Source organism: Nocardia amamiensis (genome assembly GCF_015477605.1).
In the GTDB taxonomy this organism is placed as follows: Bacteria; Actinomycetota; Actinomycetes; order Mycobacteriales; family Mycobacteriaceae; genus Nocardia; species Nocardia amamiensis_A.
The window spans coordinates 1-57,671 of record NZ_JADLQX010000001.1; the positions used below are offsets into that span (position 1 = coordinate 1).

At 67.9% G+C, this 57,671-nt stretch carries 56 protein-coding genes and 1 pseudogene (1 of these 57 running past the window's edge); 32 read left to right on the forward strand and 25 right to left on the reverse strand.

Features of this window, described 5'->3' with window-relative positions:
- On the reverse strand, positions 1–365 hold a 365-nt coding region (locus tag IU459_RS00005; RefSeq protein ID WP_195127350.1), incomplete at its 3' end, for a transposase.
- 260 nt (positions 366–625) lie between these two features.
- Here IU459_RS00005 and IU459_RS00010 point away from each other — a divergent pair.
- Complete coding sequence (locus IU459_RS00010) at positions 626–1,096, forward strand: NUDIX hydrolase (RefSeq protein ID WP_195127351.1); 471 nt, start codon at positions 626–628, stop codon at positions 1,094–1,096.
- Positions 1,097–1,146: 50 nt separating this feature from the next.
- On the opposite strand, the gene IU459_RS00015 is transcribed toward IU459_RS00010, so the two are convergent.
- Complete coding sequence (locus IU459_RS00015) at positions 1,147–1,908, reverse strand: lysophospholipid acyltransferase family protein (RefSeq protein WP_195127352.1); 762 nt, start codon at positions 1,906–1,908, stop codon at positions 1,147–1,149.
- An 11-nt stretch (positions 1,909–1,919) separates the two neighbouring features.
- The gene (locus tag IU459_RS00020; RefSeq protein ID WP_195127353.1) at positions 1,920–2,669 is read right to left on the reverse strand and encodes a lysophospholipid acyltransferase family protein; all 750 of its coding nucleotides are present in this window, start codon (positions 2,667–2,669) and stop codon (positions 1,920–1,922) included.
- Between the two features lie 346 nt (positions 2,670–3,015).
- Here IU459_RS00020 and IU459_RS00025 point away from each other — a divergent pair, with 346 nt between their 5' ends.
- Together IU459_RS00025 and IU459_RS00030 are read left to right on the forward strand one after the other, a co-directional pair.
- Positions 3,016–3,852, forward strand: a complete 837-nt coding sequence (locus IU459_RS00025) for a hypothetical protein (RefSeq protein WP_228837153.1) — start codon at positions 3,016–3,018, stop codon at positions 3,850–3,852.
- 41 nt (positions 3,853–3,893) lie between these two features.
- Positions 3,894–5,432, forward strand: coding sequence for a Rieske 2Fe-2S domain-containing protein (locus IU459_RS00030; RefSeq protein ID WP_195127354.1), 1,539 nt, complete (start codon positions 3,894–3,896; stop codon positions 5,430–5,432).
- Positions 5,433–5,490: 58 nt separating this feature from the next.
- Here IU459_RS00030 and IU459_RS00035 read toward each other — a convergent pair whose 3' ends face one another.
- The 6 genes from IU459_RS00035 to serS form a co-directional block, all read right to left on the reverse strand.
- Positions 5,491–5,832: a BP74-related protein gene (locus IU459_RS00035; protein ID WP_195127355.1), complete on the reverse strand. Its 342-nt coding sequence runs from the start codon at positions 5,830–5,832 to the stop codon at positions 5,491–5,493.
- A gap of 159 nt (positions 5,833–5,991) precedes the next feature.
- Positions 5,992–7,023 carry a peroxiredoxin family protein gene (locus tag IU459_RS00040; RefSeq protein WP_195127356.1) on the reverse strand — a complete coding sequence of 344 codons (1,032 nt, stop codon included), beginning with the start codon at positions 7,021–7,023 and terminating at the stop codon, positions 5,992–5,994.
- 54 nt (positions 7,024–7,077) lie between these two features.
- A complete protein-coding gene (locus tag IU459_RS00045; protein WP_195127357.1) occupies positions 7,078–8,034 on the reverse strand; it encodes a DMT family transporter in 957 nt (318 codons plus the stop codon).
- 86 nt (positions 8,035–8,120) lie between these two features.
- Entirely contained in the window at positions 8,121–9,473 is a 1,353-nt protein-coding gene (locus tag IU459_RS00050) for an MFS transporter (RefSeq protein WP_324198679.1), read from the reverse strand.
- Between the two features lie 178 nt (positions 9,474–9,651).
- Positions 9,652–11,445 (reverse strand): putative bifunctional diguanylate cyclase/phosphodiesterase, encoded by a 1,794-nt coding sequence (locus IU459_RS00055; RefSeq protein WP_195127757.1) that lies wholly within the window; start codon positions 11,443–11,445, stop codon positions 9,652–9,654.
- A gap of 169 nt (positions 11,446–11,614) precedes the next feature.
- Entirely contained in the window at positions 11,615–12,877 is a 1,263-nt protein-coding gene (gene serS, locus IU459_RS00060; protein ID WP_195127358.1) for a serine--tRNA ligase, read from the reverse strand.
- A 92-nt stretch (positions 12,878–12,969) separates the two neighbouring features.
- On the opposite strand from serS, the gene IU459_RS00065 reads away from it, so the two are divergent.
- From IU459_RS00065 to IU459_RS00090, 6 genes are all read left to right on the forward strand, one after another.
- A complete protein-coding gene (locus IU459_RS00065) occupies positions 12,970–14,670 on the forward strand; it encodes an aldehyde dehydrogenase family protein (RefSeq protein ID WP_195127359.1) in 1,701 nt (566 codons plus the stop codon).
- 75 nt (positions 14,671–14,745) lie between these two features.
- A complete protein-coding gene (locus tag IU459_RS00070; RefSeq protein ID WP_195127360.1) occupies positions 14,746–15,885 on the forward strand; it encodes a septum formation family protein in 1,140 nt (379 codons plus the stop codon).
- 10 nt (positions 15,886–15,895) lie between these two features.
- Positions 15,896–16,246 (forward strand): metallopeptidase family protein, encoded by a 351-nt coding sequence (locus IU459_RS00075; protein WP_195127361.1) that lies wholly within the window; start codon positions 15,896–15,898, stop codon positions 16,244–16,246.
- A 164-nt stretch (positions 16,247–16,410) separates the two neighbouring features.
- Positions 16,411–16,722 carry a PE domain-containing protein gene (locus IU459_RS00080; RefSeq protein WP_067468085.1) on the forward strand — a complete coding sequence of 104 codons (312 nt, stop codon included), beginning with the start codon at positions 16,411–16,413 and terminating at the stop codon, positions 16,720–16,722.
- A 49-nt stretch (positions 16,723–16,771) separates the two neighbouring features.
- On the forward strand, positions 16,772–17,935 hold the full coding sequence (locus tag IU459_RS00085; protein WP_195127362.1) for a PPE domain-containing protein: 1,164 nt from the start codon (positions 16,772–16,774) through the stop codon (positions 17,933–17,935).
- Positions 17,932–18,759 carry an ESX secretion-associated protein EspG gene (locus IU459_RS00090; RefSeq protein WP_195127363.1) on the forward strand — a complete coding sequence of 276 codons (828 nt, stop codon included), beginning with the start codon at positions 17,932–17,934 and terminating at the stop codon, positions 18,757–18,759. Before IU459_RS00085 ends, IU459_RS00090 begins: the two co-directional genes overlap by 4 nt.
- 222 nt (positions 18,760–18,981) lie before the next feature.
- On the opposite strand, the gene IU459_RS00095 is transcribed toward IU459_RS00090, so the two are convergent.
- From IU459_RS00095 to IU459_RS00105, 3 genes are all read right to left on the reverse strand, one after another.
- Positions 18,982–19,647 (reverse strand): histidine phosphatase family protein, encoded by a 666-nt coding sequence (locus IU459_RS00095; protein WP_195127364.1) that lies wholly within the window; start codon positions 19,645–19,647, stop codon positions 18,982–18,984.
- Positions 19,644–20,558 (reverse strand): prephenate dehydratase, encoded by a 915-nt coding sequence (gene pheA, locus IU459_RS00100; protein ID WP_195127365.1) that lies wholly within the window; start codon positions 20,556–20,558, stop codon positions 19,644–19,646. Before pheA ends, IU459_RS00095 begins: the two co-directional genes overlap by 4 nt.
- 93 nt (positions 20,559–20,651) lie before the next feature.
- Positions 20,652–21,065 (reverse strand): hypothetical protein, encoded by a 414-nt coding sequence (locus IU459_RS00105; protein WP_195127366.1) that lies wholly within the window; start codon positions 21,063–21,065, stop codon positions 20,652–20,654.
- 414 nt (positions 21,066–21,479) lie between these two features.
- Here IU459_RS00105 and IU459_RS00110 point away from each other — a divergent pair, with 414 nt between their 5' ends.
- The 5 genes from IU459_RS00110 to IU459_RS00130 all read left to right on the forward strand — a co-directional run bounded on the left by IU459_RS00110 (position 21,480) and on the right by IU459_RS00130 (position 26,008).
- Positions 21,480–22,247 (forward strand): DUF2470 domain-containing protein, encoded by a 768-nt coding sequence (locus IU459_RS00110; RefSeq protein ID WP_195127367.1) that lies wholly within the window; start codon positions 21,480–21,482, stop codon positions 22,245–22,247.
- A 323-nt stretch (positions 22,248–22,570) separates the two neighbouring features.
- Positions 22,571–23,365: a CPBP family intramembrane glutamic endopeptidase gene (locus IU459_RS00115; protein ID WP_195127368.1), complete on the forward strand. Its 795-nt coding sequence runs from the start codon at positions 22,571–22,573 to the stop codon at positions 23,363–23,365.
- Positions 23,366–23,479: 114 nt separating this feature from the next.
- Complete coding sequence (locus tag IU459_RS00120) at positions 23,480–24,829, forward strand: LCP family protein (protein ID WP_195127369.1); 1,350 nt, start codon at positions 23,480–23,482, stop codon at positions 24,827–24,829.
- 10 nt (positions 24,830–24,839) lie between these two features.
- Entirely contained in the window at positions 24,840–25,388 is a 549-nt protein-coding gene (locus tag IU459_RS00125) for a ferritin (protein ID WP_195127370.1), read from the forward strand.
- Positions 25,389–25,459: 71 nt separating this feature from the next.
- The gene (locus tag IU459_RS00130) at positions 25,460–26,008 is read left to right on the forward strand and encodes a ferritin (protein ID WP_195127371.1); all 549 of its coding nucleotides are present in this window, start codon (positions 25,460–25,462) and stop codon (positions 26,006–26,008) included.
- Positions 26,009–26,334: 326 nt separating this feature from the next.
- Here IU459_RS00130 and IU459_RS00135 read toward each other — a convergent pair whose 3' ends face one another.
- The 4 genes from IU459_RS00135 to IU459_RS38275 form a co-directional block, all read right to left on the reverse strand.
- Positions 26,335–27,255, reverse strand: coding sequence for a DUF5926 family protein (locus IU459_RS00135; RefSeq protein WP_195127372.1), 921 nt, complete (start codon positions 27,253–27,255; stop codon positions 26,335–26,337).
- An 84-nt stretch (positions 27,256–27,339) separates the two neighbouring features.
- Positions 27,340–28,107, reverse strand: a complete 768-nt coding sequence (locus IU459_RS00140) for a glycerophosphodiester phosphodiesterase (RefSeq protein WP_195127373.1) — start codon at positions 28,105–28,107, stop codon at positions 27,340–27,342.
- Entirely contained in the window at positions 28,104–29,153 is a 1,050-nt protein-coding gene (locus IU459_RS00145; protein WP_324198680.1) for a DUF4328 domain-containing protein, read from the reverse strand. Before IU459_RS00145 ends, IU459_RS00140 begins: the two co-directional genes overlap by 4 nt.
- A gap of 18 nt (positions 29,154–29,171) precedes the next feature.
- The gene (locus IU459_RS38275) at positions 29,172–29,543 is read right to left on the reverse strand and encodes a rhodanese-like domain-containing protein (RefSeq protein ID WP_440446445.1); all 372 of its coding nucleotides are present in this window, start codon (positions 29,541–29,543) and stop codon (positions 29,172–29,174) included.
- A gap of 503 nt (positions 29,544–30,046) precedes the next feature.
- Here IU459_RS38275 and IU459_RS00155 point away from each other — a divergent pair.
- Positions 30,047–30,658: a hypothetical protein gene (locus IU459_RS00155; protein ID WP_195127375.1), complete on the forward strand. Its 612-nt coding sequence runs from the start codon at positions 30,047–30,049 to the stop codon at positions 30,656–30,658.
- Positions 30,659–30,746: 88 nt separating this feature from the next.
- On the opposite strand, the gene msrA is transcribed toward IU459_RS00155, so the two are convergent.
- Positions 30,747–31,427, reverse strand: coding sequence for a peptide-methionine (S)-S-oxide reductase MsrA (gene msrA / locus IU459_RS00160; RefSeq protein WP_195127376.1), 681 nt, complete (start codon positions 31,425–31,427; stop codon positions 30,747–30,749).
- Positions 31,428–31,664: 237 nt separating this feature from the next.
- Here msrA and IU459_RS00165 point away from each other — a divergent pair, with 237 nt between their 5' ends.
- The 3 genes from IU459_RS00165 (at position 31,665) to IU459_RS00175 (ending at position 34,196) form a co-directional block, all read left to right on the forward strand.
- The gene (locus IU459_RS00165) at positions 31,665–32,288 is read left to right on the forward strand and encodes a superoxide dismutase (RefSeq protein ID WP_040772607.1); all 624 of its coding nucleotides are present in this window, start codon (positions 31,665–31,667) and stop codon (positions 32,286–32,288) included.
- Positions 32,289–32,595: 307 nt separating this feature from the next.
- Entirely contained in the window at positions 32,596–33,123 is a 528-nt protein-coding gene (locus IU459_RS00170) for a peptidase (RefSeq protein ID WP_195127377.1), read from the forward strand.
- Between the two features lie 296 nt (positions 33,124–33,419).
- Positions 33,420–34,196, forward strand: coding sequence for a TMEM165/GDT1 family protein (locus IU459_RS00175; RefSeq protein WP_195127378.1), 777 nt, complete (start codon positions 33,420–33,422; stop codon positions 34,194–34,196).
- A 325-nt stretch (positions 34,197–34,521) separates the two neighbouring features.
- Here IU459_RS00175 and IU459_RS39235 read toward each other — a convergent pair.
- Positions 34,522–34,737: pseudogene (locus IU459_RS39235) on the reverse strand (TetR/AcrR family transcriptional regulator); the annotation flags it as partial.
- 210 nt (positions 34,738–34,947) lie between these two features.
- Between IU459_RS39235 and IU459_RS00185 the strand changes: the two are divergent.
- Positions 34,948–35,715 (forward strand): SDR family NAD(P)-dependent oxidoreductase, encoded by a 768-nt coding sequence (locus IU459_RS00185; protein WP_195127379.1) that lies wholly within the window; start codon positions 34,948–34,950, stop codon positions 35,713–35,715.
- Between the two features lie 50 nt (positions 35,716–35,765).
- Here IU459_RS00185 and IU459_RS00190 read toward each other — a convergent pair whose 3' ends face one another.
- From IU459_RS00190 to IU459_RS00200, 3 genes are all read right to left on the reverse strand, one after another.
- Positions 35,766–36,584, reverse strand: a complete 819-nt coding sequence (locus tag IU459_RS00190) for a class I SAM-dependent methyltransferase (RefSeq protein ID WP_195127380.1) — start codon at positions 36,582–36,584, stop codon at positions 35,766–35,768.
- 171 nt (positions 36,585–36,755) lie between these two features.
- Positions 36,756–38,714 carry a molecular chaperone HtpG gene (gene htpG / locus IU459_RS00195; protein WP_195127381.1) on the reverse strand — a complete coding sequence of 653 codons (1,959 nt, stop codon included), beginning with the start codon at positions 38,712–38,714 and terminating at the stop codon, positions 36,756–36,758.
- Positions 38,711–40,492: a TM0106 family RecB-like putative nuclease gene (locus tag IU459_RS00200; protein WP_195127382.1), complete on the reverse strand. Its 1,782-nt coding sequence runs from the start codon at positions 40,490–40,492 to the stop codon at positions 38,711–38,713. The genes htpG and IU459_RS00200 overlap by 4 nt, the downstream gene beginning before the upstream one ends.
- A 163-nt stretch (positions 40,493–40,655) precedes the next feature.
- Here IU459_RS00200 and IU459_RS00205 point away from each other — a divergent pair, with 163 nt between their 5' ends.
- The 9 genes from IU459_RS00205 (at position 40,656) to rraA (ending at position 46,090) form a co-directional block, all read left to right on the forward strand.
- Positions 40,656–41,300 (forward strand): DUF6474 family protein, encoded by a 645-nt coding sequence (locus tag IU459_RS00205; protein ID WP_195127383.1) that lies wholly within the window; start codon positions 40,656–40,658, stop codon positions 41,298–41,300.
- 14 nt (positions 41,301–41,314) lie between these two features.
- A complete protein-coding gene (locus tag IU459_RS00210) occupies positions 41,315–41,854 on the forward strand; it encodes a hypothetical protein (RefSeq protein ID WP_195127384.1) in 540 nt (179 codons plus the stop codon).
- A gap of 41 nt (positions 41,855–41,895) precedes the next feature.
- A complete protein-coding gene (locus IU459_RS00215) occupies positions 41,896–42,555 on the forward strand; it encodes a YcnI family copper-binding membrane protein (protein WP_195127385.1) in 660 nt (219 codons plus the stop codon).
- On the forward strand, positions 42,552–43,091 hold the full coding sequence (locus IU459_RS00220; protein WP_195127386.1) for a copper resistance CopC family protein: 540 nt from the start codon (positions 42,552–42,554) through the stop codon (positions 43,089–43,091). Before IU459_RS00215 ends, IU459_RS00220 begins: the two co-directional genes overlap by 4 nt.
- A gap of 5 nt (positions 43,092–43,096) precedes the next feature.
- Entirely contained in the window at positions 43,097–44,047 is a 951-nt protein-coding gene (locus IU459_RS00225; RefSeq protein WP_324198704.1) for a CopD family protein, read from the forward strand.
- A 34-nt stretch (positions 44,048–44,081) separates the two neighbouring features.
- Entirely contained in the window at positions 44,082–44,540 is a 459-nt protein-coding gene (locus tag IU459_RS00230) for an SRPBCC family protein (protein WP_195127387.1), read from the forward strand.
- A gap of 134 nt (positions 44,541–44,674) precedes the next feature.
- Positions 44,675–45,049, forward strand: a complete 375-nt coding sequence (locus IU459_RS00235; protein WP_195127388.1) for a DUF5313 family protein — start codon at positions 44,675–44,677, stop codon at positions 45,047–45,049.
- 51 nt (positions 45,050–45,100) lie between these two features.
- The gene (locus IU459_RS00240) at positions 45,101–45,466 is read left to right on the forward strand and encodes a DUF5313 family protein (RefSeq protein ID WP_195127389.1); all 366 of its coding nucleotides are present in this window, start codon (positions 45,101–45,103) and stop codon (positions 45,464–45,466) included.
- A gap of 123 nt (positions 45,467–45,589) precedes the next feature.
- Positions 45,590–46,090: a ribonuclease E activity regulator RraA gene (gene rraA / locus IU459_RS00245; RefSeq protein ID WP_195127390.1), complete on the forward strand. Its 501-nt coding sequence runs from the start codon at positions 45,590–45,592 to the stop codon at positions 46,088–46,090.
- Positions 46,091–46,155: 65 nt separating this feature from the next.
- On the opposite strand, the gene IU459_RS00250 is transcribed toward rraA, so the two are convergent.
- On the reverse strand, positions 46,156–46,374 hold the full coding sequence (locus IU459_RS00250; RefSeq protein WP_195127391.1) for an RNA-binding S4 domain-containing protein: 219 nt from the start codon (positions 46,372–46,374) through the stop codon (positions 46,156–46,158).
- 145 nt (positions 46,375–46,519) lie between these two features.
- On the opposite strand from IU459_RS00250, the gene lysX reads away from it, so the two are divergent.
- The 4 genes from lysX (at position 46,520) to IU459_RS00270 (ending at position 51,376) form a co-directional block, all read left to right on the forward strand.
- The gene (lysX, locus tag IU459_RS00255) at positions 46,520–49,843 is read left to right on the forward strand and encodes a bifunctional lysylphosphatidylglycerol synthetase/lysine--tRNA ligase LysX (protein ID WP_195127392.1); all 3,324 of its coding nucleotides are present in this window, start codon (positions 46,520–46,522) and stop codon (positions 49,841–49,843) included.
- Between the two features lie 99 nt (positions 49,844–49,942).
- Positions 49,943–50,158: a hypothetical protein gene (locus IU459_RS00260; RefSeq protein ID WP_195127393.1), complete on the forward strand. Its 216-nt coding sequence runs from the start codon at positions 49,943–49,945 to the stop codon at positions 50,156–50,158.
- Between the two features lie 166 nt (positions 50,159–50,324).
- Positions 50,325–50,942, forward strand: a complete 618-nt coding sequence (locus IU459_RS00265) for a histidine phosphatase family protein (protein WP_195127394.1) — start codon at positions 50,325–50,327, stop codon at positions 50,940–50,942.
- A 113-nt stretch (positions 50,943–51,055) separates the two neighbouring features.
- Positions 51,056–51,376 carry a hypothetical protein gene (locus tag IU459_RS00270; RefSeq protein WP_195127395.1) on the forward strand — a complete coding sequence of 107 codons (321 nt, stop codon included), beginning with the start codon at positions 51,056–51,058 and terminating at the stop codon, positions 51,374–51,376.
- 70 nt (positions 51,377–51,446) lie between these two features.
- Here the strand turns inward: IU459_RS00270 and IU459_RS00275 are convergent, their stop codons facing one another.
- The 3 genes from IU459_RS00275 to gltB form a co-directional block, all read right to left on the reverse strand.
- Positions 51,447–52,346: a cutinase family protein gene (locus tag IU459_RS00275; RefSeq protein ID WP_195127396.1), complete on the reverse strand. Its 900-nt coding sequence runs from the start codon at positions 52,344–52,346 to the stop codon at positions 51,447–51,449.
- Positions 52,347–52,661: 315 nt separating this feature from the next.
- Positions 52,662–54,131, reverse strand: a complete 1,470-nt coding sequence (locus IU459_RS00280; RefSeq protein WP_195127397.1) for a glutamate synthase subunit beta — start codon at positions 54,129–54,131, stop codon at positions 52,662–52,664.
- Positions 54,124–57,671: the 3' portion of a glutamate synthase large subunit gene (gltB, locus tag IU459_RS00285; protein WP_195127398.1), read on the reverse strand. The gene runs 1,105 nt beyond the window's last position; 3,548 of the gene's 4,653 nt are visible here — the last part of the coding sequence; its start codon lies beyond the right edge, outside the window; the stop codon is at positions 54,124–54,126. Before gltB ends, IU459_RS00280 begins: the two co-directional genes overlap by 8 nt.

Genomic DNA, 57,671 nt, shown 5'->3' on the forward strand with positions numbered 1-57,671 from the left:
TTCTCCATGCGGCGGGTGGAGACCCCGAGCAGGTAGCAGGTCGCCACCACACTGGTGAGTGCGCGTTCGGCGCGTTTGCGGCGCTCGAGCAGCCAATCCGGGAAGTAACTGCCCGAGCGCAGTTTAGGGATCGCGACGTCGATCGTGCCGACACGAGTGTCGAAGTCGCGGTGGCGGTAGCCATTTCGTGAGTTCACCCGCTCGTCGGAGCGTTCGCCGTAGCCGGCGCCGCACACAGTGTCGGCTTCGGCGCCCATCAGGGCCTGGATGAACGTGGACATCATGTTGCGCAGCAGATCCGGGCTCGCTACGGCGAGTTGGTCCGACAGCAACTTGGACGGGTCGATAGGCTGGACAGAGGTCATCGCGTGAAGCTTTCTTCCTTCAGTGACTTGGTAGGTCTGTTGAAGGATCACGCGGTGACCACCTCTACTCGGCTACGACACGCCGATCATCGAACCGGCCGGTCCGATTCCTACACCACTCTGCCGGACGCAACCGGCAGACAGCGCCCACTCGACCCGGCTCGACCGGCGCATTGCCGAAATCGAAGCGATGCTCGCCTGATCTGCTTGATGCGGCGAGTACAACGGACCGTAATCCCGTACCGGATCAGGGGGCCTGAATGAGCCATCGACGTGACTACGAGAACGACCCGAACGGACCGCAGCCGAATAGCCTGGTACCGGCGGCATCCGTGGTGGTAGTGAACGAGGCCGGTCAAATCTTGTTACAACGCAGAACCGATAACGGCATGTGGGCATTACCGGGCGGCAAGATGGAATTGGGCGAATCACTGGCTGATTGCGGCATCCGGGAAACCAAAGAAGAGACCGGTATAGACATCCACATCACCGGTATCATCGGTACTTATACGAATCCCCGCCATGTCTTCGCATACGACGACGGGGAGGTCAGACAAGAATTCTCGATCTGCCTCCTCGGAAAGCCGATCGGCGGAAAGCTCAGCGTCTCAGACGAGTCTCATGAGGTTGCATGGTTCAGCCCGGCCGAGATCGACTCGCTGCCGATGGTCGACAGCATCCGGCGCCGCGTAAACGATTGGCGTTCGGGAAGTTATCCGGTAATCAGATAGGCCGAGACTTCCACTCGCCCAGAAGCTGGTAGCCAAAACCGACCGGCCAGCTAGGCCTGGTGTGGCGTACGACCGGCGGCCTTGGCTCGGCGCCTGGCCATTTCCTCCCGTTCCAGGACGGCGGCCTCGGCGAGAGTCGGTGCGGTGCCGCCGAGTCGCAGGGGCACCCAGCGGGCTCTCTCGGGCATCGGGTAGTTCCGCTGGGCATTTTCCAGTAGTTCGTTCATGCGGGTGCGCATGGTGGCGGTGAGTGCGTCCGCCGGTTCGGCGGGCGGGATCGGGGCGCCGATGCGGATGTGGATCGGAAAGTTGTGGCGGCCCAGTTGTTTCGGGATGTCCTTGGTCCAGACGCGCTGTGCGCCCCAGATGATCAGGGGAATGATCGGCACATCGGCTTCGATGGACATGCGGGCCGCGCCGGACTTGAATTCCTTCAGCTCGAAACTGCGGCTGATCGTCGCTTCGGGGTAGACCACGACCAGTTCGCCATCGCGCAGTGCCGTCACCGCACGGGCATACGACGCCGCGCCCGCGGTGCGATCCACGCCGATCGCCTTGCAGTGCTTCATGAGGAAACCGATGATGCCGTGTTCCAGTTCGGCCTTCATCATGAATCGGACGTTGCGGCCGGACTTGCGCCCGACCAGCCCGACTTCCATGAAATCCAGATAGGCCGTGTGGTTGACGGCGAGCACCCCGCCGCCGGACCGGGGAATGTGCTCTTGGCCTTCGATGTCGATGCGCAGTCCCTGCGCCAGGAAGATGGTGCGGGCCAGGCCGGTGAGAATGTCGTAAACCGGTTCCCGCGCCATCGCAACTCCCGTTACTGCTCCGCCGCGTTCTTGCGGGCGGCCTTCTCCTTCGCCTCGGCGGCGTCCATCGCGTCCGCCTCTTCCAGGGTAGGAGCGCTGCCGCCGAGCCGGGCGGGCACCCAGTACGCGCCGGGCTCGTGCACATAATCCTTCTGCAGGTCGAGCAGCATCTCCTGCATGGTCGAGCGCAGCTTGGCGGTGAGTTCGGCGGCGGGCTCGAACGGCTGGATCGGTTCGCCGACCGCGATCGAGATGGGCGTGTTGGTGCGGCCGAGCCGTTTGGGGAATCCCTTGGTCCACACCCGCTGTGCACCCCAGATGACAATCGGGATGATCGGCACCTCGGCCTCGATGGCCATGCGCGCCGCGCCCGATTTGAATTCCTTGATTTCGAAGCTACGGCTGATGGTCGCCTCGGGGTACACGCCGACCAGCTCACCGCGGCGCAGATACTCCACCGCGGCCTGGTACGACTCGGCGCCCGCCGAACGATCCACCGGAATGTGCTTGAGCACCCGCATGATCGGGCCGGAGATCTTGTCGTCGAAGACCTCCTTCTTGGCCATGAACCGAACGTAGCGCTTCGGGGTACGCACCGGCAGACCCGCGTAGGTGAAGTCCATGTATCCGGTGTGGTTCACCGCCAGCACGGCGCCACCCCGCGCCGGGATATGTTCATCGCCCTTGACGGTGAACTTCAGACCTTCGAGGAAGAAGACGGTACGGGCCAGCCCGATGATCGTCCGATAGACGGGTTCCACAAGTCCGCTAGCGTAGTCGCTGACCGTCCCCTCCGGCAGTGCGCCGCCATCACGTGCCGCACCGGGTCGAGGACGCCTGAGCAGCCCCAACCGCACGCCCTTAGAGAAGAGGATCGTCGAAGTGGAACGCGCCCGACCGGAACCGCGTGAATACGACCACAGCTCAGCACGCGATCGGATCCGGGCATCAGCGAACGTGGGCCAACCGACGTCCACAGCCGCACACCCGATGCGGTGCCAGAGGGCCCGACAGGGCGAAGAAGCGCTAACCGGTCGGAAATCTACGCCTCTGGGGCAACCGACGCGCACCCCTACGCGCTCGGCTCGGCGTCGGGAAGCACGGCCTATGCGTGCAGCAATGATCGGCCTGGTCCTGATCGGCGCGGGTGCCCTAACCGGCTGCGACTCCGTTGCCGGTATCCCGGACGAGAGTGCCGCACCGGCAGCGGTGCGCACGACGCCACCCGCCGCCGTCCCGGCGACGACACCTCCGACCACCGCATCGCTGCCGCCGGTCCCCGCCGACGCCCCACCGGTGGGCACGGTTGCCGGGCTCCCCGCCGCCTCCAGCGCGGTCCAGCGCTGGGCGGCCGACCTGCGCTCGCACAGCATCGCCGAGATGCAGGAGAAGTGCTGGACCATCGCGCCCAAGAATGTGGCCGACATGTACGACGACCAGCAGTCCATCCTGGCCGCCCTGGCCCAGCCGGGGACGGCGACCACGGACACCGTCGTCTGGCAGAGCAAAACCACCACGGTCGCCGTCGACCGCGCCGAGGTCCAGACCGGCTACGCCTGTCCGCGCGTCGCCGCGGCGGGCGCGGATATCGCGTACAACGACGCCGACGCCAGGCACACCGTGCGCCGCTACCTGTCCCGCTTCGTCGGATCTCCGCTCGACCCGGCCGACAAGGAGGGCACCTACCCGCTGGTCTGCAAGGCGTCAGCCAGCTGGGACCCCGCTGCCACCGGACGCGCGATCCCGGCCCCGCTGGCCGGCAACCCGGGCATGCTGACCGGGACCACCCAGTTCGCCGACCAGCAGATCCGCTCGGAGCAGTTGAACACCGACTACATTGCGGTGCAGGTCCCCGTGACGAACTCCGCGGGTGTGACGCAGACCCGTACCTTCACCCTGCGATCCGGGCCGGACGGCTACTGCATCGGCGACGTCTCGCCGTAACTACTACCCTGGTTGGCTGGTAACAGCAGGAGGAGCAGCTAGTGCAGATCACCAGCGTCGGACACGCCGGATTCCACATCCGCACCGCGGCCGGGTCGATCCTTTGCGACCCCTGGGTGAACCCCGCGTACTTCGGTTCGTGGTTCCCGTTCCCGGACAACACCCAGCTGGATTGGGATGAGCTGGGCGCATGCGACTTCCTGTACGTCTCGCATCTGCACCGCGACCACTTCGACGCGAAGACGCTGGCCCAGCACGTCGACAAGGACGCGACCGTGCTGCTGCCGGACTACCCGGTGCCGGACCTGCGGCGGGAACTGGAGCACCTGGGCTTCCACAAGTTCTTCGAGACCGAGGACTCGGTCAAGCACACGGTGACCGGCCCGGGTGGCGACCTGGACATCATGATCATCGCGCTGCGCGCGCCCGCCGACGGCCCGATCGGCGACTCCGGACTGGTCGTCTCCGACGGCGAGACCACCTGCTTCAACATGAACGACGCCCGCCCGGTCGACATGGACGTACTGCACGACGCGTTCGGTCATGTCGACATCCACCTGCTGCAGTACTCGGGCGCGATCTGGTACCCGATGGTCTACGACATCCCGGCCCGCACCAAGTCGAACTTCGGCAAGCAGAAGCGTCAGCGCGGCATGGACCGCGCCCGCAGCTACATCGAACAGGTCGGCGCGACGTGGGTGGTGCCGTCGGCGGGTCCGCCGGTGTTCCTGGACGACGAACTGCGCTACCTCAACGACGACCGCGGTGACGAGGGCAACATCTTCCCGGACCAGAAGGTGTTCCTGGAGCAGATGGAGATCCACGGCAACGCGGGCGGGATCCTGATGATCCCTGGCTCGGTCGCCGACGTGCGCGGCGCCGAGCTGACGCTGACCCATCCGAGCGACCCGGCTGAGATCTACGACAACAAGACCGTGTACATCGAGCGGATGGCGCAGCGCCTCGCGCCGGTGCTGGAAGCCGAGAAGGCAACCTGGGCCACCGGCGAGGGCGCGCTGCTGGAACCGCTGCAGAAGCTGTTCGAGCCGATCATGGCGCAGAGCGATCTGATATGCGACGGCATCGGTTACCCGGTCGGTCTGGTGATCGGCGAGGAAACCGTGGTGCTGGACTTCCCCAAGCGCACGGTGCGCGGACCCATCGAGGGCGAGGGCCGCTACCGCTACGGCTTCCGCATCGCGCCGGAACTGGTGCGCACGGTGCTGCGCGACCAGGAGCCGGACTGGGTGAACACCATCTTCCTGTCCACCCGCTTCCAGGCCTGGCGTATCGGCGGGTACAACGAGTTCCTCTACACCTTCTTCAAGTGCCTCACCGACGAGCGGATCGCCTATGCCGACGGCTGGTTCGCCGAGGCGCACGACGATTCCGCTTCCACCGAACTCGGCGGCTGGGAAGTGCAGCGCCGCTGTCCCCACCTGAAGGCGGACCTGTCGAAGTTCGGCGTGGTGGACGGCAACACGCTCACGTGCAACCTGCACGGGTGGCAATGGGATCTGGAGTCCGGGCGCTGCAAGACGTCCAAGGGCCACGAACTCCGCACGCGCAAGCTGGGCTGAGCCCCCGACTTCCGGCCGACGGTTTCCACGTCGGCCGGAAGCGTTTGCCGACCGGGAGCTACGGGATTATCTCGCGGGTGAGTCTCGACGACCACGGGCACCACATACAGCCCGGCAGGAATGCGCCGCACGCCTCGTCCAAATGGTCCTGGACGTACATGATGCTGGCGTCGCACACCTCGATCGCCTGGGTGAAGAACGAAATGGTTTCCGGATCCAGGTGGAAATTCCAGCCCGGGTTGTAGGGCATTGGTGTCTTCATGATCCGCCCCATGACGTGCACAGACATCTTCTCCTCACCCGAGAGGATGCGACGGGCCTCGGCGATCCGCTGCTCATCGACCAGCTGGATGATGAATTCCTTCTCTGAGGCGTCAGTGAATGCGAAGAACGCGGTCATGTCTTCCCCTCTTGTCGATGGGTCCGATGAATGGCGAACTCGCACCGGTGCCACTCGATCCTATCCGCGCCCGACCACCTATTAGCTGTAAATTTGCTAAGAGCGCGGTGCTGATTACTCGGTCGGTCCGGGCGGCGGAAGAGAGGTAGGCCCCGAAATTCAGCGGCGGGTCCCGGCCAGGATCCCGTTGTACGCGGAGGTCGGCCTGCGGCGTGCGGTTTTCACCGTGCTGATCAGCTCCCGGATCGCGATACCGCCCCTTGCCACCGGCGCGGACACCCGTCCGTCGGGGTCGATCAGCACAGCAGACGGGGTACCGCGCACCCGGTAGCGCAATGCCGTTTCGTTGCCTTGCTGCACGAGCGATGGAATCTCGCCCAGCCCGTTTTCGATACCCCACGCGGCTTGCTCTGCCGCGTCACCGTTACCGACCGCCACGATCGCCAGGGCGTCACCGATTCGCGCGTGCCAGCGGGGCAGTTCTCTGGCCAGCGCCGCACACAGCTCACAGCCCGGATGTACGAAAACAAGCAGGACCGACCGGCCTCCGGCCAGCAGAGCCTCGAGCGTGGTCTTCGATCCCAGGAGGTCGAGCAGTTCGAACTCCGGCGCCACCGCACCGACCGGTAGACCCTCGGCGCCCAACGTGGACAGCGCCTGTTCATCCACCCGGCGGCGCAGCGTACGCAGCTGTCCGGTCAACCACACCAGCACCCCCACCAGCACGGCGACCACCGCACAGCCGATCGCGTCGTCGGCGGGCAGACCCATCGGCACGTGCGGATGCGTTAGAGCGCCAACACCGACAGCCGCGGCGAGCACGGCGAGAGCACCGTTGCGCACCAAGGTTTTCGGGCCGATCGGCGCTGAGCTCGCAGCGCCGAAGCACGAGCAGGAAGGCCGCTCGCCGCGCCGCAGCAAGCGCGCGATCACCGCCGTGAACACGCCGAGCAGCAGCAGCGCCGCCACCGCGGCCACACCGGAGACCCACGGAAGCAACACCGCGACCGCGAGCATCGCTTCGACGATCGGCAGCCCCCATGCCACGGCGGACACCCGGCGCAGCGGCACTCCGAAATCGCCCACAGCCTGCCTTGTCGCACTCCGATCCGCCAGCTTCCCCCACGCCGACAACCCGAATACGACAAACAGCGCAAGCCGCGAAACCCACACCCCGTATTCGATGAGCATGAGCGCACCATCCCACACTCATGCGCTTCGAACATGAATGACTCGGCGGGCTTTTCAGGACCGAGATCGAGTGGCGACGCCGACGGCGACGAGAGTCAGCACGCAACCGGCGACCGCGGTCGCCGACAGGCCCGCGGTTGTCGGGGTGAACAGGTCGAGGGCCAGCGCGAAGAGCAGTTGGCCCGCCACCGAGGTGAGGCCGAGCAGCAGCACACCGATCCAGCGGACGGTCAGGGCCGCCAGAGCGATGAACGCCACGCCGATGAACCCGCCGAGATAGAGCCACGGCTCGGTGGGGAATCCGGCCGGGCCACCGGAGGTCACGATCACCGCGGCCGCGAGGACCAGCAGCGCGAACAGGCCGACGCAGAAATTGACCAGCGCCGCCGAGATGGGACCGCCGACCGCGCCGACCTTGCCGTTCACCGCCTGCTGCCAGGCCAGGCCGATCCCGGCCAGGGCGGGGAGCACGATCAGCAGCGCGGTCGGCGCATCTCGCAGCGCTTCCGGCACAGAGAGACCACCTGTCGCGGCGCGGCCGTGACCGAATCCGGCGACCAGCACCGCGAGCACGCCGAGTGCCGCACCGGCCAGACGCACCGCGGTGACCGGCGTGCGCCCGCTCGGGCCGAGACCGAGACGGTCGACGATCAGGCTGCTGAGCAGCTGACCCGCGACGGCGGCCACGGTGAACGCGGTGACCCCGATGGCGGCGACAGTGAGGCCCTGGCACGCGACGAAGAACGCGCCACACAGGCCGCCGAGCAGCTGCCACGGCCGCAGCGCACCGGCTGTCAACGCCCGCCGCACCTGCCGCACGCCCTCGCGCAGCCGCCCGCTCACCGCGAAGGCCAAGGCCAGCACGAGGAGCCCCGTGCCGAAACTGATGGTGGCAGCGGCGATCCCATCGTGCAGGCGCGCGCCCAGCGCACCATTGATCCGCCCCTGCACCGCGACACCGGCGCCGATCCCGAACCCGAAGACCAGCCCCAGCCTCACCTGCACGGTCATAGCCCGCACGCTACCGGGCCGAGATCAACCGCGAGTGGCACCTGAATGCGGCAAAACGCGAGAGCGGATCTGGCGTGCTGTGCCACTCACCGGCGACGCGGGAGCCAGCGCGGCGTCAGGGCGGCTATGGCGAGCATGGCGACGCCGAGCATCGCCAGGAGGGTGGACATCGAGTACCAGATGGTCACGACGGCGGCGAAGCCGAAGACCGCGAGCGCGACCACCTCGCTCAGCAGGCCGGACACCGAAGTTACCGTGGCACGGGCGGGGCCCTCGATGGCGTCCTGGAGGCGGGCGCCTGCGACGACCACCGCGTTGTGCACGATGCCGTAGGAGATGCCGATCGCCGTGAATCCGAGAATCGCCAACGGATGCATCACATCGGTGCGCCGTGCGGCGAGCCCCGCGACGAGCGCGCCGCCGAGGAACAGGACACCGGCGATACCCATCACGATCCCCATCGTCCGGCCCGACATGCCTTCGGTCCGCCCGCCCAGCACGGAACCGATGAGCGAACCGAGCACGGTGAGACCGACCAACAGCGGCACCACCACGGTGGAGATGCCCACCTGCTGCGCGAGCAGGGCGAAATACTCGTCGAACGCGGTGATCCCGTACAGCAACGCCTCCAGCAGCACGGCATAGCGCACCGCCCGTACCCGGACGGCTTCCCCGATACCGGCTTTCAGCATGCCGAGGTACCGAGCGAACGGCCGCGGCTGTTCGACCACGCCCTTCGGCAAGGCATCTCGCAGGTCCGCGATCGACACCGTATCGACACCAAGAGCTGAGCGACCTGGATCTGTGTGTGGCACTGGCGTATGGGCGGCACCGGATGGCGCCGCGCCGTCGTCACCGGACGACTCCGGTACAGCGTCTTCCAGGTCGTCGACGTCCACCGCGGACACCGCCTTCGGCGCGGTGGGCAGCGACAGCGCGAGCACCGTGTGCAGGGCGGCGACCGCGACGCTGGACCAGCCGACCAGCGCGTAACCGCCGTACAGATAGAGCGGGGTCGCCGCGACGATGGCGACGACGACAGCCGCTTCCGCACCCGCGCGGGTGTAACCGAGGATGCGCGGATAGGCCGCGGATTCGCCGCGGGCGGCGAGGTCGTCGTAGAGCAACGCCTCGAATGTGCCGGAGGCCAAGGCACCCGACGTACCCCACAGCACGAATCCGGCGGTGAAGCCCAGGAACGAGGGCGCCACGGTCCACATAGCGAAACCCGCGGTCAGCAACACACCGCTCAGCACCAGCAGACCGCGCCGCGAGACCGTGTCGGCCCACGCTCCAGAGGGCACCTCGAGCAGGAACGACGTCGCCGACCAGACCGCGAACAGCAGCGAGATCTGTCCCGTACTCATCCCGTGGTCGGCGAACAGCAGGGCATACAGCGCGTAGAGCGGAATCAGTTCACCGATGCTCTTGAAGAGCACGGCACGAACAGTCAGCGAGCGCAGGCTGAGATTGTGCGCGCTACCCGTCGAAGGGGTGCGCGCCGATTCGGCGAATCAATAGGCGTAGATGAGCAAACGCATGCTGTCAGCATGCTCACGGTCGCCATGCGGCGTCAAGGGAATTAACCGAAGCTCAGCGGGGGCCTCGTCACAACGGTCAGTGCAGCGGCACCCAGCCGTTTGCGTGCACCGAGTCTCCGTCGCCCAGTTCCCGATCCGTGGTACCGATACCCACTCGGCCATGATTCTCGTTGAGGTCGCTGATCAGTTCGGACACCGGATGCGAGTCGCTGTAGTGGTAGCCCTGCGCGAGCGCGAAGCCCAGTTCGGTCAGCACCGCGGCCTGGTACTCGGTCTCCACACCCTCGGCGATCACCTGGAGATCCAGTGCGCTGGACAGGGCGGCGATCACGCCGAGCAGCGGCGGCGCCGGTGAGTCCGAGCGGATCGCGGCGACGAAAGACTGGTCGACTTTGAGAATGTCGCTCGGCAAAGTGGCCAGCCTGCTGAGCGAGGAGTACCCGGTGCCGAAATCGTCGATGGCGATGCGCACGCCCCGCTCGCGCAGGGTGTGCAGATTCGTGATCGCGGTCTGCGATTCGGCCGCCAGCTCGCTCTCGGTCACCTCGAGCACGAGCTGATCGGCGGGCCACCCGGTACTGGCGAGAATGCCGGCCACCCGGTCGGCATAACCGACCTCGGCCAGCTCGAGTCCGCTGACGTTCACGTTCAAGGTCAAGTCGAGCTGGGCGAAGGTCTCCTGGAGCCGCGCGGCGTCCGCGCAGGCCCGGCGCAGCACCAGCTCGTCCAGGTCGGAGATGAGGTCGTATTCCTCGGCGACCCGGATCAGGCCCTCGGTCGTGACGTCCGGTTGCGCGCTGGACGACCAGCGCAGCAGCGCCTCCACGCCGACGGCCTTGCCGCCACCCTCGGTCAGGCTGACGATCGGCTGGTAGTGCACGTCGAGCGCGCCGCGATCGATCGCCTCGCGCAGCTCCACCGCCAGCGGCAACTGCCGCGAGGACTCCAGCACCGTCCGGTTGCGCCCGGCCTGCTTGGCCCGGTACAGACCGACGTCGGCGCGGCTGACCAGCAGCGAGCCCGATTCCCCCGGCTGCCAGGAGGTCACACCCGCCGAACAGCCGGTGGTCACCGCCGCGCGCAGCTGTTCGGTGAGCAGGATCGCCGCCTGCTCCGTGGTGTTCGGCAGCAGTAACGCGAACGCGTCCCCGCCGTAACGGGCCAGACGCTGATCGGGGGCGAGCAGTTTCGACCAGGTGTCGGCCACCCGCTGCAGGACGGCGTCGCCCGCCCGGTGACCCAGATGGTCGTTGATCTTGCGGAAGCGGTCCAGATCGACCAGGACCAGAGCCAGGCCCTGCCCGGAGCGGGTGGCCTGCTCGATCGCGGTGTTGAGCGCGCGATCGAAGCCGCGACGGTTGAGCAGGCCGGTGAGCACATCGATGTCGGCCTCGGACGCCATCCTGGTCAGGATACCGACGACGACGCCGACACCGAAGGTCACACCGGCTGGGATCAAGCCCGACCACCACGGCAGTCCCGGAGTCACCGGCCGGGCGGGCAGCACCCAGAGGCACAGCGCCAACGCGAACGCGATGTGGGCCGCAGCCTGCGACCAAGCGAAGAACAGTGCTGCGTCGCATGCGACGAACACGTAGAACGACGCCAGGCTGATCGCGCCGACCGTGTTCGGGAACGAGTGCACCGCGATGGTCACCAGCACCGTGGCGATCGCGACGTAGACGTGGTGGATCGAATGCGGCAGTCTCGGCCCCCACGCGAGCAGCGTGAGACCGAGCGCCAGCGCTACCGCCGCCGCCCCGCCGACCAGAGGCCGATTACCCTCCTCACCAGGGGCGATCGCGGTGATGAGCAGGCCGAGAACGCCGCCCATGACGTAGAACGCCCCGGTGGTCCGAGCCATGACCATAGCTGTCGCCAGCGCAGATGCGGCCCGCACCCGAGTCCGGGTATCGCCGCGAGACCCGATTCCTCGCACGAGGAATAGCCTAAACATAAGGAATCCCGCCGGTTGCCACATCCCGGGAATCCGGCACGGCGAACCGGTAGCTATTCACCTGTCCGTCATTCGTTCGTCGTCAGTTCGGCGGCCGGAGGACCTCGGCGCCGACGAACGGCACCAGCGCCGACGGAACCCGGACCGACCCGTCGGCCTGCTGATGGTTCTCCAGTATCGCAACAATCCAGCGGGTGGTGGCCAGCGTGCCGTTCAAAGTGGCGGCGATCTGCGGCTTTCCGTTCTCGTCGCGATAGCGCACGGCGAGCCTGCGCGCCTGGTAGGTAGTGCAGTTCGAGGTCGAGGTGAGTTCCCGATAGGTCTGCTGGGTGGGTACCCACGCCTCGCAGTCGAACTTGCGCGCGGCCGAGCTGCCCAGATCGCCCGCCGCGACGTCGATCACGCGGTAGGGCACCTCGATGGCCGCGAGCATCTCCTGCTCCCAGCCGAGCAGCCGCTGATGTTCGGCGTCGGCCTGGTCCGGCGTGGTGAAGACGAACATCTCCACCTTGTCGAACTGGTGCACCCTGATGATGCCGCGAGTGTCCTTGCCGTAGCTGCCCGCCTCCCTGCGGAAACACGACGACCAGCCGACATACCGCTTGGGACCGTCGCTCATATCGAGGATCTCGTCGGAGTGGTAGCCCGCCAGCGGCACCTCCGACGTGCCGACGAGGTAGAGATCGTCGTCGGCGAGATGGTAGACCTCGGCCGCGTGCTGCCCGAGGAACCCGGTGCCCGCCATGATCTCCGGACGCACCAGCACCGGCGGGATCATCATGGTGAAGCCGTTGGCCACCGCCCGCTGCGCGGCCAATTGCAGCAGACCCAGTTGCAGCAGCGCACCATATCCGGTGAGGAAGTAGAACCGGGCGCCCGATACCTTCGCGCCGCGCTCGGTGTCGATCAGGCCGAGCGACTCGCCCAGCTCCAGGTGGTCTTTCGGCTGGAAGTCGAATTCTCGTGGCGTGCCGATGGTCTGCAGCACGACGTAATCGTCCTCGCCGCCGGCGGGAGCGCCCTCCTGCACGACGTTCGAGATGGCGCGGTGCGCCGCGTCCAGGTCGGCGTCGGCGGCGTTCTGCGCGGCCTCCGCCTCCTTGACCTTGACCGACATCTCGCCCGCCTGCGCGAGCAGCGCGGAACGCTCCTCTTTGCTCGCCTTTCCGATCAGCTTGCCCATCGCCTTGTGCTCGGCACGCAGGTTGTCCGCGGTGGCCACCGCGGCACGCCGCGCCGCGTCCGCCTCGAGCAGCGCGTCGACGAGGGCGGGGTCTTCGCCGCGGGCGCGCTGCGAGGCGCGGACCGCGTCGGGGTTGTCCCGCAGGAATCGGAGGTCGATCATGGGCCACCAGCCTAGTGGTCGGCGGATTGCCGTTTCACGCCGATATCCCAGGATGCGGTCCATCGGCGTGTAATCACGCGCATAGTGGGCTTGTGGGCACTCCATTCGACGAGACCGCCATCGACAACGCGCTGGCCGACCTCACCGCGGGCGAGAAGGCGTGGGCCGCGACCCCGCTGCGTCGCCGCCGCGAACTGCTCGACGAGCTGCACGCAAGGACCGGCCGGTTCGCCGAGGACTGGGTGCGGGCCGCGTGCGTCATCAAGGGCCTCGACGAGGATTCGCCGCTGGTCGGCGAGGAATGGATGTCCGGACCGCTCGCCCTGCTGCAGGCCACGGCAGCGCTGTCGGCGACGCTGGCCACGCTGGAAGCCGGATACAGCCCGCTGACCGGCATCGCGCTGAAGGAGGCGCCGGGCGGCCGGGTAGCGGTGCCGATCCTTCCGCACGGCGTCTACGACCGGCTGCTGCTCAACGGTTTCAGCGGCGAGGTCTGGCTGCGTCCCGGCGTCGACGCCGACACCGCGCGCAGGCGGGCCGGACTGGCGCAGCTGGATCCCACCGCGACCGGCGGCATCGGCGCCGTGCTCGGCGCGGGCAATATCACCTCGATCCCGCCGCTGGACGCGCTCTACGAGCTGTACGCGCACAATCGGGTGGTCGCGCTGAAGCTCAATCCCATCACCGACCCGCTGTTCACGGTGTTCGAGATGGTGTTCGAGCCGCTGCTCGAACTCGGCGTGCTGCGGATTCTCACCGGCGGCGCCGAGCAGGGCGGTTACCTGGTGCACCACCCCGACGTCGCGCATGTGCACATGACCGGCAGCGCGAACACCCACGACGCGATCGTGTGGGGCGCCGGCCCCGAGGGCGCGCAGCGCAAGAAAGGCAACCAGCCGCTGCTGGACAAACCGATCAGCAGCGAACTGGGCGGCGTCTCGCCGACCATCGTGGTGCCCGGCGCCTGGTCCGACGCCGACCTGCGCTACCAGGCCGCGCACGTGGCCACCCAGCGGCTGCACAACGGCGGCTACAACTGCGTGGCGGCGCAGACGGTCGTGCTCAGCGCGGACTGGGACCGCAAGGACGAGTTCCTCGACGAGCTGCGCCTGGCCCTGGAGCGGGCGCCGCAGCGAACGGCGTATTACCCGGGCAGCGATGCGCGCGTCGCCGGCGCGCTGGCGTCGTATCCGGAGGCCGAGCGCCTCGGCGCGGGCCGCGTGCTGATCGACCAGTTGCCGCGCACCGACACCCCGCTGCTGCGCACCGAGTACTTCTCTCCGGTGCTCGGGGTGGTGGAGCTGCCTTACGTGGGCGGTGAGTTCCTGCAGCGCGCGGTGGACTTCGCGAACGCCGAGCTGACCGGAACCCTCGGCGCGAACGTGATCGCCCCACCGACGACCATCCGCAGGCTCGGTACCGCCTTCGACCGCGCGATCGAGCGGCTGCGCTACGGCGCGATCGCGGTGAACACCTGGACCGGGCTGGCCTTCCTCGCACCGCGCGCCGCCTGGGGCGCGTTCCCCGGCCACAGCCTGGACGACGTGCAGAGCGGAATCGGCGTGGTGCACAACGCCTTACTGCTCGACGACGTCGAGCGCACCGTGGTGCGCGGTCCGTTCCGGCCCGCGCCGCGCTCGCTACTCGGCGGTGAACTCGCCCTCTCGCCGAAACCGCCGTGGTTCGTCGACAACGCCACCGCCGCGACCACTGGGCGCAGGCTCACCGAGTTCTACGCCGGCGCCAACCCCGCCAGGCTGCCCGGCGTCTTCCTGTCGGCGCTACGGGGCTGAGCCCCGCGACCGGCTGCCGCGCCGATAGGGCCAGGTCGTGGCACCACGGGACGGACACTGCCATGATGGACCGCGATGTCCTCCGAACCTGTGTCCCGATCCCGCCGAGCGCCGAGGCGCGGCGCGTCCTCGCGCGCCGACGCGGCACGCCGCTCGTTCGGCTCGGCCAAGGCCGCGCTCGCCGACAGCAATCTGCGCGACGTGCATCTGTCGGCGCGCACCTTGCGCTGGGGTCTGCTCGCGGTGGCCGCGGGCGCCGTGGTCGCGGCCCTGGTGACGCTGTTCGTGACCGGATTCGACAACGAGAAGGGCCTCGAGGCGCACAATCCCGCCTCGCCGCTGCAACCGGTACTGGACAAGGAGTTCGGCACCGCGGCCAAGGGCGACTGCCTGAGCTGGACCAAGCCCGACCGCTCCGACCTGGTCAAGGTGAACTGTTCCAGCAAGCACATGTTCGAGGTCGCCGCCGACATCGACATGAGCAGGTATCCGGGCAAGGAGTTCGGCCCCGGCTCGCGGTTCCCGGACTCGCTGCGGCTCACCGAGCTCAAAGAAGAGCACTGCGTGCCGGCCGTGCAGAAATACATGTCCGGTCGCTTCGATCCCCGCGGCAAGTACATCGTCGGCCTGATGTACCCCAGCCCGGACGGCTGGCAGCACGGTGACCGCACCTTGCGCTGCGGGCTGCAGATCGCGGCCAGCGTCGGCACGCCGCCCTCGGTCGGCAGCGCCAAAGAGCACGACCAGTCCAGGGTGTACGAGTCCGGCATGTGCCTCGGCATCAATCAGAACCTGCCCACCGATCCGGTGGACTGCGCGCAGCCGCACGCCGTGGAGATAGTCTCCACCGTCGACCTCGGGGCCCACTTCAACGGCGGCCCGCCGCCGAAGGAGGAGCAGGACAAGTTCGTCGAGGAGGAGTGCACCCGCACCTCGACGGACTACCTGGGCGGACCGGACGTGATCCGCAACAAGACGCTGACGCTGTTCTTCGACTACATCGACGCTCGCAGCTGGATGGCGGGCAGCCGCAAGCTGGACTGCATGATCGGCAAGGGAGCCGACCAGGAAGGTTTCGCACCGATCACCGGTTCGGCCAAGGGCGACATCCTGATCAACGGCCAGGCTCCGGTGCCGCCGCCGAACAACGGACGCTCCACGCCGGCGCCGCTGCCCGGCGCCGCGCCACTGCCGCCGCAGCCGCGGCCGAGGTAGCCGATCGCCGATGCCCGTCTCGATGTCCGACGACCGATTCGAGGAATTGGTCGGCGACGCACTGGATCTCATCCCGCCGGAGCTGGCCCGCGCGATCGACAACGTGGTCGTGCTGATCGAGCCGCGCAATCCGGATGACCCACATCTGCTGGGGCTGTATCACGGCATTGCGCTCACCGAGCGCGACAGTCAATACGGCGGAGCGCTTCCCGACACCGTGACGATCTACCGCGAGGCCATCCTCGAGCTCTGCGCCGAAGAGGCGGAGGTCGTGGAGGAGGTGGCGATCACCGTGATCCATGAGATCGCACACTATTTCGGGATTGACGAAGACCGCCTGCATCAGCTGGGATGGGGCTAATCTTTACCGAGTCGTATTGCGTACCCACAGCCATGGGTGTGTAATCGGCAGGGAGATCGAAAAGTTGGGGATTCGATGGAACCGATCGCGTTGCTGTCGCGTCCTATCACTCGAAGGGGGAATTCTCGTGGTTCCGCCCCACAGCCACTAGAAGGAGTCGAGTCATGGTTGGACATGTACTGATCGCACCCGAAGCCATTCTCGCCGCCGCGGCCGAGCTCGACCTCGTCGCCGACCGGCTGGCCGCCGCCGCGGCGATCACCGCGCCCGCGACGCACGTATTGCCTTCTGGCGCTGAGGAAGTCTCGTTCGTCAGCGCCAGCCACTTCAACCAGGGGGCGATGTCCCACGACCGCGCGATCGCACAGGCGATTCTGGAGTGCCACCACGCCGCGGCAACGCTGCGCATGCAGTTGGCCCAGCACGTCGCGGGCGACGTGGTGCGTGCCGCGGGCATCAGCGCCTTCCAGGTCTAGGTCCGCGACCGAGACCGTCAGCAACATTCATTCAGGGGAGTAGTCAAACATGGTTGCAGGAGTCACCGGCGTGATCTGGGCGGCTCGGCCGTCGGAGATCAATTCGGCCACCTTACACGCGGGCGCGCACGCGATTCCCATCTCGGCCGCCGCCACTGCCTGGGGCGGGCTCACCGCCGCCTGGGTCGACGCGACGACAACCGTCGCCAGGGTGATGGCCGAACTCGGCATCGGCATGCAGGGCGTCAACGGTATCGCCGCGTTGAGCAAACTCACCGGCTTCCTCGGCTGGTCCGAACAGCAGGGCGTGCAGGCAGCCGCGATGGGCGCGAAGGCCGCGGCGAACGCCACCGCCTACACCGTCGCCGCGCTGGCTATGCCGAGCCCGCCGGAGATCGCGGCCGTCAACGCCGCCTTGATGGCGTCGGCGAACCCGCCGGGTGTGGTGACCGGCGCCTTCGAGGCCGCGGAGATCGCCAGGCACGCCATGGACATCCGTGCCGCGCTGGTCATGGAGACCTACGAGGCCGCGACAAGCGCCATGGTCGCGACGCCCGCGGAGTTCCTGACGCCGCCGCCGATCGCCGCCGGCGCCGGAACCGCGACGCCCGAACAGGCGGCGAACACCGCCTCCGAGGTCCCGGCCGATCCCATCCAGGCCGCCGTCGCCGCCACACAGGCGTTCTTGAGCAACCCCGGTGTGGCGAGCGCCGCCACGCAGGCGGCTCAGGCCGTCGGATCGATCGCCACCACCGGTGTTTCGACGGTCGGGAATGTCGCGGGCAGCGCGATCGCCGCGGCGACCACCAGCGCTCCTGCCGTGTCGGGCTTTGCGCCGATGGCCATGGGTGCCGGTGCGGCCGCCAGTGGCGCTGCCACGACGCGCGCGGTGTCGTTCACCGGCATAGGGTCCGCGGCGGGCGCGAACGGCTCCCTCAAGCTCCCGGAAGGCTGGGGCTCGAGCGGCGCGATCGGTGGCTCCACACCGACCCAGGAGACCAACGCGGCCAACCGTGTCGACGCGGCGCCGGTCCGGCAGTCGAACATGGGCAATGGCAACCCGTTGCTGGGGAACCAGGCCCGCAGCGACGAGGACGACGAGACCGAGCACAACGGCCACGACTACCTGCGGTCGACCGAGCACTTCAACGACGGCCGGTTCGCCGCCGACGGAGTCATCGGCGGCGGTGACATCAGCGGGACGGTTAGGTGACCGTACTCGGTGCGGGCCGCGACCCATCGACGCTCGAGGCGGTCGTCCTGTCGCTCGACGAAATGCAGTTTCTCATTGAGAAACTGCAGATCGAGGTCCCCGTCGTGTTGAACGCGCGGGGACGCTACGACAACATGACCGACCACCGGACGGCGATGGACGCGGCCGCCGAGTCTCTGATCCAGCGCGAGCTTCTCCTCGATGACGTAGTGCACAGCGATCTGGAGAATCGGCTGCGCGCGCTGAACCGCCCGCACTGGATCATCGCGCTGCGGTTGGTCGTCGATGGGTGGGTAAGTCGCTTCTGTCTGGCGAAGGGCGTCGATCTTCCGGTCGTCGCCCTTCGCGGGCGGGACTCCTACGTCATCGACGAGGCCGGGATCGATCTGCCCGCCACGGTGCTCGCGGCGCTCGGCTATGCCGAACCGCTCGAGCTCTACGGCATGAACGTTCCCACCGAAGAGCTCGCCACGATCTTCGGAGACACCGGTGACGCCGCCGCCACCGCGGCACGCCTGGCAAAGGCTGGCAACCCCCCGAGCGACGCGAAGACTTTGGCCGCGGCCTTGGTCGAGATCCACTCGTATGCCGAGATCGTCGGCGTGGTGTACGGCGACGGCACCAGAGACGTGGCCGATAACCACATCGCCGTATTCAACACGCGCGCAGGGCGATTCATCGCGACCGCGAGCAAGTCCGACGACGGCGTCAAGTGGAGTTCACTCAGCACCGGAACCGCGGCTCGATTGCGCACGGCGATACAAGATCTGATCAACTCGCTGCCGGAACGCGAAGATTTCCCACGGAATCCGAAACTGTCCTGAGTGCCGTAAGCGCCCAGCTCTCGGACGTAGTCCGTCTTCAGCCCGCACATGCCAGAGCAAAGGCACGCAGGTACGCACGACGCGCACGGCCGGAGCGAAGGCAAGCAGATACGCAAAACGCGTACGGCCGGAGCGAAGGCGAAGTCCGCAAACGCGGAGGGCCGGAGCGAAGGCGGGAAGCAGGCAAAACGCGCACGGCCGGAGTGAAGGCGAGGGTTACGCCTAACCCATCGGGTCGTCGGAGGTCGGCGCGACGTCGTATCCGAACGGCGGCGTGAACCGGCCCCAGCGGATGCACTCCCACTCGCCGCCGGGCATCGGGACCAACTCGATGGTTTCGGTGTTGTCCAGGTGGTTGTTCGTGGTGAACGGCGGTTGCACACCGGCGAGTGTGCGACCGACGAGCCGCATGGCGGCGCCGTGACTGACCACCATCACATCGCCCGCACCGTCATTGGGTGTCAAGTAGGTAGCCCGCAACTGCGCGATCGCGGGAAGAAAGCGGTCCAGGACATCCTGGGCGGATTCTCCTCCCGGCACCCGCAGCCCGAGATCGCCTTCGTGCCAGGCGCGATAGATCCGCTGGAAGGTGCGATGGGCATCTTCGCTGTGCTGCCCTTCCAGGTCACCGGCCTGTACCTCGTGCAGGCCGTCGAGCACCATCGCCGCCACGCCGGTAGCGGCCTCGATGTAGCTCGCGGTCTGCCTGGCGCGCAACGCCGCCGAGGAGAACAGCACCTTCGGCGGCCGGAGCAGGCCCTCGCCGAACGTCTTCGCCTGTGCCGCACCGCGTTCGGTGAGCGGCAGTCCCGGCACCTTGGTATCGAGCAGCTTGGCGACGTTTCCCTCGGTCTCACCGTGCCGGACCAGAATCAACCTACCGATCATAGGTCCGCCATCCCCTTTCTCAACTGAATCAACCACTCCGCCGCCGCTTCGTCCGACGGCGGCGGCGTGCCGGTTGCCGAGGTCGCCGGCCAGGATCCGAGGAAACGGATCCGTGCCGTGCGGTGCAGCGCCTTCAGCGCCTCGGCCACCGCCGTGTCGTCGATGTGCCCGACACAGTCGAGATAGAAACGGTACGTACCCATGCCGGTTCGGGTGGGACGGGATTCGATCCTGGTCAGATCGATTCCACGCGTGGCGAACTCCGCGAACGCTCGCATCAGCGAACCCGGCACGTTCGGCAGCTCCAGCACGATGGACGTGCGGTCCGCGCCGGTGGCGGACGGCGCCACCGTGGGCCGGGTGCACAGCACGAAGCGCGTGATCGCCTGCTCATGGTCGGCGACGCCGGAGGCCAGCGCGATCAGCCCGAGCCGTTCCCCTGCCAGCGCGGTCGAAACGGCGGCATCCGCGTGGCCCGCCACCACGTCTTCGGCCGCGGCGGCATTGGACGCCGAGATGTAGGACCGCGCCTGCGGCAGGTGCCGGGCGACCCACAGCCGTACCTGGGCGGCGGCCACCGGGTACGCGGCCAGAGTCCGCACGTCCGCCAGGGTCCTCCCCGGCTTGCCGAGGATCGTGAAGCTCACCTCGAGCTCGGTCTCGGCGACGATCTGCAGACGCGGGCCGATCGCCAGGGAGTCCAGCGTCGCCGAGATCGACCCCTCGACAGAACTCTCGATCGGGACCACGGCACCATCCACGTCGCGGGAGCGGACCAGGTCCAACGCGGCCCCTTGGCTGGGCGCGGCGACCCGCTCCACGGGTCCGTCGAAGGCTCCCGAGGATTCGAGTTGAGCGAGGGCCATCTCGGTGAACGTTCCGGACGGCCCGAAGTACGCGATTCGCGGCACGGTTACGAGATTACTGGCGAGCCCGCCGGCTCCCCACGGATTGCGACGGCTGGACCGGCGCACGGCAGTGTCCTGCGCTCGCCGGACGGGTGCTCAGCCGCGGCTGAGCACCCGCAATGCGTCGATGAGACGGTCTGTGTCCTCGGTTTCGATGGCGAGGAGTACCGATCGGACGGCCTCCACCGCCGGTGGCTTCAGCGAACTCAGAAACGCGACATCGGGCCTGCTCAGGGCGGTGTGGATGTCGTCGCCGCACAGGGCGGCGGCCGTGGCCGCGACGATGGCGACGGCACGCTGACCCGAGGAGGTCCGAGCGACGAAGCCGGTATCGGAGTGTGCCGCGCCCGCGAGGAAGCCGGCGATGTCGGCGTCCGGCGAATCCAGGTCCAGGATCGGCGCCGCGGCGCTTGCGCCGCGGTTGCGGACCAACCCGTCGACCAGACTGCGCCGCGCGGGCGTCGACAGCGTTACCAGCACCGGTTCCCCGGCTTCCGTCCTTTCCGACACGCACTCACGGTAACAACCCTGACACCGCCGTTACCCGGCGGCGAGGTCACCCGCGGCCCCACCCGCACCGGCAACCAGCCCCCACCGGCAACCCACACCTGCGACCAGCCCGCACCCGCAACCCACACCGCGCGGCCAGCCCGCACCTGCGGCCAGCCCGCACCGGCAACCCACACCCACACCCACACCCACACCGGCACCGGCACCGGCACCGGCACCGGCACCGGCACCGGCACCGGCACCGGGCGATGGTCGCAGCCATTGCCAGCGGTGCACGCTGCACCACGCATTTGTAGCGATCTGCTATCCGCGAAGTCCGTCCCGCTCAGTCGGATCGAAACACTTGCAGAACGCGTTCGTGTCACTTAGCTTAGGGTAACCTAAATGAAGCGCGATCGAGCACCGGAGGTTTGCATGCCGCGTCCGACCCCGACCGTCGCCCCGTGCACCGCCGAGCGGGTGCGCAGCGCGTGTGTCCATGCGGAGCAGGCGGTCCTGGCCATGCCGGGCATCGATCCGACGGCCGCGTCCGTGCATCACGTGCGGCCGTGCGGCGACGCGGTGATCGCGGTGCCGACCGCGTCGGTCGCGGCGATCCTGGCGGGCAACTCCGGCGAGCACGGGGCGCCCGCGGTGCTGGAACTCACCGACCACGCGCCGCTGCCGCTGCGCGAGCCGGTACGCGCGCTGGTCTGGCTGCGCGGCTGGGTCCGCGCCGTGCCCGGGCAGGCGCAGCGCGCTCTGGCCACCGAAGTGGCGAAGGAGAACCCGCATCCCGGACTGCTCGACGTCGGCTTCGGCGCGACCCTGCTGCGGCTGGTGATCAGCTCCGCGGTGGTGGCCGACTCGACCGGGGCCGAGTCGGTGAGCAGCGACGAACTGCGGCTGGCACAGCCGGATCCGTTCTGCGCCATGGAATCCGCGTGGCTGCAGCACCTGCATGCCGACCACGCCGACATCATCACGCAGCTGGCCAGGCACCTGCCGCCGCGCCTGCAACAGGGCATCGTGCACCCGCTGGCCATCGACCGCTACGGACTCACCCTCCGCGTCGAAGGACTCGACGGCGACCACGACTTCCGCCTCCCGTTCAGCGCCCCGGCCGACGACATCGAGGCACTCAGCCGCGCCGTGCGCACCCTGGCCGGCTGCCCGTTCCTCAACGGCTTGCGCCGCATCTGACCCGCCGGCTCCCGAAGCCCGCCGCAGCCAACACGCCCGCGGTTCCCCCACCCGGCGATCCGGTTTCCCTGCCAGCCGATCTGCAGGCCGCTGACCAGACAGACACTGGCGGTGCTATCCCTCTTCGCGGCGAGCTCAGCGCTCGGGCCTCGACCCAGCCGAGCTGGGCGTTGGAGACCGCTGGCGAGCTGGCGCCTGACCTCGACCGGGTGCACCGATCTCGTCCACCTTCGATGTCGCGACATCGACGCCGAGTTCGGATCGCGGGGTTCCGACCCCGACGTGCCGCGCGCCACGCATGGCCAGCGCAATAGATTCGACCCATGCGTGCGGAGTCCGGTGCCCAGTGGGACGAGGCCGAGCCGACCGATCGGGAACGGTTCGCGCTCAAACTCGAGATCGCCGTCGTGCTGCTCGTCACCTTCGGCCTCAGCGGGCTGAACGCGGCGCTCTCGCTGATGGAAAGCGCGCTCGCGCCGGGCGGGGTCGGTGGGCGGACCATCGCGCTGAACCCGTCGCGATCGACTCAGTCCACCATCGACCTGCTGTTTCAGCTGCTCAGCGTGCTGCGGCTGGTCGGATGGGCGGCGCTGGGACTGTATCTGCTGTGGCGCGGCGGGCTCGGGCCGCGACTGATCGGACTGGCGAACCGCATCCGGTGGCGTTCGGACGTGCTCCCGGGCATGGCTCTCGCCGCGCTCATCGGAGTGCCGGGCCTGGGGCTGTATCTCATCGCGCACGCGCTAGGAGTCAGCGTGACGATCGTGCCCGCCTCGCTCGGCGACTACTGGTGGCGGCTGCCCGCGCTGATCCTGTCGGCCTGCGCGAACGCCGTGGCCGAGGAAGTGATCGTGGTGGCGTTCCTGCTCACCCGGTTACGCCAGCTCGGCTGGTCGGCGCACTCCGCGCTGCTGGCCTCGGCGCTGCTGCGCGGCAGCTACCACCTGTACCAGGGGCTGGGCGGCGGGCTCGGAAACATTGTGATGGGCGTCATCTTCGGTCGCTATTGGCAGCGCACGAATCGGCTGTGGCCGCTCATCCTCGCGCACGCGACTATCGACGCGGTCGCCTACATCGGCTATACCGTTCTGCGCGGCCATGTTTCGTGGCTGCCGTAACTCAACTGTGCCCTCCGGGCCGCTAACGGCCCGGTCCCGTAGGCGAATTACCAAACAGCAGGCCGCTGTACGCATGCGGCACCCGATGACCGCCCGATAAGTAGAGTCTCAGTGATGAACGGCGACGACCCCCAGCGCAATGCGCGAGCGCGCCGGATGCCGCCGCCAGGTAGGCCCGGTGAACCCCCGATGCGGCGGCGCATGCCTCCCCCGGGGCCAGGCGGACCGCCGCCGATCGAACCCACCCAGGTGATGCGCCGCGACGGGCCACCCCACCCGCCGCCGCTGGCATATTCGCAGGTCCCGCCGGAACAGCGCAGGCCGCCGCAGGCGCGCAGGCATGCCCCCACCCAGCGTCCGGTCCCGCATCGCGAGGGTCCCCCGCACGCACCCACACAGCGTCCGGTCCCCTTCGACGAGGGGCCGCCCCACGCGCCGACGCAGAAACCGCGACGGTATCGCGAAGGCCCGCCGCCGGTACCCCCGCGCGGCGTGCGCCCTGCCCAGGCGCCGCGACCGCGCCGCAAGCGCCACCCCTTCCGCTGGTTTCTGGTGATCCTGCTGGTACTGGTTGTCGCCGCTGTGGGCGCCGTCATCCAGCTGGACAACTCGCTCAACCGCATCCCCGCGCTGGCGAACTACGCCAAGCGGGTCGGCAACACACCGGGCACGAACTGGCTGCTGGTCGGCTCCGACGGACGCGGCGGGCTGACGCCCGAGCAGGAGCAGGAACTGGCCACCGGCGGCGAGGTGGGTCCGGAGCGCACCGACACGATCATGCTGGTGCACGTCCCCGAGTCGGGCAAGACCACCCTGGTGAGCCTGCCGCGCGATTCCTACGTCAGCATCCCCGGCCACGGCAAGGACAAACTCAACGCCGCGTTCGCCCTCGGCGGCCCGGCCCTGCTCGCGCAGACGGTGGAAATCGCCACCGGGCTGCGCCTCGACCATTACGCGCAGATCGGCTTCGGCGGCTTCGCCAGCGTGGTCGACACGCTCGGCGGCATCGATGTCTGCGTGCCGAAACCGATCGACGACCCGCTCGCCGGCATCGATCTGCCCGCGGGCTGCCAGCGCCTGAACGGGCCGCAGGCGCTGGGCTTCGTGCGCAGCCGCGCCACGGCGCTCGCCGATCTGGACCGGATGAACAATCAGCGGATCTTCATGACTGCCCTGCTGGAGAAGGCGACCAGCAGCGCCACGCTGGCCAACCCGTTCAAGCTCTGGCCGCTCGCATCGGACACCGCGAAGTCGCTGAAGGTCGACAATGGCGACCACATCTGGGACCTGGGCCGACTGGCCTGGGCGCTGAAAGGCGACACGATCGCGACGGCGGTCCCGATCGGCGGGTTCGACGACACCGACAGCGGCAACGTCGTGCTCTGGGACAAGGACAAGGCCAGCCGGTTCTTCGACGCGCTGGCCAGCGACCAACCCGTCCCGGAGGACCTGCTGACACGGTAGCGTCGGTGCCATGCCGGATACCGATGTGGCTCAGTCCTTTCCCGACTTGCTCCGCGCGCAGATCCGTCACGGGTTCACCGCCGCCCAGCAGTATCTCGCCGCCGCCGTGTACTTCGACTCGAACCGGTTACCGCAACTGGCTGGAGACGCCTACGCCCGGTCGCGCCAGCAGTACGCGAACGCGCTGCGCATGGTGCAGTACCTGCTCGACCGCGATCTGGAGGTGCGGATCGGCGGGCTGGAGGAGATCCATTCGACCTTCGACGGCCCGCGCGCCGCGATAGCTTTGCTGCTGGATGCCGAGCAGACCCGCAGCACGCAGATCAGCGACTTGGCCCGAGCGGCCCGCACGTCCGGCGACTACCTGGGTGAACGATTCGTCCAATGGTTCCTCGAGGAACAGGTGAAGAACGTCGCCGGGATGACCACGCTGCTGACCGTACTCGACCGCGCCGATGGCCAACTGTTCGACGTCGAAGAGTTCGTCGCGCGCGAACTGCGGCCGGGACCGCGAGCCGATATCCAGGCGCCGAAAATTGCGGGCGCCGTAAAGAATTAATTAGGCAACACTAGCCTCAATAAGGCTGCACTTGGATGACATACGTTGTGACCAGCGCTAATGTCACTGCTATGTCAAGCCATCCGGAATCCCCACGCAGCAAATTCCACAGCCTGTTGCACGACCAGATCCGGCACGAATTCAATGCCGAGCATCAGTACATCGCGATTGCGGTGTGGTTCGACAATGCCGATCTGCCGCAGCTGGCCAAGCGGTTCTATGCGCAGGCGGTCGAGGAACGCAACCACGCGATGATGATCGTGCAGTACTTCCTGCACCGGGATATCAGTATCGAACTTTCCGGCATCGACGCCGCGAAATCCCGGTTCGACCATGCCCGTGAACCGATCGCTCTGGCGCTCGCCCAAGAGAAGACCGTCACCGAGCAGATCGTCCAGTTGGCGAGCACCGCCCGGGAAGAGGGCGACTACCTCGGCGAACAGTTCATGCAGTGGTTCCTGAAGGAACAGGTCGAGGAGGTCGCCAAGATGACGACCCTGCTCAACATCGCCGACCGCGCCGGGTCGAATCTGTTCGACCTGGAGGAATTCGTCGCCCGGGAAATCAGCGGCCCGAGCGATGCCTCCGGCGCGCCTTCGGCGGCGGGCGGCTCCATCTGACCGCGTTCGCCGGAAAAGGCAAACAGACCCAGCTCCACTAGGAGCTGGGCCCGTTTCCGTTTCAGCGAGATACCCGGCATAAAAGTGCTGGACATTGCCCTGGCCAACATCCACAGTGCATTACGCGTGCCCCGGCCATCATTAGTTCGGTAAGTCTATCCTCACCCGCCGGCATTTGGTTCGGCCGAGAATCCCGCACCGGACAATGTATTAGCGACGAGCTCGTCTCCACTTCCGAGCGACCGCCGCGGACGCAATGAAGTCGCCGGCGGCAGTCGCTCGCACGACGGCCATAAAGCGCCGCGAGCGCTGCGAAATCGAACAGCTCAGCGCAGCGTGACCTGACGCGACCGCAGTCCGTCGCGGGAACGCCGTTCGTCGGCCGTCAACGGTGCGTCGACGGCCAGCGCCTCGGACAATCGGGCGCCGAACTCGACCACCGGCTTCACCCACTCGTCGGGGTGCCGCTCGCGGTCCAGGTCGAACACGGGAACGAGCACGCCGTGCGTGCGGAACGAACCGGCGAATCGGGAACCCTCACCCAGACTCAGGCCGCCCTTGGCGTGCACGCGGGCCAGTGCCAGCATCAGATCGTCCTCGTTCTCGGGCCGCACCCAGCGGATGTGCGCCTTCTCGCCCGCGTCCACCCACCACGCGGCACCGATCGCGTCCGCGTCCAGGGCGAGCCGCGCGGACGGCATGATCGCCTGCTTGGCCTGCTCGATGGTCGCCGCCACCTGCGGATCGGGCTCGACGCCCTCCGGCACCCACCAGTCGAAGTCCTGGTGCACGGTCACGTCCAGGCTCGCGGCAGGTTCGATGACATCGGCCAGCCGCGGGCCACCCGCGACGCTCTCCACGGAACTCAGCGAGTCACCTGGCTCGGCGGACTGCGTCCACAGAATCGCCGCGGCCAGATCGGCGGCCGGGTCCGCGCCCTGGAACTGCACCTGCGCACCTACGTAGCCGCTGGGCTCGTCACCGGCACGCACCAGGGCGGCCACCGCGCCGGGCAGCACCGTGGCGAGCACGACCGGACGTTCGGCGGCGATCGCGGGCGACAGCGTCAACCGCGCCGTGGCCGACGGAACGAACTCGCGCAGCGCGACCAGGTCGCACTCCGCGGCCAAGCCCTCGAACGGACGCGTGACGGCCTGCGCCGCCTGCTCCAGCGCCGCCCGGCGCTCGGCGAGACGCTGCGCCCGGTTCCCGCCGGGCTTAGGACTGTTGCGCTTGCTCTTACCCACGAGGGGTCAACCTACAGGGTGCTGTGTTGGTTTCGGCAGCGCCTGCGGCACTGCGTGTTCGCGGCGCGGTCTCGCGTAACCGGTTCAGGCGGCGCTGAGCAGCGACTTGGTGCGTCCCGGGTGGTTGGTGGCGACCCAGCTGACGCCGAGATCGGCGCAGAGCTGGACGTCGCCGGGGTCGTCGACGGTCCAGCAGTAGGTGGCACGGCCCGCGGCGGCCGCCTTGTCGACCAGATCGGGATGGTCGCGCAACGTCTTCACCGAGGGGCCGACGGCGGTGGCGCCGACCGTCGTCGCAGCGGATCCGCCCAGGTAGCGCGATGACTCGCCGAGCAGAACGGTGGGCAGCAGCGGTGCGGCGCGGCGAATGCGCCAGACCGCGGTAGCCGCGAAGGACATCACCACCGCACGGGAGTGGTCGGCCGAGGCGGGGGTGGCGATGCCGAATCGCTGGAGCTCTGCCAGCAGCTTGTTCTCCACCAGCGCGCCATAGCGGACGGGGTGCTTGGTCTCGATGAACAGTTTGGTCGGCCTGCTGCGCCAGTCCAGCACCAAGCTGATCAGCTCGCTGAGGGTCAGCACCGAGGCGGGCGCGCCGTCGGCGCCGAAGTCGAGCGCCCGCAGTTCATCGAGAGTCATCTCGCTGACCAGCCCGCTGCCCGAGGAGGTTCGGTCGACGGTACGGTCGTGCACGCAGACCAGATGCCCGTCCCTGGTCAGCCGGACATCGCATTCGACGCCGTCGGCGCCTTCCCGCAGCGCCAGCTCGTAGGCGGCGAGCGTGTGCTCGGGTCGCGCCGCCGAGGCGCCTCGATGCGCGACGACGAATGGCGCGCGACTGCCCTGGCTCACTTGGCCATAACCTCCTCCTGCTCACGGTCCTGAGCAGCGTTGTCCTCGCGCGCGGACGCGCCGGTCGTCGTGGGCGCCGAGTCGGGCGTGCCGCCTGGCTGGACGGGCGCGATCACCGGTACGGCGGGGTCGACCGCGATCAGCCAGCGGCGCGCGGCCCGCCCGCGCCCGAGCAAATCACGTCCCTCGATCGTCCGCAGCACCCACAGGGTCAGCAGCGCTACCACGGCGGCGACCGCGTCGGTGAACGCCGTGAACAGCACTCCGTCCGCCTTGGCCTGCAACGAGTCCGCGTTCCGCCACAGCAGCGCGGCCAGCGCGACGCCGCCGCCGAAAACCCAGGTCACCCACCAGATCCGAATCGCGCGCCGCGATCGCGGGTCACCGCGCAGGGCCGCCACCTCGGCCATGAAGACCCCCGGCCACAGCAGGTTGAGCACCGGAACCAGGCAACCGAAGGCGATCAGCCGCGGCGAACGCGGGTCGCGCCGCCCCGCCTCGGCGTAGGCCGCCTGCCTGATCTCGATCAGCCTGCCCACCACGGCCACCGCCGCCAGCAGCGCGAACACGAGCGCCAGCGCTCCGGCCACCACGACGAACGCGTCGGAGGCGAACAACACCGCGGGATGGATCAGGCGCGTGCGGTTTCGCAGCAGAACCGAGTAGCGCGCCAGCTCGGCGAGAGCCGCGAGCACGAAGACGCCCACGGTCGCGACGAGCAGCTTGGTCACCGAATCGGTGAGCCTGCCGAGCGCATGGCGGGGTGCGGCCCCGGCCTGCGGCGGCGCGTCGATCAGACCCCAGCGCGGTATTTGCGCGTAGCGGGGCGTCGGCGTGGCCGCCAGCACTGCGCCGGGCGATGGCGCCCTACGCGTCCGGTGATCGGGTTTGCGTGCCACCCAGCGGTAGTTGCGGCGGTCGGCTGGCGCGTCGATCGGCGCGGGCGAGAGGAGCACGCCGCGGCAGCGTGGGCACCAGTGCATCGGCGCCCCTTGCACGGCCCAGCGCGCGCCGCAGCGCGCACAAGGTTGCACCACCGTACTCACGCGCACCTCGTTCCTTCGTCAGTAGATCTTCGCCTCGTGGTCGCCACCCGCGACCAGGGGGCGTCCCGCCTGCTGCCATGCCACCATGCCGCCGCGAACCTGGATGGCGTCGTATCCGATATGCGTCAGATATTCGACCACCTGCAGGGACCGGCCGCCTTGCCGACAGACGACATAGAGGTCCGCGTCGTATTCCAGCTCGTCGATCCGGGCGGGCACGTCGACCATCGGGATGTGGATCGCACCCGGCGCATGTCCGAGCCGCCACTCGTCGTCCTCGCGCACGTCGAGCAGAATCGGGCGCGGCGCGTCGGCCGAGGCGGGCGCGCTGCTGTCGAATTCGGCAGGCACCTCCGCGACCGTGACCGACGGAACGTGGGGGCTCGTCACAGATCCGATACTGCCATGGGGCGCTGGATACCGTGCAGTTCCGGACCCGGGGACGAGCTCGACAGCGGGCAACGACTTCGGGTATGTTCTCCTCTCCGGAACTCGACCACGGCCCCACTCCATGCTGGTTGTGCATAACTCGGTCGAAGTTATCCACATAATCCACAAGCTGATCCACAAGACGCGGCTATGGAAGAGCGCGCCACCGAAAGGGTGCGGCTATCGAGCAGCCAATCGATCACACCTTTTCCGTACCCACGGCCCGGAACCACCCCGGCTTCGACGTTCGCCCCCTGGTGTGCCCCGTGTGAGCGATGCGAATGACCGATCCGGGACTCCCCTCCTGACCATCCCGGAGCGGCCATTCGTCGCCGACATCGAAGCCTGCGGCCGAAGAGGCTCCGATATCTACTTGGACGGCGCGGGCACTCATTCGGTTCCATGAAAATGGGAACGCCGCTGAAATACGGGGTTACCGTCGCGAGGGTCGGTAGCCTGGGCTTATGAACGTGAGCAGGGGGCTACTCGACGGAATGGACACCGCCGGCCTCAACGTCGCGCTGTCGGAGGCCACGTGCCTCGGCCTCGCGGTGGACGAGGCGGCCAATCAGCTACGACTCGACCTGGAAGTGCTGACACTCCCCGAGCACGGCACGGCATCGGAGGACTACCGGGTCCAAGTGACCTTCACCGGCGTGAGCCGGATCGCCGCCTCGCTGCGGGCACAGCACTGGGACGATCTGGAGCCGCGGGTGCTGCCGCTGCAACTGGACGGCTTGGACGAGGCCATTCGCAGCTTCGGCGGCGGGCGGCTGCACGGCTGGGAATTCATCGACCTGGACGACAGCGGCTGGGCGCTGTGGAGCGAACTGCTCAGCTTCGACACCCGGATCGACGACCACAAATCCGCGCACGTTCTGGAGTTCTCACAGGAGGAGGGCATCGATCCGCGCGAGCTGGACGTCCGGGTGTGGTTCGACGGCATCACCGTTCACGACGCGCAGGGCAAGCAGATCCCGCTGGCGGATTTCATCGCGAATGGAGTTCGCTGGTGGAAGGCACACGACGCGGGCGACCCGCGGGCAACCCGGCCCGGGATCGCTCCACCGCTGTAACCGCCTGCCCCGGACCGAAACGACGCGCGTCACCGGGTTCCGCGCATCCGGTCCACCGGATGCGCGGTTCTCCGTCCGGCCGGGCGGGTCAGGCGCCCAAGCCCACCGGGCAGCTCACGCCGGTAGCGTGCACCGGGCAGTATCCGCCCGGGTTCTTCGCCAAGTACTGCTGGTGATAGCCCTCGGCGTAGTAGAACGCCGGCAGTCCGGGCAGCGCCGTGATCTCCGTGGTGATCTCGCCGTAGCCGGCGGCGGACAGTCGCTTTCCGTACGCCTCGGCCGTCACGCGGGCGAGATCGGCCTGCTCGGCGTCCAGCGTGAAGATGGCCGAACGGTACTGCGTGCCACGGTCGTTGCCCTGCCGCATGCCCTGGGTTGGATCGTGGTTCTCCCAGAAGTGCTTGAGGACGCCCGCGTAATCGATCACCGCGGGATCGAACACGACGAGCACGGATTCCGTGTGGCCGGTCCGCCCGCTGCACACCTCTTCATACGTGGGATTCGGTGTGTACCCGCCGACATAGCCGACCGCGGTGGTGTATACCCCGTCGAGTTCCCAGAATCCCTTTTCCGCGCCCCAGAAACAGCCCATCGCGACGACCGCGACCTGCATGCCGTCCGGAAACGGCGGATGGATCGGGTGACCGTTCACATAGTGGGTATCCGGCACCTCGAGCGGATCGGCCCGGCCGGGCAGAGCTTGTTCGGGCGTGACCATGGCGGGTTCGGGGAGGCTGAGACGCCCCACTAGTTCGTCGTACCACGACATGGTTCGATGCTACGCGTGCGTTTCCAGTGGTGCCGATGTTCGTGATGTGACGATCCGCGACCCGTCCGCTGGCGGGCGAACAGCGCTTCGCCATCGTAAAGCGATGCGATGTGCGGTTCGGGCGGCGTCACCGGAATGCGCGGGCGTCAGCCCAAGTTGGAATCGACCGGGTGTACGAATGATGGTTGGCTGTGCTCTGGACAACGGGCACACCAGCCCGACATAGGAAGGGACATCGTGGCTGAGTACACGCTGCCAGATCTGGATTACGACTACAGCGCCCTGGAGCCCCACATCTCCGGGCAGATCAACGAGCTTCATCATTCCAAGCACCACGCCGCTTACGTCGCCGGTGCGAACGCCGCACTGGAGAAGCTGGAAGCCGCTCGGGAGTCGGGCGATCACAGCGCCATCTTCCTGAACGAGAAGAACCTCGCCTTCCACCTGGGTGGCCACGTCAACCACTCCATCTGGTGGAAGAACCTCTCCCCCAACGGCGGTGACAAGCCGGTCGGCGAGCTGGCCGCGGCGATCGACGACCAGTTCGGCTCGTTCGACAAGTTCCGCGCGCAGTTCACCGCGGCGGCCAACGGTCTGCAGGGCTCCGGCTGGGCGGTGCTCGGCTTCGACACCCTCGGCCAGAAGCTGCTGACCTTCCAGCTCTACGACCAGCAGGCCAACGTCCCGCTCGGCATCATCCCGCTGCTGCAGGTGGACATGTGGGAGCACGCTTTCTACCTGCAGTACAAGAACGTCAAGGCGGACTACGTCACCGCGTTCTGGAACGTCGTCAACTGGGCCGACGTGCAGGAGCGGTTTGCCAAGGCGACTTCGCAGGCCAAGGGTCTGATCTTCGGCTGAGCCGTTCGGAACACCGGTACCGGGTCCGCGAACCCCTCGCGCCGCGCGCGGCTGGGTTCGCGGACCCTTCCGTTTCCGGACCGACGCGGGCGCTTTGCCGACGACACCCGCGATCGCCGCCGCTCCGGGTTCGGCCAGGTAGAGCGGAATCCACTCAGAGCACAGCCGGATAGCTTCCCGTCCGGCGGCAGCTGGCCCGATTGGCACTCTTTGGTACTTGTGTGCCAGGTGATTCGTGGTTCATATTCGGGAATCCAGAGAAAAAGGACGGGCAAGGCCGCCCCCGGTTCCACAACGGGAGGCAGAAATGCGCACGAACGAACCCATCGGCATCACGCCGTTCCACTCGCGTGGGTCGCTGCGGGGCTTCGTCATCTCCGGCCGCTGGCCGGACACCACCAAGGAATGGGCCCAAGTCCTCGTACTCGCGGTACGTGTGGCCACGCTTCCCGGGTTGCTGACGACCTCCACGGTGTTCGGTGTGCGTGAGGAGCTACCCGACGACCCGGCCCCAGGCACGGTCGGTTTGGTGCTGGCCGAAGGTCCCGTGCTCGGCGAGGAAGCCGTGCAACCCGGCCGGTTTGCCACACATGTGCCGCCTGCCCTGCTGATGCTGCATCCCCCGTCCGAAACCCTGCCGTCGCTGCCCGAATGCGCGGGCGCGGCATCCGGCTGCGTACTGCTGCCGGGCGTGCCGCATCTGGGGCTGGAGCACCGCGCCGCGTGGGCCGAGGCGGAGTCCGACGGGACGGTCACGTCGCTGGTCAGCCGGGTCGGCCTGGACCCGATCAGTGATCCCGACACCGCGGTTCTGGCTATGCTGCTGGCCGCGTGAGGGTAACCGAAACCCCTCGCGTGGATCGCCAAACTTATTGCGCGCATTGCGATTTCGATTACATCGAGTTGGCGCGGAGAATCCGGCGGGGTAGAGTCGGGGACAGCGAAGGGGAGTAGCCCCCAATTGCACAGTCGACATACTGACCCGCAGCCCCACCTGGGCCCGGGTCCGGCTGTGTGAACCGGCATCCATCCGGTGGGCGAGACCTTCGGCCCGGACAACCGTTTCGTTGTCGGCCGGAGGCTACCCGTATCTCCGACCGGCAGGCCGGAGACCTTGGAGCAAAGCCACACATGATCGCCACCGTATTGCTGAGCGTCGGCATCGTCTTTCTCGCCGAGCTGGGAGACAAGTCCCAGCTGATGGCGCTGACGTTCGCCCTGCGCTATCGCTGGTGGGTAGTGCTGGGTGGCATCGCGACGGCCACGGCGGCGGTGCACTTGATCTCGGTCGGTGTCGGCCACTTCCTCGGTACGGCGCTACCCACCCGGGCGATCGCCCTGGTCGCCGCCATCACCTTCCTGGCCGTCGGCCTGTGGACCTTGCGTGAGCACTTCGGCCCCGCCGACGAGGAACCGGAGCCGAAGGCGCCCAAGACCGCGAGCGCACCGTTCTTCGTGGTGCTGTCCGCGTTCCTGCTGGCCGAACTGGGCGATCGGACCATGTTCGCGACCGCGGCGCTGGCCACCGACTTCGACTGGGCGGGCGTCTGGCTCGGCTCGACGATCGGCATGGTCGCCGCCGACGCGCTGGCTATCGCGGTCGGCATCCTGGTCGGCAAGCACCTTCCGGAACACGCGATCGGCATCGGCTCGGGCTTGCTGTTCCTCTACTTCGGTGCGGCGACATTGCTCGGCGCGGCCGCACCGGCCCTCCACGGCGGCGCGGTGGCCGGGTTAGCGGCGCTCGCTCCCGCGCTGGCCGGTGTGGCGCTGCTGCTCAGACGGGCGGTTCGCCGGAATCTTCCAGCGCCACCCCGTACAGATCTCCACCTCGACGCACCAGATCCAGCAGCGGTTTCCGCAGCGCGAGCAGACCGTCCGAGTCACCGGCCGCGATCCGAGCGGTGACCATCGACCCCACCGCGGCGGCAAGGGTCTGGCAGGCGAAGCGCTGCTGTTCGGTCCGCGCTTCGAGCACGTCGGCGATCAAACCGACGAACAACTCCTGCAGCTGGGCACGGCGCGCGATGGCCGCTGATCCCACCGCGAAGACCTCGACCAGGAACAGCCGTGCGCTGGCCGGATCGTCCACCAGATGCAGGAGGTAGGCGCGCAGGATCCGGTCCATTCGTGCCACGGGCTCGGTGCCCTCTGCCGAGACCTCTTCCGCCTCGGTGGCCTCGGCGATCCGATCGAGCAGTAGCCGCACGGCACGCTCGTAGGCCGCCTCGAAACAATCCTCCTTGGAGCGGAACTGCTCGTAGAAGGTTTCCCGGGACACACCGGCCCGCTTCAGGATCGCCGCAACCGACGTTCCGATATAGCCGTTTTCGGCCATGGCCTCGGCTGTCGCGATCAGGATCCGCTCGCGTTGCGAGGCGATCACCTGCTCCCGCGGCAGGCCGTGCCTGCCGCGCGGGAGGCGGGCGCTGATGGCCGATTCGGTCATGCGGTGACTCCGGTATCCGGTCGAGCTGACGTGGCCGCTCCATTCTGCGGGGTTGTTTCGGGTGGCATGTCCGACAGGGTGCTCCCCTGGCCGGGGAGCCGTGCCTTGGCTCCGGCGGTGCGCGGGGCTGCGGACAGACTACGTTCGAGCGCGCCTACTAAGGTGCAATTGACGAAGGGCCAACTGGCTGTCACGAACGAGAGGACCATCGTGGAGATTTCGGGTTCCGCCGCCATTGTCACCGGGGGCGCATCGGGCCTAGGCGCCGCCACCGCCAAGCGTTTCGCCGAACTCGGCGCCACCGTCTTCGGCCTCGATGTGCCGCAGTCGATCGAGCGCGCCGGCGACAACGTGCCCGACGGGGTCACCCTCATCGCGGCCGATGTCACCAGCAACGACGAGGTGAGCGCGGCCGTCGAGCAGGTCGTCGAGTCCGGCACGCCACTGCGCATCGTGGTCAACTGCGCGGGCGTCGGCTGGGCGGGACGCATCCTGTCCAAGAACGGCCCGCACGACTTGGAGCTGTTCCGCACGGTCATCACGGTGAACCTGCTCGGCACCTTCAACGTCATGCGGCTGGCCGCCGACGCGATCGCGAAGACCGACACCGTGGACGAGTACGGCCAGCGCGGCGTCATCATCAACACCGCCTCCGTCGCCGCGTTCGAGGGCCAGATCGGCCAGATCGCCTACTCGGCGTCCAAGGGCGGCGTGCACGGCATGACCGTTCCGGCCGCGCGCGACTTGGCTCAGTTCGGCATCCGGGTGAACACCATCGCCCCCGGCATCATCGACACCCCGATGCTGGCCGGCGTCACCGAGGAGTACCGCAAGGGGCTCGAGGCGGGCGTGCCCTTCCCCTCCCGCCTCGGCCGTCCGGACGAGTACGCGCAGCTGTCGCAGTACATCGTCGAACACGACTACCTGAACGGCGAGACCATCCGCATGGACGGCGCGCTGCGCATGGCCCCGCGGTAATTCCGCTTACCCGGCTGCGCGCGGTCTGCGGAATGCCGCGCGCGGCCGGTTCAATCCTGCGGCTTGTGCCCGATGCCGAGGTACGCGGTGGTGGACAGCGGACAGTTCGGCCGGTACTTCTCCGCGAGATATGCCTGCATGACCGCGGCTCGCTGGGCCCAAACCTCCGCACTGACGCTGTGGCGCATGAGTTCCAGCGGCGCGCTGCTGCGCACCATGGTCTCCCACATCTGCGCCGGGCTGTCGAAGGTGAGCGCGATCGAATGCCGCTGAATCGACACGGCTTCGAAGCCCGCGCCCCGCATCTCCGATTCGAAGACCTCCGGGTTCTCCAGGCTCAGGAAATTCGGCTGCGGCTCCTGGATGTCCGGGTCGGCCGCGGCCAGGGCTCCGAACATCATCCGCATGAGCGGCGAGTCCGCGACCGGCGCCCAACTCGACACCACCGCCGTGCCGCCCGGCCGCAAGACCCGGAACAACTCGGCGAATCCCCTGGCCCGCTCGGGGAAGAACATCAGACCGAACATCGAGAACGCGGCGTCGAACCGATCGGACTCGAACGGCAGATCCTGCCCGTCACTCACCTGGGCGCGGATATTGGTCAGCCCGGCGGCAGCGGCGTCCTTCGCCAGCCGCGCGATCATCGGCTCGGAGAAATCGATCGCCTCGACCACTGCCACCTGCTCGGCGGCCAGCATGCTGAGTGTGCCAGGGCCCGCCGCCACGTCCACGACCTGCGACGTGGGCGACAACGAGGCGAACTCGAGCGCGCGGGCCGAGAACGGCCGCATGATGGCGGGCGCGAAGTCGGCGTATCCGTCGGCGACAAGGTCCCACGGCTCAGCGACGGCAAGCGGGTTTCCGGACATGTTCGGACGATCCTTTCAGCCATCCCCATCTAACCGCGCCACACCGGGGACGAACTCCCCAGTTCTGCGAATATGCCATCTCGAGCGCCTCGGAAACCGCGAAATGGCCGAAACAGCGTCCCGCGGCCCGCCGCGACCGGAGGACATCACGGTCCTCCGGTCGCGGACGGTTCACAGCGTGCGGGTGAGCCGGTCGGTGAGGATGTGCGCGAAGTGCGCCGGATCCTTCAGCTCGCCGCCCTCCGCCAGCACCGCCGTGCCGTAGAGCAGTTCGGCGGTTTCGGACAGCTCGGCCGCGGTGCCCGCGTCCGCCTCGTCCTTCTTCGCCGCGTACGCGTCGCGCAGGCCGGTGACCAGTGGGTGGGTGGGGTTGAGCTCCAGAATCCGCTTGGTCTCCGGCAACACCTGACCTGACGCGCGATACATCCGCTCCAGCATCGGCGTGAAGTCGAAGACGTCACCGACCAGGCAGGCGGGCGAGGTGGTGAGCCGGTTGGTGAGACGGACCTCCTTGACGCTCTCCTCCAGCGTCTTGCCCAGCCAGGCCAGCACGTCGGCGAAGTCCTTGTCCTGCTGCTCGCGCAGCGCCTCGGAGGCTTTCTTCTCCTCTTCGGTCTCCAGGTCGACCTCGCCCTTGGCGATGGACTGGAACTGCTTGCCGTCGAATTCCGGCACCGAACCGACCCACATCTCGTCGACCGGGTCGGTCAGGATCAGCACCTCGCGGCCCTTGGCAAGGAACGCCTCCAGATGCGGGGAGCTCTCGACCTGCTGCCGGGTCTCGCCGGTCATGTAGTAGATCCTGTCCTGGCCTTCTGGCATCCGCTCCAGGTACTGGGCCAGCGTGGTCAGCTCGGAGTCGGAGTTCGTCGAGGCGAACGACGAGACCTGCAGAATCGTCTCGCGGTTGTCGAAGTCCGAGAGCAGGCCCTCCTTGAGGACGCGGCCGAACTCCTTCCAGAACGTCTGGTAGCTGGTCTGGTCCTCGGCGCCCTGCAGATCCTTCACCGTGGACAGCACCTTCTTCACCAGGCGCTTGCGGATCATCTGGATCTGCCGGTCCTGCTGCAGGATCTCGCGGGAGACGTTGAGCGACAGGTCCTGCGCGTCCACCACACCCTTGACGAAGCGAAGGTACTCCGGCATCAGCTCTTCGCAGTTGTCCATGATGAACACCCGCTTGACGTAGAGCTGTACACCGCGCTTGTGCTCGCGGGCGAACAGGTCGAACGGCGCGTGCGACGGGATGAACAGCAGCGCCTGGTACTCGAAGGTGCCCTCGGCCTTCAGCGGGATGATCTCCAGCGGATCGTCCCACCCGTGGCTGACGTGCTTGTAGAACTCCTTGTACTCCTCGTCGCTGACCTCGCTCTTGGGGCGGGTCCACAGCGCCTTCATGGAGTTGAGCGTCTGGTCTTCGAGGACGGTCGTCTCCTTGGCGTCCTCGCCCTCGCCTTCGGTGACCGTCCGCTCGACCTGCATGCGGATCGGCCAGGCGATGAAGTCGGAGTACTTCTTGACGATCTCGCGCAGCTTCCACTCCAGGGTGTAGTCGAAGAGGTGGTCCTCCTCGTCCACCGGCTTCAGGTGGAGTGCGACGGACGTGCCCTGCGGGGCCTCGTCCAGCTCTTCGATCGTGTAAGTGGAGCTGCCCGCGGTCGCTTCCCACCGGGTGCCGATGGAGTCACCCGCGCGGCGGGTGGTCAGCGTGACCTTGTCGGCGACCATGAAGGTGGAGTAGAAGCCGATGCCGAACTGGCCGATCAGCTCCTCCGCGGCGGCCTCGGACTTGGCGTCCTTCAGCTGCTTGCGCAGCTCTGCGGTACCGGACTTGGCGAGGGTGCCGATCAGGTCGACCACCTCGGCGCGCGACATACCGATGCCGTTGTCCCGAACGGTCAGGATCCGGTCGTCTTTGTCGACCAACAGCTCGATGTGCAGGTCCGACGTGTCGACGTGCAGATCCTTGTCCCGGAAGGACTCCAGCCGCAGCTTGTCCAGCGCGTCGGAGGAGTTCGAGATCAGCTCCCGCAGGAAGGTGTCCTTGTTGGAGTAGACCGAATGGATCATCAGCTCGAGCAGCTGATGAGTCTCTGCCTGGAACTCGAGTTTTTCGACGTGCTCTGTCACGTCGCGATGGTACCGCCGTCGCCGACCGACGGGCCCGAAGGTGGCAGTGCGGACGCGTGCCGGAAATCGGCCAGACCGGGAACCTCGGAGTCGGCGCGGGTCGTCATCCACTCGCGCAAGACCTGGGTGGCGCGCACGTCGTCCTCGTTGTACTCCAGCAGCCGGGTGCGCTGGGCCGGATCGAATGCGCCGTCGTAGCCGACCGCGAGTCGATACCAGCTCATCGACGCCTCGCCGCTCGCCTCGGGATCGCGCCAGGCGAATCCGGCGACGGGTGCGATCTTCTTCAGTCCCTTGCCATTCGGGCAGATGAAATGGTCGGAGACGGCCTGGAACATGTCCACCCACTGCGGCCCGTCCACGAACGCGCGCACCTGCTCCACGGTCGGCACGCCCGGGCGTCCGGCGAACCGCCGCGCCGACTCGTACAGCCATTTGTCCTCGGCGGTGCGCGAGTAGCAATAGGCGGCAAACGTTTTCCCTGCCGCGGCCGCCTCGGCGCGCACCGTCATCAGCCAGGTCCAGAACTCGCCGAAGGAACGGCCCTCGTCCTCGGTGGGCAGCGGGTCCCAGGTCACGAACGGGCGGTACACGCCGTCCAGCAGCGTTCCCCACAGGTAGGCGCCGTGCTCCTGGAAGCTTTCCAGGTCGACGTCGACCTCCACGTCGGCCCGCCGGACCCGCACCGGCTCGACCCGGCGCACCAGCGGCGCGCCCACGATCCAGGCCCGTGCGGTCACCACCGCCTCGTCGAACGGGCCGTGCTGCCAGTCCTCGGGATCGGCGCCGATCCAGGCGGCCAGTTCGTCGATCGTCTCGACGCCGTGCCTGCGCAGCACCTCGGCGCGCGAACCGGGCGCCACCAAGCTGACGTCGCGGCGCTCGATCAGCCAGCTCTCGCAGCTGGGCCCCTCGATGCCCCGACTCCACCATGGGCACTGCCTGCACTCGGGCACCTTGGACGGGACGGTCGGCAGCTCGCCGCGCACCACCGCGATCCGGTCGGCATAGCGGCGGTCGTAGTCGGCCAGCAGCGGGGCGAGATCATGCACCAGGATCCGGTCGAAGTCGAAGCCGATCACGCCGCCGACCACCGCCGGACTGGCCAATCCGTGCCGCTGCAGCATCCGGTGCAGGTGGGCGAGGCGCTGCTGGTCGCGGGGCTGCTGACGCAGTTTCCGGTACGGATCCGGTTGCGGGTTCCAGCGATATGGGTCCGTGGTGGTGGGATGGAAGTCCGCCGGTTCCGGCTGCCGCGGGTCGGTCACCTTGTGGTTCACCACGATGATCGGGATGTATCCGCCGCGTTCCTGGTCACGCAGCAGGATCTCCGCGCCGCCGCGCCGGCCTGTTTCCGGCTCCTGCGGCAGCAGACCGCCCCAGATGCGTTGCGCGCCGGCCGCACACGCGCGCATCGTCGCTTCGGCCCGCTCGGTGGCGCGCAGTTTCGGATCGATCACCACCCATGTGTCAGGGGCCGCCGCGATCAGGGCGTCGCGCACCCGGCCGCGGTGCGCGGCGGCGGCATCTCTGCGCTGACGGACCCCCGCGTCCTCGGTGATTCCCGTCAGTGCCTCGGGATGCGCCGCGTCCAGACGCAGGCGATGGCGGCATCCGATCAGCGCCCTGGCATCGATGAAGGCGGTCGGCAGGTCGGCGGGCCGATCCACGGCCGAGCCGTTGCGCTTGCGACCATCCTGGTCACCGATGTCCGAATCCACGCTATGCAGTATGGTCCCTCCCCCCGACAACTCCGCTGTGCGGGTTTTTCGGGCCATCTGATTTCCAGTGCGGCATGCCGCCTGAGACGCGTGCACGGCGCAGTACCCTCGCAGCGATCAGCATCGAACCGATAGGGTAGCGGCGAACTGTGTGACATGGGCGGACGGCCTTCCCCGGCGTCGTACTGCCATGGCGAACCAGCATGACGGAGGGCCTTCGATGGGGTTGTTCACGAAGCGCAAACGGCGGCCGAGCCGCAGGGCCGAGGCGAAAGCCCTCAAGCACAAGGCCGTGATCGAGGCCAAGCTCGCAGCCAAGAACGACCGCAAAGCCCGCCGCGCCGAGGCGCGTACCCAGCGCAAGGTCGCCAAGGCGCAGATCGCCGCGCTCCAGGCGGAGGAGAAGGCCGCGCTGAAGGTGGCCGCCAAGGCCGAGCGTGATCCGTTCAGCGCGAGTCAGGTGAAGAAGTACCTCGGCGTGGCCCGCGTGCTCATCCCGGTGCTCGCCCCGCTCGCCTACCGCGGTGCGACGTTCCTGCGCGGTCAGCTCGACACCCGCCGCGCCCAGCAGCTCGGCATCGGCATCGACCAGCTCGGCGATTTCACCGGGCACGGCGCGAAGCTCCAGGCCAGGATCGCGAACGCGGAAGCGGCGCTGGGCAAGGTCGGTAGCCAGGACGGCAAGGACAAGGGCGAGACGCAGAAGTTCACCGCCGCCACCAAAGACCGTCTCGGCAGCCTCACCGCCGCCGTGCGCACCTCGGACCAGATGCCGGCCCATCGACGTCGCGCCGTGCACGCGTCGATCGCGCACGAGCTGTCCGGGATCGAGTCCGACATCCTGGCCCGGCTCGGCGTGCGCTGAGCCGGACCATCCCGATGTCCCCGCACCTGATCGCCGGCCGCCTGCGCGGTGGGCTGGTCGGTGCGCTCGTCGCGACGCTCGCCGTGGCGGCGCATGGCGCCGCGGGCGGCGGTGTTCCCGACTCCGCCGAGCTGACGCTGCTGTTGCTGATCGCCGCCGCGGCGGGGTCGGCCGCGGGCATGGCGCCTGGACGTCCGGGCCCCGTGCTGTTCGGGCTGCTCGGGGTGGGCCAGCTGGCGGGCCACGCCGTGCTGTCCGGTCTGCTCGGGCACGACCACGCCGGGCACGGAAGCGGCGCAGCCACAACACTTCCCACCCTGCCAGTCGGTTGGATGCTGTTCGCGCACGCCCTCGCGACGCTCGGCTGCGCGGTCCTGGTCGTGCTCGCCGGGCGGCTCTACGCAGTGACCTCTGGGGCGCTGCGCGCCATATTCGCCCCTCCTCGAGCGGCGCGGATCATCAGCGCGCCGCACTGGCCGGACCCGGGCCTTGTGCCCTATCGCTGTGCTCCGAACGGCGCGATCGGTCCTCGCGCGCCACCGGTGTCGGCCTGATCATCCCGACACCACTTCCTTTCGCACAGAAGGCTTTCAGCATGCACAGCTCGATTTCGCGCGCCGTCGGCACGACGGCAGGCGCGGCGGGACTCGTCCTGCTCGCCTGCGGCACCGCCGCGGCACATGTCACGGTGGACGCGCCCGGCGCGACCCAGGGCGGATACACCGTCGCCAACTTCCGGGTGCCCACCGAGTCCGACACGGCGAGCACCACGGCGCTCACCGTCACCCTGCCCAATCTGAAATCCGTCAGGACCGAGCCCATTCCGGGGTGGTCGGCCAGGGTCGAACGTAACGAGCAGTCCCAGGTCACCGCCGTCACCTGGACCGCCGATCCCGGTGCACCCGGCATTCCACCCGGTCAATTCCAGCGTTTCGCGGTGTCGCTCGGCCCGCTGCCCAAGCAGGATTCGGTCAGCTTCCCCGCCAGGCAGGCCTACTCCGACGGCAAGGTGGTCAGCTGGGACCAGCCGGTCGGCAAGGATGGCGACGAGCCCGAACATCCGGCGCCGTCGGTGACCCTCAGCGCGCGCGACGACAACGTGGCAGACGGGCACAAAGTGGACAGCGAGGCCGCCGTCGACGATGCCGACCACGCGGACGACACCGCCCGCTGGCTCGGCGGGATCGGCCTCGCGCTCGGCGTGCTCGGCGTCGCGCTCGGTCTCGGCAACGTGATCCGAGGGCGGCGCTCATGATCCGCCGTCTGCTCACCGCCATGGTGGCGGCCATGTTCCTGTTCGGATTCGGTATCGCCGCGACAGGAGTCGCCACCGCGCATTCCGCGGCCACCGGTAGCGTTCCAGAGGACAACGCGACGGTCGACGCCGGGCCGGCCCGGGTCAGCGTCACGTTCAACGAAGAACTGCAACCCAGCTTTCCGTCGCTCACGGTCGTCGGCCCGGACGGCAACCTCTGGTCCAAGGGCGATCCGGTGGTCGAGGGCAAGACGGTCAGCGTGACCGTCGGCGAGCTGGGGCCGGCCGGTGAGTACACCATCGCCTACCGGGTGACCTCGGCCGACGGCCACCCGGTCAGCGGCAAACGGCACTTCACGCTCAGCAAGCCCGGAAACGGCACGCCCGGACCCAAGCCGAACGCCAAGGCGAGCGAGCACGCGGACGACTCCGGTGGCGTTCCGCTGTGGGTGTTCGTCGCCGGCGCGATCGTGCTCTTCGGCGGCGGGCTCGCATTCGCATTGTTCGGCGGCAGGAGCCGCAACCCGAAGCGGTGAACGACGTGAAGATCGGCGGCCGGGGCGCAGGACGGGCCGCCGACCGCGCGCCCTGGCCCGCGCTGCTGCTCAGCATCCCGTCCGGGCTGGCCGGGGTGGCACTCGCGTGGATCTTGATCGTGCCGGAGCCGCTGCCCGCCGAGGCGGTGGTCCGGGTGGTGGCCGACGGCGTCGGGGCGACCGCGCTCGGGTTGGCCGCGCTGCCCAGGGTTGCGCCGCGGCTGCGGACGCCGTGGCGCTTGCTGGCCGTCCTCGCCGGGGTTTGGGCGATTGCCGAGTTCGCCGTGCTGGTCTTCGAGGCGGCGGACGTGGTCGGCGTTCCGGTCGCCGACCTCGGCGCCGCGCAGTTCGGCGCCTATCTGGTCGATGTCAGCGGCGGACAGGTCGGGATCGCGATCCTGATCGGCGCCGGTGCCGTTGCGGGCGGGTCCGCTCTGGCTTTCCGGCGGCCCGAGTCCGCATCGGGTGACCTCGTGCTGGTGTTCGCGGCGGTCGCCTTGGCCTTGCGCCCGATCACCGGGCACATGTCGCAGCAGGCATTCGGCTCGGTACTCGCGGCGGTGCACGCGTTGGCGGCGGCCGCCTGGCTCGGTTTGCTGATCGCGCTCGCGCTGGTGGTCCGGACCCGCGGCGAGTGGGCGGTCGTGCTGCCCAGATATTCGGCGGTGGCGCTGCCCTTGGTGGTCACGGTGGCGCTGACCGGATTGCTGAACGGGCTGATCCGCGTCGGCGGAATCGTTCCGTTCGTCACGACCGGCTACGGCAGGATATTGCTCGCCAAGACCGTGGTGCTGCTCGGACTGCTCGCGCTCGGCTGGTGGTGGCGGCGCAGCTGGGTGCCGCGGGCGGCCGGCCACCGGATGGACGCGGACGCTTCGCTGCGCCGTGCGGTCGCCGAGGTGGTCGTGATGGCGCTGGCATTCGGGCTGGCCGCGACGCTCGCGGTCACCGCATGAACCGGTGTCGCCCTGCGCCCATTAGGGTTTCCGTATGACCGAAGTGAAGATCGTCGAGGATTGCGTTGCCTCGGCGGAGTCCGCGTTCGCTTATGTGAACGACTACCAGAACCTCCCGCGCTTTCTCCACGGCGTGCAGTCCTTCACACCGGTCGGCGAGCAGACCGAAGGTGTCGGCGCCACCTTCGACGGGCACATGAAGCTGGGACCCGCCGCGCTGAAGTCGCGGATCGAGGTGATCCGGTGGGAGAAGGACTACGCCATCGGGGTGAAGTCCATCAAGGGTTTCGAGATCGAGTCCACCTTCCTGTTCCACGCCAAGGGCGACGCTCTGTGTACCGTCGACGCGATCGTGGACTACCGGGTGCCGGGCGGCCTGGCCGGGCGCGCACTCGGCAAGACCATCGAACCGTTCGTGAAGATCGCCGTGCAGCACACCACACACAACCTGGTGACGCAGATCGCCGCGTTCCACGCCGCGCGCACTGTTTGATCCTCAGCGCCTGCGGCGCCGTGCGTTCGTGGTCGACCTGTGGATCGTGTCCGAGCGCCCGCCGCGGGCGACTGCGTCGCTGTTTGGAGTGAGCGCGGTTGCGCGAGCGATATCGAGGTCGGGATGCTGGAGCCGTGAGCGCGACACCCTCTTTCACTCAGCGGATCGGCTATATCTGCGGCCGCACGCTGCCGGACTCGATGACCGATTGGGTGCGTGCGGATCTGGTCGGTCCCGGTGCGACGCGGCGTTATCTGGTGCGGTTCCTGGTGCCGGTGCTTCCGGTGCTCATGCTGTTCCTGCTGCTGCCGGGTCCGCTATGGATGGGCTTGGCGATGATGGCGCTGCTGTATCTGCCGCTGATCTACTTCACGGTGGCGCTGCTGTACGTCTACCGGCGGCACCGGCTGATCAAGCATGGTCTCGACCCCGCGCTCGCGGACGCCGGCGCTCGCCGCCGGGCCGAACGCGAACGCCTCGACTACGAACGCAGACATGGCCGCGCCTGAGCCACGTCCACGACCTAGCGGTGACTTATACCACAGGCATAGCCTTGACGCATGAAAACCCCCACGATAAGGCAGCGGATCGCCTACGATCTCGGCCGCGAGCTCCCCGAGGAGCTGCACGAGTGGGTCATTCACGACCTCGTCGGACACGGGGCCATGGAGCGATATCTCGTCCGGTTTCTCGGGCCGGCCATCCCGTTCTTCGCCTTGGTGCTGCTGTTCCCCGGGCCGCTACCCCTCAAGATCGGCTTGATCGTGATGATGATCGTTCCCCTGGTCGTCTTCACGGTCGCGCTCAGCTACGTCTGGCGCCGATTCCGCCTGGTCCAGCACGGCTTGAATCCGGAATTGGTCGATCACGGCAAGATCACCGAACACGATCGGGACCTATACGAACTGCGCTACGGCCACCGTTAGCGTGAGCCGCGAACGCAAGCCGAGACGTACGTGCGCTGAGTAACCACGCACGGCGGTGGTCCACGTCCGAAACGAACACACCCCGCGAACGTACCGCGCTGCGGGCGCGGCAAAATAGCTACAGTGACCGAATCGCAGAATGTAATCGCCACCGCCGACCTGGCCGATGAGATCGGCCCGGAGATCCGCAGCTGCGACACGCAGTTCATTCAGTTCGGCGGGCGTGCGGCGTTTTCCGGACGCATCACCACCATCCGCTGCTTCCAGGACAATCTGCTGGTGAAGCAGACGCTCGGCGAACCGGGCGAAGGCAAGGTGCTGGTGGTGGACGGCGGTGCGAGCGTGCACACCGCGCTGGTCGGCGACATCATCGCCGGGCGCGGTGTCGACAACGGCTGGGCAGGCGTCATCGTCAACGGCGCGGTCCGCGACTCCGCCATCCTGCGCACCCTCGATATCGGCATCAAGGCGCTGGGCACCAACCCGCGCAAGAGCACCCAGACCGGCAGCGGTGAGCGCGATGTGCCGGTCGAATTCGGCGGGGTGACCTTCATCCCCGGCGAGATGCTCTACAGCGACCACGACGGCGTCGTCGTGCGCGCCGAGCACTCAGCGATGGAGTGAGCGGTCGCGCACCGACGCTGAATCGGCGGTCCATCCGAAGCGGACCGCCGGTGCCGCGGCCGCGGTCAGGCGGTCACTCTGGCCTTGTGACCGGCGATGGCGACCACGTCACCGACGTGCAACTGTCGTCCGCGACGTAGCTCGACCTCGTCGTTCACTCGCACCAATCCGGCGGCGATCACGGTCTTTGCCTCCGAACCGGATTCGATCAGGTTGGCCAGTTTAAGAAACTGACCGAGCCGAATGACGTCATCATCGATCGGCACATCGACTGGTTCTGACATGAGGTAAATACTTACTCCGCCATCCCGACTCACCAGACAGCGCCCTACACCTCCAGCGATTTATGAGCAACCGTCGACTTACGAGCACTGACACGCCGCGCCACAGGCGTGGCAAATCTGACACAGCTGCGTACACACTGGTTCCGTGACGTCCACGCAAGCCCAGCAACACATCGATACCGCATCGCCCCCGGACAGACCGACCTCGCCGGTCCCACACCGTGGGCACGGACGACTTTCGGAAGTGCCGCATATCGCGGGATCGACCCTCGGTGTGTTCGCGGTGCTGTGCTTTCTCTGGAGCCTTTCCCCCGGACTTCGTTTCCTGACCCAGGTGCCGCGCCGCTACATCGACGACTATTACTTCGACGCGCCGGACACCAATTTGATGTGGGCGCTGGTCGTCGGATTGCTGGCGGGCGCGATCGCCAGCCGGAAACGAATCGCCTGGTGGTTGCTCGTCGGTTATCTCGCGAGCTACACGGTCGGAAACATCCTCACCTTCACCGAGCAGGGCAATATCCACGCGCTGGTGGCCATGGTGCTGCACCTCGCGGTGATCGGTGTGCTCATCGCGGCGTGGCCGGAGTTCTACACCAAGGTGCGCCACGGCGCGGGCTGGAAGGCGCTCGGCGTGCTGGTCGGCGGCTTGGCCGCCGGCGTGCTGCTGGGCTGGGGCCTGGTCGAGTTGTTCCCCGGCACCCTGCCGCCGGGCGTGCAGCGACCCGCTTGGGCGCTGTACCGGGTGACCGCGGCGGTACTGGCGGAAAACGAGCACTTCGACGGCCATCCGCGGCCGTTCGTCAACTTCCTGCTCGGCCTGTTCGGCGCCGTCGCGCTGCTGGCCGCCGTGATCATCCTGCTGCGTTCCCAGCGCGCGGCCAACGCGATGACCGGGACCGACGAATCGGCGATCCGCGGGCTGCTGGAACGCTCGGACGTGGAGGATTCGCTCGGCTACTTCGCCACCCGCCGGGACAAGGCGGTGGTGTTCGCACCGAGCGGCAAGGCGGCCGTGACCTACCGGGTGGAGCTGGGCGTCTGCCTGGCCAGCGGCGACCCGATCGGCATCCGCGAGGCTTGGCCGCAGGCGATCGATGCCTGGCTGCGCTTGGCCGACCGATTCGGGTGGGCTCCCGCGGTGATGGGCGCGAGCGAACTCGGCGCGACGGCGTACCGGCGCGCGGGCCTTTCCGTCCTGCGTCTCGGCGACGAGGCCATTCTGGACACCAGGAATTTCTCCCTGGCCGGGCCGGAGATGAAGCCGGTGCGCCAGGCCGCGAACCGGCTGCGCAAGCACGGCGTGGGGGTGCGCATTCGCAGACACCGCGATATCCCCGCCGAGGAGTTTCCCCAGATCATCGCCCGCGCGGAAAGCTGGCGCGACACCGAGACCGAGCGCGGTTTCTCCATGGCCCTCGGCCGGTTGGGTGACCCGCTGGACGGCGATTGCCTGCTGGTCGAGGCGGTCAACCCGCAGGGCCGGGTGCTCGGGATGCTGTCGCTGGTCCCGTGGGGCCGCACCGGTGCCTCCCTGGAGTTGATGCGCCGCGATCCCCAAGGTCCCAATGGCGTGATGGAGCTGATGATCTCGCAGCTCGCGCTGAACTCCGACCAGTTCGCCGTCACCAAGGTGTCATTGAACTTCGCGGTGTTCCGCTCGGTGTTCGAGGAGGGCGGCCGGATCGGCGCCGGTCCGGTGCTGCGCTTGTGGCGGGGCGTGCTGTTGTTCTTCTCACGCTGGTGGCAGCTGGAGGCGCTGTATCGCTCGAACGTCAAGTACCAGCCGCTTTGGGCTCCCCGGTTCTTCGTGTTCGAGGAACGCAGGCACCTGCCGCGAGTCGCGGTGGCCAGCGCGCTGGCCGAGGGTTTCCTCCCACGGCTCGGCAAGGAGCCCGGCACGATGACGCACACCGGCGAGCACACCGCGGTGCCCGCGGCAATGACGGGCCTGCATGCCGACGGCAGCCCACCGGTTATCTCGGAAGTTCCGGGCGAGCAGGAGCTTCCGCGCAGGCCCGAGCAGGTTCGCGTGCGCATGGACAAGCTTGCGCGCCTTGTCGATTCCGGTATCGACCCCTACCCGGTCGCCTACCCGCCGACGCACACCGTCGCCGAGGCGCGGCGGTCTCCGCGCGGCACCACCGTCCGGGTCTGCGGCAGGCTGCTGCGCATTCGCGACTACGGCGGCGTGATCTTCGCGGTGGTCCGCGACTGGACCGACGACATCCAACTGATGATCGATCGCGACCGGGTCGGCGCCGAACGCAGCGCCGAGTTCGGTGAGTTCTTCGATCTCGGCGACCTGATCGAGGTGAGCGGCCAGATCGGGCAGAGCAGGCGTGGTGAGCTGTCGCTGCTCGCGGCGGACTGGCGGATGCTGGGCAAGTGCCTGCACCCGTTGCCGGAGAAGTGGAAAGGCCTGTCCGATCCCGAGGCCAGGGTGCGGCAGCGCTACGTCGACATGGCGATCAACACCGAGATACGCGAGGTGCTGGCCAAGCGCAGCGCGGTAGTGCGCTCGCTGCGGGATTCGTTGAATTCCTGGGGATTCCTGGAAATGGAGACACCGATCCTGCAACGAGTGCACGGCGGCGCCAACGCGACGCCGTTCGACACCCACATCAACGCCTACGACCTCGACCTCTACCTGCGTATCGCGCCCGAGCTGTACCTGAAGCGTCTGTGTGTCGGCGGTATGGAGAAGGTGTTCGAGATCGGGCGGACCTTCCGCAACGAGGGCGTCGACTTCAGCCACAACCCCGAGTTCACCATCCTGGAGGCGTACGAGGCGCACAGCGATTACGAGCGCATGATGCACCTGTGCCGTGTGCTGATCCAGAACGCCGCGATCGCGGCCAACGGTGCGATGGTGGCGTTGCGGCCCACCGGGAACGGCACGTTCGAGGAGGTGGACATCTCCGGCGAGTGGCGGGTGATCACGGTGCATGCGGCGGTGTCCGAGGCGATCGGCACCGCCATCACGCCGGAGACCGGGGTCGAGGAACTGCGCGAGCTGTGCGACAAGGTCGACGTGCCCTATCAGCACGGCTGGGACGCGGGCCAAGTGGTGCTGGAGATGTACGAGCACCTGGTCGAGTCCCGCACCGAGGAACCGACGTTCTACATCGACTTCCCGACCTCGGTGTCCCCGCTCACCAGGCAGCATCGCAGCATACCGGGCGTCACCGAGCGCTGGGACCTGGTCGCGTGGGGTGTCGAGCTCGGCACCGCCTACAGCGAACTCACCGATCCGGTGGAGCAGCGGCGCAGGCTCACCGAGCAGTCGCTGCTCGCGGCGGGCGGCGACCCGGAGGCGATGGAGCTCGACGAGGACTTCCTGCAGGCGCTGGAACACGCGATGCCGCCGACCGGCGGGCTCGGGATGGGCGTGGACCGGATCGTCATGCTGATCACCGGACGCAGCATTCGCGAGACGCTGGCTTTCCCGCTGGTGAAACCACGCTGAGCGAGCCTTCTCCGCGATCGGTTCTTCTCCAGCGAATGGGACGGCTACGCTTGGATATTCGGCTCCGGGAGGAGGCCGATACACCTTAAGGGGTTTGATATGTACCTTGACCTGCTGGCCAACGCGAGTCTGCTGGACCACTCCGTGTGGGCGAGCCCGGACGTGTGGATGAGTTCGGCGACGGAACTTGCCGCCAAAAAGAAGAAGAGCAGCAGAGGCGGCGGCCTGATCATCGGCGCGATCTGCTGCCTGTTGGTCGTGGCGTTGATCATCGCCGGTATCTACCTGTTGACCAAGCGGAAGAAGAACACCTAGGGCAGACGTCGACGGCCCGGCTCGCGTGAGCGAACCGGGCCGTTGTTCGTGCCGAGTAGCCCGACTCGGAGCCGATCGATATCGGGGTCTCTCACCGACCTGTGGCCCGAGCAGGGACAGTGGGTCCGGATGGAACCGGTTACTGGGGATCGGGCAGAGTGGGCGTGTGCAGTTGATACTTGTTCGCCATGCTCAGCCGGTCCGGATATCGAACTCCGCCGGACCAGCGGACCCGGAGTTGGCACCGGTGGGGCTGGAGCAGGCCGAGCGGGTGCCCGCGGCACTCGGGCATCATCGGATCTCCCGGGTGGTGAGCAGTCCGCAGCGCAGGGCGCGGGAAACGGCCGCACCCACCGCCGCGAAACTCGGTCTCGGCGTGGAGATCGTCGACGACCTGGCCGAATACGATCGCGATCTGCCCGCCTATATTCCGATCGAAGACGCCAAGATCGAATTCCGGGACGCGTACGAGCGGATCAAGGCCGGGGATTTCCCGTTGCAGATCGATGGCGATGCCTTCAAGACGAGAGTGCGCGCCGCCGTCGCCGACATTGTCGCCGCTGCGGAACCAGAGGACACCGTGATCGTGTTCGCACACGGCGGGGTGATCAATGTGACGCTGCAAGAAATCCTCGGACTGGCACGGCCGCTGACGTTCCCCATCGACTACTGCTCCATCACCCGCATCCTCTTCTCCCGCAATGGACGCCGCACAGCGGCGACGGTCAACGAGAACGGGCACGTGTGGGATCTGTTGCCGCGCAATATCGCTCCGCGGAGCTGAGCCTTTCACAGCCGATTGCCAGGACCATCGCACCGGTGTCCCAGCGACGGAATCTTCGATGGGACCGGTGAGCCACTCGCACAGTGGTTCACGGTTCGAGAGAAAGGAATTCCGTGTCGCTCTCCAAAACCACTACGCCGCTATGGCGTCTCGCCCGGGTGACCGTGGCGGGCGCGCTGATCGCGGTTCCGCTTGCCGCGCTCGCCGGGACCGCATCCGCTGAAACGCCGGCCGGGCCGGCCGACGGGGTCCACGTCCAAGTCGTGGACGAACCGGAGCAGGGTGCCGATATCAACCGTCCCCGTCACTTCGAAAGATACGAAAGGCACGACGGCCCGCGCCCCGGGCCGGGTGACCACCCGTGGCGCGATGCCCCGCCGCAGCGGGAGTTCCACCACTTCAAGCAGTACTCGCCGCCGACCGGGTCGAGCTAGCCCGCTCGCCCGGGAAAACCGAAGGCCCACCTCCATATCCGGAGGTGGGCCTTGTGGTTTCCGCGATGGCTCAGGCCATGCCCGCGATCCAGTTGCGCATCCAGGAGATGGCGGTCTGGCCGCCGCCCACCTGATAGCTGCCATACACCGTGTGCGCCTGCGACTTGTAGAAGCGCTCGAGATCCTTGGCCCGCTGCTGGTTGGCCGAGTCGGTCAGCTGTGCCTGCAGCGTCGGGACACCGCCGAGCGACATCAGGTCGCCGATGATGTTGCCCGCCTCGATCTGGTAGCGCCAGAGGTTGGCGGGGTTGGCGTCCGACGCCTGGGCGAGGAATCCAGCGAACCGTGTGACGAAGTCGTCGCTCGCGGTCGCGCAGTAGAGGTCGTCGACGGCGCAGATGGTGCGCGTACGGTCGCTGACCCAGCCGAAGCCGCCGACCCGGGGGCCGCCCGCGCCTGCGCCGGGAGCGATCGGGCCGACCTGGGCGTCGGTGGGCGAACGCCGCGGATCGGAGATCAGGCCGACACCGGCGACGCGGTCGGGCGACACGACACCGAGCCCCGTGCCGATCTCGGCGGCGAGGTCACCGGCCGCGTCCGCGCCCTGGCTGTAGCCGACGAGCGCGATCTTGGTCGCGCCGCAACGCTGCGCCATGGCCGCGATCAGCCCGCGCGCGTTGTCGACCGCCTCTTTCTTCGAGTTGCCGTAAACCTCACCCTCCCAAGGGAAGGCGGTGGCGGCATAGGTCACGTAGTCGACCTCCGCGGAGGACGGCAGACCTCGGGTGACGCCGGACAGCATGCCCGGCTGCGGCGCCTTGTCGTGCCCGGTCTCCCAGGTACCCGGAATCGCCACCACATACAGACTCGGGCAGCCGGGGGCCGCGCTCGCCGACCCGCTGCCGAAAACCAAGCCGGACATCACCGTCGCGGACGCGCCCAGAGCCGCGACGACCTTCTTCCACTGCATACCGCTCCAAACCCTTGCCCTCGTCGAACTTCCCGCCGAGTTGCCGCGTCAATGCTGAACTCATCGGATGTCGTTCCAGTGCACGCCAAGTGAACATAAGTCACCCGACCGGTTCGACCTGCACTTTCCAACGACATGTCAAGATCAGCCACACGCCGAAGATCACAATAAGGGCACGACCGCCGCAATGCCATTCGAAACCCGGAGTGTGTCGGATTTCCGACACTCCGCGGCCCGAGGACCATCGATCGCGAAAAGGCGCCTGTGGACGAGTTGTCCACAGGCGCCTTCGTTTCCGCTCCGGTAAGAGAGGGTCTAGCGCTGAGCCACCATGGTGGGGGTGATCGGCGCCGGGAGGGCGGTCTCGCCTTCCAGGTACCGGTCGACACCGGCGGCCGCGGCGCGGCCTTCGGCGATGGCCCAGACGATGAGCGACTGACCACGGCCCATGTCACCCGCGACGAAGACGCCGGGAACGTTGGTCGCCCAGTTCTTGTCGCGCTGCACGTTGCCGCGCTGGTCGTAGCCGACGCCGAGATCGGTGAGCAGGCCCGGCTTCTCGGGTCCGACGAAGCCCATGGCCAGCAGGACCAGGTCGGCCTCGAGGGTGAAGTCGGTGCCCTCCACCTTCTCGAAGCGGCCGTTGACCATCTTGACCTCGTGCGCCTCCAGGCCGGTCACCTTGCCGTCCGCGCCGACGAAACGCTCGGTGTTCACCGAGAACACCCGCTCGCCGCCCTCCTCGTGCGCCGAGGAAACCCGGTACATCAGCGGGTAGGTCGGCCACGGGGTCGAGGCGGCCCGCTCCTCCGGCGGACGCGGCATGATCTCGAACTGGTGCACGCTGGCGGCGCCCTGCCGGTGCGAGGTGCCGAGGCAGTCCGCACCTGTGTCGCCACCGCCGATGATGACGACCTTCTTGCCCTTCGCGTGGATGGGCGGCAGGCCGTCGGCGTCGGTGACGTCGTCGCCGAGTTGCACCCGGTTGGCCCACGGCAGGAAATCCATCGCCTGATGGATGCCGTCCAGGTCGCGACCGGGGATCGGCAGGTCACGAGCGACGGTGGCGCCACCGGCGAGCACGATCGCGTCGAACTGCTCGCGCAACTGCTCGGCGGTGAGGTCCACGCCCACGTTCACGCCGGTCTTGAAGATGGTGCCCTCGGCCTCCATCTGCGCGAGACGGCGGTCGATGAAGCGCTTCTCCATCTTGAATTCCGGGATGCCGTAGCGCAGCAGACCGCCGATGCGGTCGGCCCGCTCGAACACCGTCACGGTGTGTCCGGCGCGGGTCAGCTGCTGCGCCGCGGCCAGGCCGGCCGGGCCGGAACCGACGACGGCGATCTTCTTGCCGGTGATGCGGGTCGGGTAAACCGGGGTCACCCAGCCCTCGTCGAAGGCGTTCTCGATGATCTCGACCTCGACCTGCTTGATCGTGACCGGATCCTGATTGATGCCGAGCACGCAGGACGCCTCGCACGGCGCCGGGCACAACCGCCCGGTGAACTCCGGGAAGTTGTTGGTCGCGTGCAGCCGGTCGATGCCTTCCCGCCAGCGGTCCTTGTAGACCAGGTCGTTCCACTCGGGAATCAGGTTCCCCAGCGGGCAGCCATTGTGGCAGAACGGGATACCGCAGTCCATGCACCGGCTGGCCTGGGTGCGCAGGGTCTGGTGGGAGAAGTTCTCCTCGTAGACCTCTTTCCAGTCCATCAGGCGCAGCGGCACCGGCCGCCGCTTCGGCAGTTCCCGAGAAGTGTGCTTCAGGAATCCCTGGGGGTCAGCCACGTGCGGCCTCCATAATCGCTTCGTCCACGTCCTTGCCGCTCTTCTCAGCTTCGGAGATGGCGAGCAAAACTTTCTTGTACTCCCGCGGCATGACCTTGACGAAGTGGTTCACCTGCTGCGACCAATCGCTCAGAATGCGATCGGCGACCGGGGAACCCGTCTGGTCACGGTGCTGGGTGATGATGTCGTGCAGCCAGGTGAAGTCGTCACCGGCCAACTGCTCGACGGCGTCGGCCTGCTCGGGGTTGAGCTTGGACGCGAAGGTGCCGTTCGGGTCGAAGACGAACGCAACGCCGCCGGACATACCGGCGCCGAAGTTACGGCCGGTCTCGCCGAGGATGACCACACGACCACCGGTCATGTACTCACAGCCGTGGTCGCCGACGCCCTCGACCACCGCGGTGGCGCCGGAGTTGCGCACGGCGAACCGCTCGCCGACCACACCGCTGAGGAACACCTGCCCGCTGGTCGCGCCGAACAGGATCACGTTGCCCGCGATGATGTTCTGCTCCGCGACGAACTCGCCGGGCGCGTTCAGCGACGGGCGCACCACGAGGCGGCCGCCGGAAAGGCCCTTGCCGACATAGTCGTTCGCGTCACCCTGCACGCGCAGCGTGATGCCTGCGGGCACGAAGGCGCCGAAGCTGTTGCCCGCCGATCCGGTGAAGGTGATGTCGATGGTGTCGTCGGGCAGGCCGGCGCCGCCGTAGAGCTTGGTCACCTCGTGGCCGAGCATGGTGCCGACGGTGCGGTTCACGTTCGTGATCTTGGTCTCGAACTTCACCGCCTGCCCGCGCTCCAGCGCGTCCCGGCTCTGCGTGATCAGCTGCTGGTCCAGCGCCTTCTCCAGGCCGTGGTCCTGGGCTTTGGTGCAGCGGCGGTCCTGGTACATGAACGCCGTCTCGACGTCGTCGAGGATCGGCGACAGGTCCAGCTTGCTGGCCTTCCAGTGCTGCTTGGCCCGCGAGGTGTCGAGCAGATCGACCCGTCCGATGGCTTCGTCCAGGGTGCGGAAGCCCAGCTGCGCCAGCAGTTCCCTGACCTCTTCGGCGATGAAAAGGAAGAAGTTCTCGACGAATTCCGGCTTGCCGGTGAAGCGTTCGCGCAGCACCGGGTTCTGCGTCGCGACACCGACGGGGCAGGTGTCCAGGTGGCAGACGCGCATCATGATGCAGCCCGAGACCACCAGCGGCGCGGTGGCGAAGCCGTACTCCTCGGCGCCGAGCAGCGCGGCGATCACCACGTCGCGACCAGTCTTCATCTGGCCGTCGACCTGCACCACGATGCGATCGCGCAGGCCGTTGAGCAGCAACGTCTGCTGGGTCTCGGCCAGGCCGAGCTCCCAGGGACCGCCCGCGTGCTTGAGCGAGGTCAGCGGCGATGCGCCGGTGCCGCCGTCGTGACCGGAGATCAGCACGACGTCCGCGTGCGCCTTGGAGACGCCCGCGGCGACGGTGCCGACGCCCGGCTCGGCGACCAGCTTCACGTGAATGCGCGCCTGCGGGTTCGCGTTCTTCAGGTCGTGGATCAGCTGCGCCAGATCCTCGATCGAGTAGATGTCGTGGTGCGGCGGCGGCGAGATCAGGCCGACGCCCGGCGTCGAGTGCCGTACCTCGGCCACCCACGGGTACACCTTGTGCGCGGGCAGCTGGCCGCCCTCACCGGGCTTCGCGCCCTGCGCCATCTTGATCTGGATGTCGGTGCAGTTGGTCAGGTAGTGCGCGGTCACGCCGAAGCGGCCGGAGGCCACCTGCTTGATCGCGCTGCGCCGCCAGTCGCCGTTCTCCTCCGGCTCGAAGCGCGACGGCGACTCGCCGCCCTCGCCCGAGTTGGACCGTCCGCCGAGGCGGTTCATCGCGATCGCCAGGGTCTCGTGCGCCTCCGCCGAGATGGAGCCGTAGCTCATCGCGCCGGTGGAGAACCGCTTCACGATCTCCGACGCGGGCTCGACCTCCTCGATCGGGATCGGGGAGCGCGCGTCGTTCTTGAACTTGAACAGGCCGCGCAGCGACGCGAGCCGCTCGGACTGGTCGTCGACCAGCTTGGTGTACTCCTTGAAGATCGAGTACTGGCCGGACCGGGTGGCGTGCTGCAGCTTGAACACCGTGTCCGGGTTGAACAGGTGGTATTCGCCCTCGCGCCGCCACTGGTACTCACCGCCCACCTCGAGCTCACGGTGCGCGCGCTCGTTGCGGTTCTCCAGGAACGCGACCAGGTGCCGCTGGGCGACCTCGTCGGCGATCTCGTCCAGGCCGATGCCGTCCAGGTGCGAGCGCAGGCCGGTGAAGTACTCGTCCACCAGCTCCTGCGACAGGCCGATCACCTGGAAGAGCTGTGCGCCGTTGTAGGAGGCCAGGGTGGAGATGCCCATCTTGGACATCACCTTCAGCACGCCCTTGCCCGCCGCCTTGTTGTAGTTCGCGACTGCCTTGCGGTAGTCGGCGGCCAGGTCGCCGGTGCTGCCCGGCATCTCCAGCGCGCCGCGCTCGAGCATGTCCTCGATGGTCTCGAAGGCCATGTACGGGTTGATCGCGGCGGCGCCGAAGCCGACCAGCATGGCCATGTGGTGCACCTCGCGGGCGTCACCGGCCTCCACGACCAGGCCGACCATGGTGCGGGTGCGCTCGCGCACCAGGTGGTGGTGCACCGAGGAGGTCAGCAGCAGCGACGGGATCGGCGCCAGCTTCTCGTTGGACTCGCGGTCGGACAGCACGATGATCCGCGCTCCGCCATCGATGGCGGCCGACACCTGGGTGTTGATCGCCTCGAGCGCCTTGCGCAGGCCCTTGCCGCCCTGCTGCACCGGATACAGGCCGCGCACGACCACCGAGCGCAGCTCGGGGTGCGAACCGTCGTCGTTGATGTGCACGAGCTTGGCCAGCTCGTCGTTGTCCAGGATCGGCTGCTCGAGCGCGATCTGGTTGCACGACTCCGGCCCCGGGTGCAGCAGGTCGGCCTCCGGGCCGATGTTGCGCTTGAGGCTGGTCACCACCTCTTCCCGGATCGCGTCCAGCGGCGGGTTGGTGACCTGCGCGAACAGCTGGGAGAAGTAGTCGAACAGCAGGCGCGGACGGCTGGACAGCACCGCGATCGGGGTGTCGGTGCCCATCGAGCCGAGCGCTTCGAGGCCGGTCCTGGCCATCGGCGAGATCAGCAGGCCGAGCTCTTCGGTGGTGTATCCGAAGATCTGCTGGCGGATCAGCACGCGATCGTGCGACATGTGCACGTGCGGACGGTCGGGCAGGTCGGCGAGGCGGGACACGCCCTTGTCGAGCCACTCCTGGTACGGGTGCTCGGCGGCGAGCTGGGTCTTGACCTCCTCGTCGCCGACGATACGGCCCTGGGCGGTGTCGACCAGGAACATGCGGCCCGGCTGTAGGCGCGCCTTCTTGACCACCTTGGACGGGTCGATGTCGAGCACGCCGACCTCGGAGGCCATCACGACCAAGCCGTCGTCGGTCACCCAGATGCGGCTGGGGCGCAGGCCGTTGCGGTCGAGCACGGCGCCGATGACGGTGCCGTCGGTGAAGCACACCGACG

Bases quoted from the DNA above. Each gene is read 5' to 3' on its own strand.
- IU459_RS00010 (WP_195127351.1), top strand. From the start codon at position 626: ATGAGCCATCGACGTGACTACGAGAACGACCCGAACGGACCGCAGCCG.
- IU459_RS00015 (WP_195127352.1), bottom strand. From the start codon at position 1,908: ATGGCGCGGGAACCGGTTTACGACATTCTCACCGGCCTGGCCCGCACC.
- IU459_RS00025 (WP_228837153.1), top strand. From the start codon at position 3,016: ATGCGTGCAGCAATGATCGGCCTGGTCCTGATCGGCGCGGGTGCCCTA.
- IU459_RS00035 (WP_195127355.1), bottom strand. From the start codon at position 5,832: ATGACCGCGTTCTTCGCATTCACTGACGCCTCAGAGAAGGAATTCATC.
- IU459_RS00040 (WP_195127356.1), bottom strand. From the start codon at position 7,023: ATGCTCATCGAATACGGGGTGTGGGTTTCGCGGCTTGCGCTGTTTGTC.
- IU459_RS00045 (WP_195127357.1), bottom strand. From the start codon at position 8,034: ATGACCGTGCAGGTGAGGCTGGGGCTGGTCTTCGGGTTCGGGATCGGC.
- IU459_RS00055 (WP_195127757.1), bottom strand. From the start codon at position 11,445: ATGGTCATGGCTCGGACCACCGGGGCGTTCTACGTCATGGGCGGCGTT.
- serS (WP_195127358.1), bottom strand. From the start codon at position 12,877: ATGATCGACCTCCGATTCCTGCGGGACAACCCCGACGCGGTCCGCGCC.
- IU459_RS00070 (WP_195127360.1), top strand. From the start codon at position 14,746: ATGTCCTCCGAACCTGTGTCCCGATCCCGCCGAGCGCCGAGGCGCGGC.
- IU459_RS00075 (WP_195127361.1), top strand. From the start codon at position 15,896: ATGCCCGTCTCGATGTCCGACGACCGATTCGAGGAATTGGTCGGCGAC.
- IU459_RS00080 (WP_067468085.1), top strand. From the start codon at position 16,411: ATGGTTGGACATGTACTGATCGCACCCGAAGCCATTCTCGCCGCCGCG.
- IU459_RS00085 (WP_195127362.1), top strand. From the start codon at position 16,772: ATGGTTGCAGGAGTCACCGGCGTGATCTGGGCGGCTCGGCCGTCGGAG.
- IU459_RS00095 (WP_195127364.1), bottom strand. From the start codon at position 19,647: ATGATCGGTAGGTTGATTCTGGTCCGGCACGGTGAGACCGAGGGAAAC.
- IU459_RS00110 (WP_195127367.1), top strand. From the start codon at position 21,480: ATGCCGCGTCCGACCCCGACCGTCGCCCCGTGCACCGCCGAGCGGGTG.
- IU459_RS00115 (WP_195127368.1), top strand. From the start codon at position 22,571: ATGCGTGCGGAGTCCGGTGCCCAGTGGGACGAGGCCGAGCCGACCGAT.
- IU459_RS00120 (WP_195127369.1), top strand. From the start codon at position 23,480: ATGAACGGCGACGACCCCCAGCGCAATGCGCGAGCGCGCCGGATGCCG.
- IU459_RS00125 (WP_195127370.1), top strand. From the start codon at position 24,840: ATGCCGGATACCGATGTGGCTCAGTCCTTTCCCGACTTGCTCCGCGCG.
- IU459_RS00130 (WP_195127371.1), top strand. From the start codon at position 25,460: ATGTCAAGCCATCCGGAATCCCCACGCAGCAAATTCCACAGCCTGTTG.
- IU459_RS00155 (WP_195127375.1), top strand. From the start codon at position 30,047: ATGAACGTGAGCAGGGGGCTACTCGACGGAATGGACACCGCCGGCCTC.
- msrA (WP_195127376.1), bottom strand. From the start codon at position 31,427: ATGTCGTGGTACGACGAACTAGTGGGGCGTCTCAGCCTCCCCGAACCC.
- IU459_RS00170 (WP_195127377.1), top strand. From the start codon at position 32,596: ATGCGCACGAACGAACCCATCGGCATCACGCCGTTCCACTCGCGTGGG.
- IU459_RS00175 (WP_195127378.1), top strand. From the start codon at position 33,420: ATGATCGCCACCGTATTGCTGAGCGTCGGCATCGTCTTTCTCGCCGAG.
- IU459_RS00190 (WP_195127380.1), bottom strand. From the start codon at position 36,584: ATGTCCGGAAACCCGCTTGCCGTCGCTGAGCCGTGGGACCTTGTCGCC.
- IU459_RS00200 (WP_195127382.1), bottom strand. From the start codon at position 40,492: ATGGCCCGAAAAACCCGCACAGCGGAGTTGTCGGGGGGAGGGACCATA.
- IU459_RS00205 (WP_195127383.1), top strand. From the start codon at position 40,656: ATGGGGTTGTTCACGAAGCGCAAACGGCGGCCGAGCCGCAGGGCCGAG.
- IU459_RS00210 (WP_195127384.1), top strand. From the start codon at position 41,315: ATGTCCCCGCACCTGATCGCCGGCCGCCTGCGCGGTGGGCTGGTCGGT.
- IU459_RS00215 (WP_195127385.1), top strand. From the start codon at position 41,896: ATGCACAGCTCGATTTCGCGCGCCGTCGGCACGACGGCAGGCGCGGCG.
- IU459_RS00220 (WP_195127386.1), top strand. From the start codon at position 42,552: ATGATCCGCCGTCTGCTCACCGCCATGGTGGCGGCCATGTTCCTGTTC.
- IU459_RS00230 (WP_195127387.1), top strand. From the start codon at position 44,082: ATGACCGAAGTGAAGATCGTCGAGGATTGCGTTGCCTCGGCGGAGTCC.
- IU459_RS00240 (WP_195127389.1), top strand. From the start codon at position 45,101: ATGAAAACCCCCACGATAAGGCAGCGGATCGCCTACGATCTCGGCCGC.
- IU459_RS00250 (WP_195127391.1), bottom strand. From the start codon at position 46,374: ATGTCAGAACCAGTCGATGTGCCGATCGATGATGACGTCATTCGGCTC.
- IU459_RS00260 (WP_195127393.1), top strand. From the start codon at position 49,943: ATGTACCTTGACCTGCTGGCCAACGCGAGTCTGCTGGACCACTCCGTG.
- IU459_RS00275 (WP_195127396.1), bottom strand. From the start codon at position 52,346: ATGCAGTGGAAGAAGGTCGTCGCGGCTCTGGGCGCGTCCGCGACGGTG.